General features: G+C 33.1%; 36 protein-coding genes, 5 pseudogenes and 1 CRISPR repeat array (1 of these 42 running past the window's edge). Of the genes and pseudogenes, 13 read left to right on the forward strand and 28 right to left on the reverse strand.

What is annotated here, in order from left to right; translation table 11 throughout:
- Nucleotides 1–472 precede the first annotated feature (472 nt).
- Complete coding sequence (locus LS73_RS01925; protein WP_104692196.1) at nt 473–1,150, reverse strand: lysophospholipid acyltransferase family protein; 678 nt, start codon at nt 1,148–1,150, stop codon at nt 473–475.
- 261 nt (nt 1,151–1,411) lie between these two features.
- On the opposite strand from LS73_RS01925, the gene LS73_RS01930 reads away from it, so the two are divergent.
- The gene (locus LS73_RS01930) at nt 1,412–2,854 is read left to right on the forward strand and encodes a glutamate synthase subunit beta (RefSeq protein WP_034557531.1); all 1,443 of its coding nucleotides are present in this window, start codon (nt 1,412–1,414) and stop codon (nt 2,852–2,854) included.
- A gap of 548 nt (nt 2,855–3,402) precedes the next feature.
- On the opposite strand, the gene LS73_RS01935 is transcribed toward LS73_RS01930, so the two are convergent.
- A complete protein-coding gene (locus LS73_RS01935) occupies nt 3,403–4,896 on the reverse strand; it encodes a Do family serine endopeptidase (protein ID WP_081955528.1) in 1,494 nt (497 codons plus the stop codon).
- 1,126 nt (nt 4,897–6,022) lie between these two features.
- On the opposite strand from LS73_RS01935, the gene LS73_RS01940 reads away from it, so the two are divergent.
- From LS73_RS01940 to LS73_RS01950, 3 genes are read left to right on the forward strand one after another with little or no spacing between them, the layout of a single operon-like run.
- The gene (locus LS73_RS01940) at nt 6,023–8,167 is read left to right on the forward strand and encodes a hydantoinase/oxoprolinase family protein (RefSeq protein ID WP_034557533.1); all 2,145 of its coding nucleotides are present in this window, start codon (nt 6,023–6,025) and stop codon (nt 8,165–8,167) included.
- Between the two features lie 10 nt (nt 8,168–8,177).
- Nucleotides 8,178–10,472, forward strand: coding sequence for a hydantoinase B/oxoprolinase family protein (locus LS73_RS01945; RefSeq protein ID WP_034557535.1), 2,295 nt, complete (start codon nt 8,178–8,180; stop codon nt 10,470–10,472).
- Nucleotides 10,473–10,492: 20 nt separating this feature from the next.
- A complete protein-coding gene (locus tag LS73_RS01950) occupies nt 10,493–10,996 on the forward strand; it encodes an acetone carboxylase subunit gamma (RefSeq protein WP_034557537.1) in 504 nt (167 codons plus the stop codon).
- A gap of 259 nt (nt 10,997–11,255) precedes the next feature.
- On the opposite strand, the gene metX is transcribed toward LS73_RS01950, so the two are convergent.
- The gene (gene metX / locus LS73_RS01955; protein WP_081955529.1) at nt 11,256–12,383 is read right to left on the reverse strand and encodes a homoserine O-acetyltransferase MetX; all 1,128 of its coding nucleotides are present in this window, start codon (nt 12,381–12,383) and stop codon (nt 11,256–11,258) included.
- A gap of 288 nt (nt 12,384–12,671) precedes the next feature.
- Nucleotides 12,672–13,433, reverse strand: a complete 762-nt coding sequence (gene hisF / locus LS73_RS01960; RefSeq protein WP_034557538.1) for an imidazole glycerol phosphate synthase subunit HisF — start codon at nt 13,431–13,433, stop codon at nt 12,672–12,674.
- Between the two features lie 128 nt (nt 13,434–13,561).
- Here hisF and rsmA point away from each other — a divergent pair, with 128 nt between their 5' ends.
- Nucleotides 13,562–14,656 (forward strand): 16S rRNA (adenine(1518)-N(6)/adenine(1519)-N(6))-dimethyltransferase RsmA, encoded by a 1,095-nt coding sequence (rsmA, locus tag LS73_RS01965; protein WP_052089539.1) that lies wholly within the window; start codon nt 13,562–13,564, stop codon nt 14,654–14,656.
- Nucleotides 14,653–16,932 carry a ribonuclease J gene (locus tag LS73_RS01970; protein ID WP_081955530.1) on the forward strand — a complete coding sequence of 760 codons (2,280 nt, stop codon included), beginning with the start codon at nt 14,653–14,655 and terminating at the stop codon, nt 16,930–16,932. The genes rsmA and LS73_RS01970 overlap by 4 nt, the downstream gene beginning before the upstream one ends.
- 356 nt (nt 16,933–17,288) lie before the next feature.
- On the opposite strand, the gene LS73_RS01975 is transcribed toward LS73_RS01970, so the two are convergent.
- From LS73_RS01975 to rfbA, 17 genes and pseudogenes are all read right to left on the reverse strand, one after another.
- A complete protein-coding gene (locus tag LS73_RS01975; RefSeq protein WP_034558072.1) occupies nt 17,289–17,933 on the reverse strand; it encodes a DNA-methyltransferase in 645 nt (214 codons plus the stop codon).
- A 39-nt stretch (nt 17,934–17,972) separates the two neighbouring features.
- Nucleotides 17,973–18,819 (reverse strand): annotated as a pseudogene (locus tag LS73_RS10145) (DNA-methyltransferase).
- 169 nt (nt 18,820–18,988) lie between these two features.
- Nucleotides 18,989–19,360 carry a PD-(D/E)XK nuclease superfamily protein gene (locus LS73_RS01985; RefSeq protein ID WP_233708803.1) on the reverse strand — a complete coding sequence of 124 codons (372 nt, stop codon included), beginning with the start codon at nt 19,358–19,360 and terminating at the stop codon, nt 18,989–18,991.
- Nucleotides 19,354–19,536 carry a hypothetical protein gene (locus LS73_RS01990; RefSeq protein ID WP_199768433.1) on the reverse strand — a complete coding sequence of 61 codons (183 nt, stop codon included), beginning with the start codon at nt 19,534–19,536 and terminating at the stop codon, nt 19,354–19,356. The genes LS73_RS01985 and LS73_RS01990 overlap by 7 nt, the downstream gene beginning before the upstream one ends.
- A 16-nt stretch (nt 19,537–19,552) precedes the next feature.
- Nucleotides 19,553–20,311 (reverse strand): annotated as a pseudogene (locus LS73_RS01995) (R.Pab1 family restriction endonuclease).
- Nucleotides 20,292–21,395 (reverse strand): class I SAM-dependent methyltransferase, encoded by a 1,104-nt coding sequence (locus LS73_RS02000; protein WP_034557541.1) that lies wholly within the window; start codon nt 21,393–21,395, stop codon nt 20,292–20,294. Before LS73_RS02000 ends, LS73_RS01995 begins: the two are co-directional and overlap by 20 nt.
- Nucleotides 21,396–21,449: 54 nt before the next feature.
- Nucleotides 21,450–22,223, reverse strand: a pseudogene (locus LS73_RS02005) (DNA-methyltransferase).
- A 2-nt stretch (nt 22,224–22,225) separates the two neighbouring features.
- On the reverse strand, nt 22,226–22,918 hold the full coding sequence (locus LS73_RS02010; RefSeq protein ID WP_034557543.1) for a BsaWI family type II restriction enzyme: 693 nt from the start codon (nt 22,916–22,918) through the stop codon (nt 22,226–22,228).
- Between the two features lie 39 nt (nt 22,919–22,957).
- The gene (locus LS73_RS02015) at nt 22,958–23,764 is read right to left on the reverse strand and encodes a DNA-methyltransferase (RefSeq protein WP_034557544.1); all 807 of its coding nucleotides are present in this window, start codon (nt 23,762–23,764) and stop codon (nt 22,958–22,960) included.
- A complete protein-coding gene (locus LS73_RS02020) occupies nt 23,765–24,565 on the reverse strand; it encodes a type II restriction enzyme (protein ID WP_034557545.1) in 801 nt (266 codons plus the stop codon). It lies immediately after the preceding gene.
- Nucleotides 24,562–24,708: pseudogene (locus tag LS73_RS02025) on the reverse strand (adenylosuccinate lyase); the annotation flags it as partial. The gene LS73_RS02020 and the pseudogene LS73_RS02025, both read right to left, overlap by 4 nt.
- A 66-nt stretch (nt 24,709–24,774) precedes the next feature.
- A complete protein-coding gene (locus LS73_RS02030; RefSeq protein ID WP_034557549.1) occupies nt 24,775–25,662 on the reverse strand; it encodes a DNA adenine methylase in 888 nt (295 codons plus the stop codon).
- Nucleotides 25,652–26,368, reverse strand: a pseudogene (locus LS73_RS02035) (type II restriction endonuclease); the annotation flags it as partial. The gene LS73_RS02030 and the pseudogene LS73_RS02035, both read right to left, overlap by 11 nt.
- A 133-nt stretch (nt 26,369–26,501) precedes the next feature.
- A complete protein-coding gene (gene purB / locus LS73_RS02040) occupies nt 26,502–27,839 on the reverse strand; it encodes an adenylosuccinate lyase (protein ID WP_034557551.1) in 1,338 nt (445 codons plus the stop codon).
- 56 nt (nt 27,840–27,895) lie between these two features.
- Entirely contained in the window at nt 27,896–30,490 is a 2,595-nt protein-coding gene (locus LS73_RS02045; RefSeq protein WP_104692256.1) for a DNA methyltransferase, read from the reverse strand.
- 101 nt (nt 30,491–30,591) lie between these two features.
- On the reverse strand, nt 30,592–31,620 hold the full coding sequence (locus LS73_RS02050; RefSeq protein ID WP_104692255.1) for a radical SAM protein: 1,029 nt from the start codon (nt 31,618–31,620) through the stop codon (nt 30,592–30,594).
- Nucleotides 31,621–31,706: 86 nt separating this feature from the next.
- Nucleotides 31,707–32,585, reverse strand: a complete 879-nt coding sequence (rfbA, locus tag LS73_RS02055) for a glucose-1-phosphate thymidylyltransferase RfbA (protein WP_034557000.1) — start codon at nt 32,583–32,585, stop codon at nt 31,707–31,709.
- Between the two features lie 130 nt (nt 32,586–32,715).
- Here rfbA and LS73_RS02060 point away from each other — a divergent pair, with 130 nt between their 5' ends.
- The gene (locus LS73_RS02060) at nt 32,716–33,504 is read left to right on the forward strand and encodes a sel1 repeat family protein (RefSeq protein WP_138069971.1); all 789 of its coding nucleotides are present in this window, start codon (nt 32,716–32,718) and stop codon (nt 33,502–33,504) included.
- A 105-nt stretch (nt 33,505–33,609) separates the two neighbouring features.
- Here the strand turns inward: LS73_RS02060 and LS73_RS02065 are convergent, their stop codons facing one another.
- Nucleotides 33,610–33,972, reverse strand: coding sequence for a YraN family protein (locus tag LS73_RS02065; protein ID WP_052089480.1), 363 nt, complete (start codon nt 33,970–33,972; stop codon nt 33,610–33,612).
- A gap of 79 nt (nt 33,973–34,051) precedes the next feature.
- Between LS73_RS02065 and LS73_RS02070 the strand changes: the two genes are divergently transcribed.
- The 4 genes from LS73_RS02070 to cas2 all read left to right on the forward strand — a co-directional run bounded on the left by LS73_RS02070 (nt 34,052) and on the right by cas2 (nt 41,786).
- On the forward strand, nt 34,052–37,234 hold the full coding sequence (locus LS73_RS02070) for a hypothetical protein (RefSeq protein WP_104692254.1): 3,183 nt from the start codon (nt 34,052–34,054) through the stop codon (nt 37,232–37,234).
- 181 nt (nt 37,235–37,415) lie between these two features.
- Nucleotides 37,416–40,532, forward strand: a complete 3,117-nt coding sequence (cas9, locus tag LS73_RS02075; protein WP_052089481.1) for a type II CRISPR RNA-guided endonuclease Cas9 — start codon at nt 37,416–37,418, stop codon at nt 40,530–40,532.
- Between the two features lie 11 nt (nt 40,533–40,543).
- Nucleotides 40,544–41,500 carry a type II CRISPR-associated endonuclease Cas1 gene (gene cas1, locus LS73_RS02080; protein ID WP_052089482.1) on the forward strand — a complete coding sequence of 319 codons (957 nt, stop codon included), beginning with the start codon at nt 40,544–40,546 and terminating at the stop codon, nt 41,498–41,500.
- Nucleotides 41,463–41,786 carry a CRISPR-associated endonuclease Cas2 gene (gene cas2, locus LS73_RS02085; protein WP_034557006.1) on the forward strand — a complete coding sequence of 108 codons (324 nt, stop codon included), beginning with the start codon at nt 41,463–41,465 and terminating at the stop codon, nt 41,784–41,786. The genes cas1 and cas2 overlap by 38 nt, the downstream gene beginning before the upstream one ends.
- A gap of 351 nt (nt 41,787–42,137) precedes the next feature.
- Nucleotides 42,138–44,674: a CRISPR direct-repeat array (repeat unit 36 nt; unit sequence ATTTTAGCATAGAATGATTTAATAAGTGGCTAAAAC).
- A gap of 278 nt (nt 44,675–44,952) precedes the next feature.
- Here the strand turns inward: cas2 and LS73_RS02090 are convergent.
- From LS73_RS02090 to LS73_RS02105, 4 genes are all read right to left on the reverse strand, one after another.
- The gene (locus LS73_RS02090; RefSeq protein ID WP_034558415.1) at nt 44,953–45,720 is read right to left on the reverse strand and encodes a (S)-acetoin forming diacetyl reductase; all 768 of its coding nucleotides are present in this window, start codon (nt 45,718–45,720) and stop codon (nt 44,953–44,955) included.
- A 10-nt stretch (nt 45,721–45,730) separates the two neighbouring features.
- The gene (locus LS73_RS02095) at nt 45,731–47,524 is read right to left on the reverse strand and encodes a flavin-containing monooxygenase (RefSeq protein ID WP_034558416.1); all 1,794 of its coding nucleotides are present in this window, start codon (nt 47,522–47,524) and stop codon (nt 45,731–45,733) included.
- 920 nt (nt 47,525–48,444) lie between these two features.
- The gene (locus LS73_RS02100; protein WP_052089438.1) at nt 48,445–49,392 is read right to left on the reverse strand and encodes a glycosyltransferase family 2 protein; all 948 of its coding nucleotides are present in this window, start codon (nt 49,390–49,392) and stop codon (nt 48,445–48,447) included.
- 8 nt (nt 49,393–49,400) lie between these two features.
- Nucleotides 49,401–50,516 carry an alanine dehydrogenase gene (locus LS73_RS02105; protein ID WP_034556707.1) on the reverse strand — a complete coding sequence of 372 codons (1,116 nt, stop codon included), beginning with the start codon at nt 50,514–50,516 and terminating at the stop codon, nt 49,401–49,403.
- A gap of 188 nt (nt 50,517–50,704) precedes the next feature.
- Between LS73_RS02105 and aspA the strand changes: the two genes are divergently transcribed.
- Nucleotides 50,705–52,147, forward strand: a complete 1,443-nt coding sequence (gene aspA / locus LS73_RS02110) for an aspartate ammonia-lyase (protein ID WP_034556708.1) — start codon at nt 50,705–50,707, stop codon at nt 52,145–52,147.
- 344 nt (nt 52,148–52,491) lie between these two features.
- A complete protein-coding gene (trpB, locus tag LS73_RS10500) occupies nt 52,492–54,753 on the forward strand; it encodes a tryptophan synthase subunit beta (protein ID WP_081955476.1) in 2,262 nt (753 codons plus the stop codon).
- Nucleotides 54,754–54,956: 203 nt separating this feature from the next.
- Here trpB and LS73_RS02120 read toward each other — a convergent pair whose 3' ends face one another.
- Together LS73_RS02120 and rho are read right to left on the reverse strand one after the other, a co-directional pair.
- Nucleotides 54,957–56,297: an MATE family efflux transporter gene (locus LS73_RS02120; RefSeq protein WP_034556709.1), complete on the reverse strand. Its 1,341-nt coding sequence runs from the start codon at nt 56,295–56,297 to the stop codon at nt 54,957–54,959.
- Between the two features lie 151 nt (nt 56,298–56,448).
- On the reverse strand, nt 56,449–57,671 hold the 3' portion of the coding sequence (gene rho, locus LS73_RS02125; protein ID WP_034556711.1) for a transcription termination factor Rho. Its footprint extends 175 nt past the window's final position; only the last 1,223 of its 1,398 coding nucleotides appear in the window; the start codon falls outside the window, past its right edge; it ends in the stop codon at nt 56,449–56,451.

Here is a 57,671-nt window from a genome sequence, read left to right on the forward strand (position 1 = left end):
TTGTTTTTCCAGCTTCGCATAGAAACTAGCTATCGCTTGTTTTTCCAGCTTCGCATAGAAACTAGCTATCGCTTGTTTTTCCAGCTTCGCATAGAAACTTCGCTTCGCTTGTTTTTCCAGCTTCGCATAGAAACTTCGCTTCGCTTGTTTTGAGTTGGGGGTAGTTGGGTTTATTTTGATTCTAAACTTTGGATTCTAAACAAAAGCTTTGTTGATTAGCTAAGATATAAGAATATATAAGAAGATCTAGTTTATTGCCTTACAACGTTTTAAGTGGTATTGATTCATTATATATTCTGCTGTGATTTATCATTTTTATTTTGCCTGAAATTATTGTTACCTTACGCTTCTAATGTGCAAGCTTGCTGGCTTTCAAGCAATTTGTAACTATAGGGTTATTTTTTGTCGTGCTAATAAGATCTTTGTTTATTTTGTAAATTTAGTCTTGGTATTATTTAGATTAAATCTAATGTTATAGACTATCAATTATATCCATAGTCTCTTTTAACTTTGCCCTTGCTTCTTCTATATCCATATTTTGCGATAAGAATATTGGATCTCCAACATAATAATCGATGCGAGTAAAGGGTTTAGGGATACAGAATTTATCCCAAGTGTTTAGTTCCCAATAACGTTTTGGAGAGATTCTACAAGGACATATTCCTACGCCGCTCTTCATTCCCATTAATAATATTCCATCTGCAATGCTTTTATATGGTCCTCTTGGTCCATCTGGCGTTACTGCTATATCCTGTCCATTTTTTAATGCTCTTATAGCAACTATTAATGCCTTTATGCCACCTTTTTCTATACCTGTGCTGCCTCTTATCGCATTTAAGCCAAAGGAGCTAAAATATTTTTCAATAATAATTCCATCATTATGTGCCGATGTTATAAAGCTCATATTTGGCTTATCTCGCACTTGTGCATATAGGTATGGCATCATTAAGAAATTGCCATGCCACATACATGCGATGAAATTTTGCTCTCTAACATAATTAGATATATGAAACTTATTTTTGCAAGTCAAATAGAATATTTTAGAGATAAAACGCATAATTTTTGGTAGATTTTTCCACGCGAACTCTCTACGAATATCTCTATGAATATTATTTCTTAGCCACTCAACATATCTATTAGACTTACCCATTAGTTATAAATCCTTATCATTTATGAATGTAATAGATTTTAAAGATTCTACTACTAAATGACTAACAACTATTTTGCTGTGTTGAACTTGTATTTTGTGTATTTTTGTAACAAAGTAGTGCATGTATGTAAATATATGACATTTCGATGATTTTAGCTATAATTCATTTTAGTAAACATCATCTAAAAAGAATGATTATTTCGATAACAATAATTTGTATATTAATTTAATATGAATTATATTATATGTTGAGGAGATAGTATGTCAAATCCTACAGGTTTTATGGATTATAGTAGAGAGGAAATTATATCTTTTCCGCCCAAAGAGAGAGTTAAGAATAATCAGGAGTTTCACAAGCTTTTAGATTCAAAGAAGCAAGAAATTCAAGCTAGTCGTTGTATGCAGTGCGGCATTCCATTTTGTCAAGCTGGTATACATATCAAAGGGCAAACCATAGGTTGCTCTAATCTCAATTTGATTCCAGAGTGGAATGATTTGCTTTCACGTGGATTATGGGAATTAGCATATCGGAGACTCTCTCTTACTATGCCTTTTCCAGAAATAACAGGTAGAATATGTCCCGCTCCATGTGAGAACTCTTGCGTTTGCAATGCAAATGGCGAGGCAGTAACTATAAAGGATAACGAATTAGCTCTTGCTGAATATGCCTTTAAAAATGGTTTGATAAAGCCTAGAAATATTGCTCGAAATGGTGCAAAGATAGCTATTATTGGCAGTGGCCCAGCAGGGCTTGCATGTGCCGATACTTTAAATTTGCTTGGTTATGAAGTCGATGTATATGAGCGTGATGATAGAATAGGTGGATTACTTATGTATGGTATACCCGATGTTAAATTAGAGAAATGGGTTGTGCAAAGACGTATAGACATAATGAAAGAAGAGGGCATTACCTTTTATACCAACCATGGCATAGAATCTAGTAGCGATTTTTCTCCACTTGTTGAAAAATATGATAGGGTTGTTATTGCAATTGGTGCTAGGAAACATATCAGTTTTGATATTGAGGGTGGGAATCTTGATGGTATATATAATGCCCTTGATTTCTTGGTAGCAAATACAAAGTCTATTTTAGATTCTAAACCTAATAAGTTAAGTGCTAAGAATAAACATGTTGTTGTTGTAGGTAGTGGAGATACTAGCACCGATTGTTTTGCTGTTGCTATAAGGCAGGGGGCAAGAAGTGTTATAAGGCTTGAACGCTCTCCTAGTAAACCCATAAAAAGGTTAAACTCAAATCCATGGCCAGAATATCCGATTGTTTTACAAACAGGCTATGGAATAGAAGAATCTATAGCTATCAATAATAGCGATCCAAGGAGATTTAGCACAATGCCAAAGCTATTTATTGGAAATAAGAATTTACAAGCTGTAATGACTACAAAATTACAATGGGGTGTTGTAGATGGCAAGAAAAAAAGCACAGAAATATTGCAAAGCAGTGAGACTATTCAAGCTGATATGGTGCTAAAGGCTATGGGATTTAGTGGATGTGAAGACGGTGTGAGTGAAATCTTTGGCGTAAAGATGGATAAAGGAAATATTATGAATAATAACTTTAGAACATCTAGGGCTAAAGTCTATACATGTGGTGATTGTAAGATAGGAGCTAGTTTGGTTGTTACTGCTATAAAAGAAGGCAGAGAATGTGCTAATGCGCTTCATTTAGAGCTGTTCAAGAGTTAGCATATTTATATGATTTTGTAAATCATTCCTACTTAAAAGTTGTGAAAGTAACAAACTAGAGCCAATTATTTTTATGTATTTTATTATTATGCGTTCTTGGCTAATAAACAAGGCTTTTTGCTTAGAATACAAAGTAAGCTAATCCTAACCAAAACAACCAAAGGGAAGTTTCTATTGCACTTAAATGGAAACTAGAAAACTACTTATTAGAATTTTAGGACATTCTTAACAAAAAGCAATTTCATCTCATGATTCAATAGGTTAGAGTTTTCTTGCTTTGAGTGGGATGAAGTGGTTTTAGCATATTAGACTGAATAGCTATAATATCTATTTTATAATTAAATACAACTTTAGATTGCCAGTTTGTTATTTTGTATTAATGCAACCCCATAGTATTAATATATTCTATTTATTCGTATCTTGGATTATTAGGTTTCTTTTGTATCTCATGGATTTATGAAAAAAGGATAGCGGTATATATTGATTTATATGATTAGATACAAATATCTAATCTAAATATCAATATGTTTTAAAATGAAATATTGGCACTAGTTCATCATAATGGCTTTTACTTCTTTTTTTGTCATATTGTATATAAGAACTCGTTTTGGCTTATCTTTATGATTTTGCATAGCCATTTGGAAGTCTGTTGTATTTTTAATTGGCGTGTCTTCTATTTGAGCAATAATATCTCCTTTTTCGAAGCCTAGACTCTCTGCTTTGGAATTACTATCAACATCAGTTATTAAGACTCCATTAATGTCATTTGGCACTCGCCAAGCTCGTCTTATTTGATCAGTTAGATTCTCTACTCTTAATCCGCTTAATACAGATCCTTTATCTTTGGTTGGAGTCTCTTGAGCTATTCTTGTGGATTCTTGAGGTTGTTCTGCTAGTCTCATTTGGATTTGTTTTGTTTCTAGTGTAGATTGATTGCCATTTGTATTATTTCTTAGCACTGTTAATGTTACTTGCTTGTTTGGTGGCATTGATCCTATGGTGTTTCGTAATTCTGATGCATTTTTGATTGGTTTGCCATCAACAGCAACAATCAAATCCCATACTGCAAGTCCGGCCTTTTGAGCAGGAGAATTTGCTTGCATTCCAACCACCAATGCGCCATTTGAATCTTTATAAATACTAGATATTTCTTGATCTACATCTTTAATACTTACACCAATGAATCCTCGTCTAACCTTACCAGATTTAATAAGCTCTGCTGCCACGTTTTTGACCATTTGCGATGGAATGGCAAACCCTATGCCGTGATTTCCTCCTGTGCGTGAAATTATGGCGGTATTCATACCAATTAATGCTCCTCTAGAGTCAATTAATGCTCCTCCACTATTGCCCGGATTAATGCTAGCATCAGTTTGAATAAAATTCTCATATGCGCTAATACCAAATCCATGCTTATTAAGAGCAGAGATAATCCCTTGCGTTACACTTTCTCCTACTCCAAAAGGATTTCCAATAGCAAATACTACATCTCCTACAGCATATTTCGTGCTATCTGCAAATTGTAGTGTTGGCAAATTTCTCTTATCTATCTTAATTACTGCAATATCGCTTTGAGTATCTTCTCCAATAAGTTTTGCATTGTATTTTTTGCTATCACCAGGAATACTTACTGTAATCTTGTCTGCACCATTTATGACATGGCTATTAGTAACTATATATCCATCATTGGTTAGTATTACACCTGAGCCAATACCGCCTCGCAAGTTGTCTTTTGGTATTACATCTCCGAAGAATTGTTGAAAGAATGGATCATTGAATGGAGATTGCCCACCACTTACCTTTTTTTCTGTCGTGATATTTACAACTGCTTTTGTAGCGTTCTTGATAGCGTCATTATAGGAATATATCGCATTTGGATTACCAACAGGAGAGATGCGCGTAAATGGTGGGGCATCGCTTATAGCAAAGGCGCATGATAGTGATAACCCAAATACAATAGAGGCTAAAATTTTGCTTGCTTTGGTTGATTTTAGAGGTTTTTCTATGCAACATTTAATTGGAAACAAAGAATCCTTATTCATATAATCTCCTAAAAATAAAATTCTATGAGTTTAGTATGTCAATATAAAAATATCTTAAACAAGTCGTATGCTTAAGCTCTGTTAGATCAAATATATTTAATATCTTGAAAATCTGAAATATAACAGAATCTAATTTTGCGTTATTGCTTGTTTTTGATAGAACATGAATGCTTCAACTTTTCTATATCTAAATCTAAGTAATTATTATTAAGGTTTTAACTATTTAAATCAGACTTAATGCTATTTTTGTTTTTATGATTTTTGATATGCCCTTAGATTCCTTATTTAAGCTAAAAGTAATACAGAATAGGTCATGAGTTAAATTTCGCTTCTCCTAATATAACATTAACATTATGGAATCCTTAACAATATATTACAATATGGGCTTGCTAATATCAATGTAATTTTTGTTTATTTGAGACTACATGTTTATTAATATTTTTATTAGTGTGTCCTGATGCATGATTGAATCTATCTTATTTTTAATAGATGAGCTAAATATATACAATAAATAATATTGATGGAAATAAATTAATGTGAAAACTATACATTTCATGAATATTTATCATTTAGTTGAGATTAGATTCTAGTATTAGTAATATTTCTGATTTATTTTGTTACTTTTTTACATAATATTAAATTAGATCATAATGCAATCAAATTGCTTATTGTCAATTTTTAATTTGACATTTTAACTTTTGTTTGACTGCATTGTTTATTTTCAATTTAAAGATTTTTGAGCTATCTTGTCATTTAAATATTTTAATCCAATATTATATATTTATTTTAAAAATTTTAACTTAATTACTATATTTTATTATATATTTAGTTATTTTTAATAACAAATAGTTGTTATAGTGTTTATGAAAAGACAGCTATATTTTAATTAATTATGTACTATATGAACCAATATTATTAAATATTGTTTTTGTAGTGAATATATCTTCAGCTTCGATGATTATCTTCATAAATTTAATTAGCAATAAATCAAAAGTTTAGTTTTTTGCTTAATTTTTTTAATTCTGTATTTTTTTGCAATTTATATTACATTATTGTTGTATTGTAATTAAGTTAAGTTGTTTTATCAAACACTTAACGTTAGTTACAAAAATTTAGGAGTTGCACTATGTCAGAAAATAATGTGAGAGTTATGGGCATTGATGCCGGCGGCACAATGACTGATACTTTCTTTGTCAAAGAAGATGGTAATTTTGTTGTTGGTAAAGCGCAAAGCAATCCAGAAGATGAAAGCTTAGCTATTTATAATAGCTCTCAGGATGCTCTAGCACATTGGAATAGAACAGTAGATGATGTATATCCTGAACTTCTTACTTGTGTATATTCTGGTACAGCTATGCTTAACCGTGTTGTGCAAAGAAAGGGTCTTGATGTAGGCTTAATCTGTAATAAGGGCTTTGAGCATGTTCTTTCTATGGGACGTGCTTTGCAATGTTATTTAGGCTATGCTCTTGAAGATAGGATACATCTAAACACGCATCGTTATGATGAGCCTCTTGTCCCACTTAAGCGTATACGAGGTGTTACAGAGCGCACCGATGTTCAAGGTACTATTGTGATTCCAATACGAGAAAAAGAAGTAAGGCAGGTTACAAGAGAATTAGTAGATACTGGCTCTAAGGCAATAGTAATTTGTCTTTTGCAATCTCATAAGAATCCAACTAGTGAAAGAAGGGTTAGAGATATAGTAAAAGATGAGCTTAAGATTTTAGGTAAAGCAGATTTGCCTGTATTTGCTAGTGCTGATTACTATCCTTCAAGAAAAGAGTCTCATAGAATGAATACAACCGTGCTAGAAGCCTATGCCGCAGAGCCTTCTCGCCAAACTTTACAAAAGGTTAGTGATAGGTTCAAAAAGCATGGTGCTAAATTTGACTTGCGTGTAATGGCCACTCATGGCGGCACAATTAGTTGGAAAGCTAAAGAGCTTGCAAGGACTATTGTGTCTGGTCCTGTAGGTGGTGTTATTGGATCTAAGCTTTTAGGAGAAGTGCTTGGTTATGACAATGTAGCATGTAGCGATATTGGTGGCACAAGTTTTGATATGGCTTTGATTGTAAAAGGTAACTTTACTATTGCTCAAGATCCAGATATGGCAAGGCTAGTGCTATCCCTGCCTTTAGTTGCTATGGATTCTGTTGGTGCTGGTGCTGGTAGCTTTGTACGTTTGGATCCGCATAACCATTCTATAAAATTAGGTCCAGATAGCGCAGGATATCGAGTAGGCACTTGTTGGGCTGATAGCGGACTTGATACTGTTAGCGTTTCTGATTGTCATTTGATATTAGGCTATCTTAATCCAGATAATTTCTTAGGTGGACAAATTAAGCTAGATGTAGAGCGTGCTAGAGCGCATGTTAAGCAGCAAATTGCCGATCCACTTGGATTAAGCGTTGAAGATGCAGCAGCGGGGGTAATCGAGTTACTTGATTTGGAATTGCATGAATATTTGCGCTCTAATGTAAGTGCTAAAGGATATAGCCCTTCTGACTTTGTATGTTTCTCTTATGGCGGGGCTGGTCCTGTTCATACCTATGGCTATACCGAGGGGCTTGGTTTTAAAGATGTAATTGTGCCTGCATGGGCTGCTGGATTCTCTGCTTTTGGCTGTGCTTGTGCTGATTTTGAATATCGCTATGATAAGAGTGTTGATCTTGCATTGCCACAGTTTGCAAGCGATAAGGAAAAAGTAGAAGCATGCAAGGCTATTCAAGATGGTTGGGAAGAACTTATAGAAAAAGTAGTTGAAGAATTTGTAATTAATGGTTTTAAGAGAGAAGATGTATTGCTAAAGCCTGGGTATCGCATGCAATATATGGGACAGTTAAATGACCTTGAGATTGATTCGCCTATTATGAGTGCTAAAGATGCTAGTGACTGGGATAAGATTACAGCAGCTTATGAAAAATATTATGAAATGGTATATTCAGAATCTGCTTGTTCCCCAGAGCTTGGATTTTCTGTTACAGGCGTGATTATGAGAGGATATGTAGCTACTCAAAAGCCTGTTATTCCTGAAGAAAAAGAGGTTGGTAAAACCCCTAGCCCTAGCGCGAAGCTTGGCACTAGGAAGTTTTATCGACATAAAAAATGGTCTGAAGCTACTGTATGGAGTATGGAAAAGCTTCAACCCGGAAATGAGGTTTTTGGTCCAGCAATTATAGAATCTGATTCAACAACATTTGTTGTTCCAGATGGCTTTGCAACAACGCTTGATAAGCATAGATTATTTCATTTAAGAGAAACTAAATAAGGAGATACAAATGGCAAATTTATTAAAAAATGGAAAAACATTATCACAATATAGAAAAGAGATCATTGATAGAACGAATGCAACAGGTTATTATAATGGTCTAGAACGCTTAGAGTTCAAAGAAAGTAATCCTATTGGCTATGAAAAGATATTTTCTAAGCTTCGCGGTGGTATTGTGCATGCAAGAGAGACTGCTAAAAAGATCGCTGCCTCGCCAATCGTAGAGCAAGAAGGAGAGCTTTGTTTTACTCTTTATAATGCAGTAGGTGATAGTGTGCTTACTTCTACTGGGATTATTATTCATGTGGGTACAATGGGTGCTGCAATTAAATACATGGTAGAAAATGGTTGGGAAGATAGCCCTGGCATTAATCCAAGAGATATGTTTACAAACAATGATTGCTCTATTGGAAATGTGCATCCATGTGATATTATGACTCTTGTACCTATTTTTTGGGATGATAAGCTTGTTGGCTGGGCTGGTGGCGTTACTCATGTTATTGATACTGGGTCTGTAACTCCTGGGTCTATGAGCACTGGACAAGTTCAACGTTTTGGTGATGGATATATGATTACTTGTCGTAAGACTGGTGCCAATGACGAACCTTTTAAGGATTGGCTACATGAATCTCAACGTTCTGTGCGCACTCCTAAATATTGGATTCTTGATGAAAGAACAAGAATTGCTGGTTGTCATATGATTCGTTCCCTTGTTGAAGAAGTGATTCAGCAAGAAGGCATTGATAATTATATGCGCTTTATCAATGAGGTGATTGAAGAGGGTAGAAGAGGATTAGTATCTCGTATTAAGTCTATGACTATACCCGGTAAATATCGAAAAGTAGCTTTTGTTGATGTGCCATATAATCATGAAGATATTGGCGTATCCTCTGAATTTGCCAAACTTGATACAATCATGCATTCACCTGTAGAGATTACCATTAATAAAGATGCTACATGGAAGCTTGATTTTGAAGGTTCTAGTCGTTGGGGTTGGCATAGCTACAATGCTAATGTTTGTAGTTTCACAAGTGGGATTTGGGTTATGATGACACAAACGCTTATTCCAACTTCAAGAATAAACGATGGTGCTTATTTTGGGACACAGTTTCGCCTACCTAAAGGCACTTGGATGAATCCAGATGATAGACGCACAGGACATGCATATGCATGGCACTATCTTGTTTCAGGGTGGAGCGCACTATGGCGGGGTCTATCTCAAGCATACTATTCAAGAGGCTATCTTGAAGAGGTTAATGCTGGTAATGCTAATACTTCTAACTGGTTACAAGGAGGAGGTATTAATCAAGATGGCGAAATTCATGCTGTAAATAGTTTTGAAACTTCATCTTGCGGTACAGGTGCATCAGCTATTAAAGATGGAATCAATCATGCAGCTGCAATTTGGAATCCAGAGGGTGATATGGGCGATGTAGAGATTTGGGAAATGGCTGAACCTTTGCTTTTCCTTGGACGTAACCCAAAAGCAAATACTGGAGGCTATGGACGTTATCGTGGTGGTTGTGGTTTTGAATCATTAAGAATGGTTTGGAATGCACATGATTGGACAATGTTCTTTATGGGAAATGGCTATATGAATAGCGATTGGGGACTTATGGGTGGCTATCCATCAGCAAGCGGTTATCGTTTCGAAGCTCATAAGACTGATATAGAAAATAGAATCAAGAATGAAGAGGCGTTACCTTTAGGTGGGGACTTTAATCCTAACCAACATGGATATGAAAAATATATTTCACCCAATGCTAAGGTAAAAAGAGATAAGCAATGCATGACAACAGAGGCTTGTTATGATAATTACGATTTATATTTGAACTATATGCGTGGAGGACCTGGATTTGGTGATCCTATTGAACGAGAAATTGATGCTATTGTAGAAGATTTAAATCAAGAATTACTTTTGCCTGAATATGCTTATAAAGTATATGGAGCAGTAGTCAGTAAAGATTCTAATGGTGTATGGGTTGCTGATGAAGCCAAGACCAAGAATCGTAGAAAGGAAATGAGGCAAGAGAGAATTAGTCGTTCTAAGCCCACAAAAGAGTGGATGAAAGAAGAGCGTCAGAGGATTTTAGATAAAAAGGCAAGTAGTCAAGTGCAACATATGTATGCAACAAGTTTTGGACTTTCTGAGAAATTCCTTAATCAGTTCAAGCAGTTTTGGAATCTACCAAGCGGTTGGAATCTCAAAGAAGAAGAGCTTGGCGTATTTACCTATGGATCAAAATTCCGTATGGATCTTTCGAAAATGCCGGGTGTAAAAACAGTTGTATTAGCAGATGAATAGAAATAGAAAAAGGATAACAAATGTCAAAATATACAAAAGAAGAAGTAAAATATTTAGTTGATGGTAAATTAGATTGGGATACTACGTTTCGTATGCTTAGCATGCCTAAAGATATACAGCGTTTCCAACTTTATCTAGAGGTTCTGCAAGAAAAGGTGCGCTTTAATGATAAGATTGTTTTACCACTTGGACCTCATCTATTTGTTGTTCAAAAGCCAGATAAAAAATGGCTTATTCAATGTGGTTGCGGCTTTGAATTTTGCGCACCTGAAGAAAACTGGAAGCTTTATGCTAATGTGTATGTGCGTGATACCGCTGAAAAGATGGAGGAGGTTTATCCTAAGTTGCTTGCTGTTGATACAGAGTGGCAGGTGTATAGAGAGTATATTTGCCCAGAATGTGGCATTATGCATGATGTTGAAGCACCTACTCCATGGTATCCTGTTATCCATGATTTTGAGCCAGATATTAAGGCTTTTTATGAAGATTGGCTGAATTTGCCTATGCCAGAAAGAAAATACTAGATTTAGTCTGAAATAGTATTTTTATGGGTGTTTAATAAGTATTTATATTATTATGATACTAAAATTAATATATATCGCTTATTATCGACAGGGGGGGAGGTATCCCTCTTAACTTTTATTACAACAGCTTACATTAAGTTCAACTAATTAATAATTTAGGTTTTTTGTGTTAATATTGGCTTATAGAATTATTATTAAGTTATTTATATTTTTTATACTTTTATTAAGAGCGACATTCAAACTTCAAGGATTCTATAGTTTAACCTAGTAATTCTCTAATATAGTCTCCGTATTTATTAACTTCAACCAAGAAGCTATCATGACCATAATCGCTTTGTATGATCTCCAAACTACAAGCTAATCCTAGTGTGTCCATTTGTTCTTTTATATGCTCCATTTCTGATATAGGAAACATATTATCTCCATTGAATGCAATTAAATGTAAGGGAGATTGAATTTCGCTTAAGGCATGCTCCAAGCCTGTGAATCCTAATGAAGCATCATACATACTAAGAGCTCGTATTAGATACAAATAGCATAATGGATCAAAGTATGTGCTAAAGTTTGCTCCGTTATAATCCAAGTATTTCTCTACCTCAAATCTACCAAATAATTCAAAATATCCATCAGTGGGGACATATCTCCTAGAGAATTTGTTATGCAATGTAGAAAGTGAGAGATATTGAGAAAAGCCAAGCATGCGCGCTACTTGCAAGCCTTTAAATCTGGGTAAAGATGTGCTAGAAATTTCGTAGTTACCGCCCTTAAAGTCAGAATCAAGCATAATGATTTCTCGCATAACTTTATTAATCAATATTATTTGCGGATTGCTTATATAGCTTGCGGATATTGATATAAACATATTTGCACTTTTTGGATACAAAATAGCAAAGCTTAAGGCTTGCATGCCACCCATAGATCCGCCAATAACTGCATGCAAGCGTGTGATTCCTAATGAGTTTAGCAGAATCTTATTTGCCTTTACCATATCTTGTATTGTTATTACTGGAAATTTCAAACGATAAAAGTCATTATCACCAAATGAACCATAAGTAGGGCTAATAGGAGATGTAGATCCATAGCATGAGCCAATTACGTTAGCGCAGATTACAAAATATTTATTTGTATCTATATATTTGTTATTTCCTACCATACTATCCCACCAACCAGCTTTTGCCTCATTTTGATACTTACCTGCACAATGATGGCTACCTGTTAGGGCATGTGTGATAAGAATTGCATTACTATTATCAGAATTTAGTTTTCCATATGTTTCATATATAATTTGATATGGTTCTAAGATTCTGCCTGATGTGAGGTATAGTGGGCTTGTAAATATCTTAGTATGTGTTTGCATTATTAGGGAATGGTCTTTTTCATTATTCATAATCTAATTTCTCCTTAATATCTGCCAACCTTAAGAATGTTAGCTAAACCAAAATGTATTTATTAATCTCAATTTCACTAAATTGCACCGCATGATAACTAAATTTATCTTATTGAACTTTCTATGTTCGCCATTAATATAGTCACAATGCAATATTGAAGCTTAAGAGTTAAAATATTTGATTCTTAAGCTGCTTGTTCAATGGCAAAAGCAATAATCTGGCTTCTTTGATTATATTGGAGTTAATATTGAATTTCTTATTAGCTTAACTTAATAAATATTACAAATTTATATTCGCACATAAATTCCATTTTGTCGCAGATATTTTTTTAGCTCTATAATGTCTACTTCTTGATAATGGAATATGCTAGCAGCAAGTGCCGCATCTACTCCAATCTTAAATACATCTAATATATCTTTCATATTTCCAGCACCACCGCTAGCAATAATTGGCAGATTGCAAACTTCCATGGCTTTTTGTAGCTTTTCTATATCAAATCCAGCCTTTGTTCCATCAGTATCCATACTAGTAAGTAGAATTTCTCCAGCTCCAAGAGATTCTACTTGCGTTAGCCATTCTTCCATATTTTTCCCGCTATCAATCCTGCCTCCTGCCATAAAAATACCTATGCTAGAATCTTTTCTTAGTTTAGCATCTACTGCAACAACAATGCACTGTGAGCCAAATCTCTGTGCAGCCTCTCTTATGAATGCAGGGTTTTTTAGCGCGAAAGAATTTAGACTGACTTTATCACAGCCTGCATTTAGCAAGTCAGATATGTCTTGTAATGTGCTAATGCCTCCGCCAACACTTAAAGGTATAAAGACTTCTTTTGCAATAGATTCTATAAGCGGTATGGTGGTTTTTCTTTCCTCAAATGTCGCATTAATGTCTAAGAATACAAGCTCATCTGCTCCGCAATCATTGTATCGTTTAGCAATTTCAAGAGGGTCCCCTGCATCTCTTAGCCCTGTGAAATTCACGCCTTTTACAACTCTAGCGTTTTTTATATCTAGGCAAGGAATGATCCTTTTTGCTAAATTCGACATAGTTTACCCCTGTTATTGTTATGTTGTTAAAAATATTGTTATAATCCCAAATGGAATTATACACTATACATTAATATGTTATTTGATTTTGAATTTTCAATGTTAGAATTAACAAAGAGGGGTGGCAAATGCAGAATCTTGCAAGCAACCTTAGTAGCAATTGCTATACGCTTTATATACAAGATAAAATTTCACAAATGCTAGGTAATGTTATATTTATTTCTGGTATAGCTAGAGATATTGTAAATAGAAGTTCTAGTTTTGCCAAACTAGCTAGTATAGAAGCATATAAGTTGTCTAAAATATTTCATATTAATGAAACTAATAAGGTTCAAATCAAAGGGGCTAAAATAAATAAGAATTCATTTCAAAAGGCAAAATTTAGCAAAGCAAAGTCCAACAAAATCTTAGCAAAGAAGAATTTAGGACAGAATTTTCTATCAGATATAACAATAATGGAAAAAATTATCCAAGCCATTCCCTCAAATATAGCAGAATCTATTGTAAAAGGGCAGATGAGGCTAATTGAAGTAGGGATTGGCTTGGGTGATTTGACTAAGAGATTTGCGCTTGAATATCCATTACTATGCTATGAAATTGATAAAAGATTAATTGACTTAGCAAAGGATAGTTTAGCAGATGAGTTGCTTGCCAATAGAATTACAATAGAGCATGCAGATGCTCTGCATATTCGATGTGGCGATGGCTATTTGTTTAATAGTCCTTATTTTTTAGTTTCAAATCTGCCTTATTATATCGCTACGACTATTATTTTACAGACATTTAGGGATAGTCTTTGTCAAGGATTCGTTGTTATGACTCAAGAAGAAGTTGCAAGGAAGTTTTGCGCTAAAACTAGCAACAAAGAGTTTTGTGCTTTAAGCGTTATTGCAGAAATCTTAGGCAAGGTTGAGTATCTTTTCTGTGTGTCGCCAGAGAGTTTTACTCCGCGACCAAAGGTAAATTCAGCAGTGTTTCGCTTTATGAGAGAAAGAAATGCTTTACCAGAATATTTGGAGTCTACTCTTAAACATGCTTTTCTTTCACCAAGAAAGAGACTTTTTTCGAATCTAGCTACATGGGATTTTCTAGGTAGAGACGGAGCACAATATATTTTTGATCGTCTTAATTTTACAGAGATGATACGAGCCCATGAAGTGTCTTCTAAGGAATATTGCAAGATAACACAGCTTATAGCTGCTTTAAAAAAGGATAGAAAATGAATATAAATAATCAAGATAATTTATCTGGGAATAAAAATCCAAAAGAACAAAAAGACCATGATGGTATTCAAAAAACTCCAAAGACTTCATCAAATCGTATGGGTGATGGTGAATACAAAAAAAAGACATCGGAGGTAAATCAAGATAGAGAGCAAGATGTAAGACAGAATCATAAACGCATTGCTAAAGATTCAAGAGATACAATCAAAAGAAAGAACTTCAACACACAATTTAAATTAGATAAGGATAACGGAAATATTAAGCAAAATTTAGAATCTCATACTTATAATAGAAAATGGGTAGGTGAAAATAAATATGCAGTTAAAAATAAAAATAAAATAAATGATAGACACGAAGATGGCACTAGAAAAGTGCAAATTCCCGGGGAAAAAGGCAACCTATTTTTTCATAAGGATTTGAAAAGAGGAGTTGAAGCTAATGCTAAGATTCAAAAAGGTTCACTAAACCCACATACTAAGCTTAATCTTGAAACAAGCGCGAAAGTTAGGATAACTCCAATTGGCGGACTAGGTGAGATTGGTGGAAATATGACTGTGATAGAGACTGAAAATTGTGCAATAGTTATTGACATCGGTATGAGTTTTCCAGATGAAAGTATGCCCGGAGTTGATATTTTGATTCCAGATTTTCATTATATAGAAAGCATTAAACATAAGATTATTGCTGTGTTAATTACTCATGCCCATGAGGATCATATAGGTGCTGTGCCATATTTTTACAAGCGATTTCAATTTCCTCTATATGGCACACCTTTATCTATAGGTCTTGTAGGTAGTAAGTTTGATGAGCACAATCTAAAAAAATGTAAGGAGTTGTTTCATATTGTAGAGAAGAGAAAGCCTGTTGTGATTGGAGACTTTGAGGTAGAATGGATTCATATTACACATAGCATTATTGATAGCTCTGCACTTGCAATTCGCACAGAGGCAGGAGTGATTATACACACAGGAGATTTTAAGATTGATCATACACCAATTGATAATCTCCCTACAGATTTGCATAGATTGGCTCATTATGGTGAGCAAGGTGTTATGTTATTGCTAAGTGATTCTACTAATTCCCATAAATCTGGAGTAACTCCTAGTGAGGCTAGCATAGGACCTACATTTGATTCATTATTCAAGAATGCCACAGGTAGGGTTATTATGTCTACATTTAGCTCTAATATTCATAGGGTTTATCAAGCTATACACTATGGCATAAAGCATAATCGCAAGGTAGCAGTCATTGGCAGATCTATGGAGAAAAATTTGGAAATCTCACGTGAGCTTGGTTATGTGGATTTACCTAGCAATGTTTTTATAGAAACGCATGAAGTATCTCAACATCCTGACGAAGAGATATTAATTGTAACAACAGGTTCTCAAGGAGAATCAATGAGTGCGCTTTATCGTATGGCAAGCGATGAGCATAGACATATTAAGATAAAGCCAACAGATATGATTATTCTTTCTGCTAAAGCAATACCGGGTAATGAGGGAAGTGTATCTGCAGTCATTAATCTTATTATGAAGGCAGGAGCAAAAGTAGCATATCAGGATTTTAGTGATATACATGTAAGTGGACATGCTGCCCAAGAGGAACAAAAGCTTATGTTACGACTAATTAAGCCTAAATTCTTCTTACCTGTGCATGGTGAATATAATCATATTGCTAAACATAAGCAGACGGCTATTGCGTGTGGTGTTTTGGAAAAGAATATTTACTTAATGGAAGATGGCGATCAAATCGAGGTTAATCCAAACTATATGCGCAAGATTAAATCTGTGCGAACGGGTAAGACTTATGTAGATAATCAGGCAAACAGAATTTTGCATGATGATGTAATAAATGAACGTAGCCTTCTTGCTAATGATGGAATCTTTATATTGACATTGCATATAAATAAAGAGAAGCAAATCATACTTGAGCATAGGATTAATGTTTTTGGAATAATAGGTTCAAGTGAAGAGAATGAATTTTCAAAATTCATAATGGATAATGTCAGAGCTCATTTAGCAAATGTAAAAATAGGAGTATTTAAAGATTCTAAAGGATTGGAAAGCTCTTTGTTTAATTTCTTACGCAAGCTACTTGTTAAGAAATTTAAGAAACATCCAGCAATATTGATTAATGTTTTATTTGGAATACTCGAAGAGTCAAAGCAAAATCATAATTTTGATTCTAATCATATCCCTAAGTTGCAAGAAAAAGAAAAGCATGATAAACAACTTGAGGTAATTTTCAATGATAATGGTGGATTTTCTAGTCTTTAGAATGTAGATAATTGTTTTATTTGTTTTTCATATTTATTATTTAGTAGTTTTATCTAAGAGATTTAAAATTTCTTAAATACGCTTTTGCTACTAGCTTTACTAGTGTATTTATACTTGTAGTTATTTTGTTTATAGGCTTGCTTCGTGTGCCTTTGCTGTAAGTCTTTATTGCAATTTATATTAATTATGTTAAATATAAGTGAAAATAATATTGCTTTGCATAAAAATGCGGTTAAATTTTTCATATAGAATCTAAGAATGACAAAAGACTTCATAATGTAGTCAAAAGTCAATATAAAGTAGATTTATAATGACAATATAGGCAAGTGATTACTAAAAAGTGATTTATGTATTTTTCATTCTAAGTTAGTACCTATAAAATCCCTTTTTAAATCCTTGCAGCACTCCAACACACTAAAACTTCCACTTGCAGGGTCTAACACTAAATCCCCCTCATTGGTGCAAGATTCTATCAACGCCTTTTGTAAGCCTTTAGGTTTGCTATGGGGGTGTAGTTTTAATTCCTCACTAGGTATTTTCTCGCTCCATATATCGCGGATATTATGGAGCTTCCAAGTGCCTTTAGCCTTAATGGGAGATTTTTGCAACACAAGCAAATACTCACTTTGTTTTCTTGTGCGATAACCCATACCCATTTTGCCTTTATCCCAAGTGATTAAATCAACAATTTGCAATTCTGTCCCTTTAAGCCATTGCTTAATCCCCTCACACAAATGAAATTTATCAATCCATAGCATTAAATAGCAACTATTCTTTAATACTCTATCAATTTCTATAATAAAGCCTATAATTGTCTCATCGCTCATTTGGTGGAGTGCTGCCCTGCCTTTTTGTCGCTCTCCCTCATTGCCATACTTCATTTTATCTAGCACACCCCGATACTGCGGGTCAAAGAAGCATAAATCCACACTTTGGGATTCTAAACTTTGCATAAGTGTTAAGCCACAAACTTTAAGTTTGGTATTTTTTTTAATACGCATATTCATCACTTTTAGCAATGCAGAGAGTCCTACATTACTTCATTTCTTTTCAAGGCTATTATAAAATCTCATATCATTAATTTTAGCCTCTATCTCTTTATATTTAGAATCTAGCTCATTTTTACGCTTTATGCTTAAATCTATAGACTCATTCTCTTTTTCAATCCCTGCAAACCGCCTTTGCAAAAGGTTTGTGCTATGCTTGTTGTAGAACTCCCACTAAAAGGAACGCAGATGATAGAATCTATATTACTTTCCATAAGAAGCAATCTTACCAAAAGATTTAAAGGCTTTTGCGTTGGGTGTTTGCCAAAGTTTTTCTCCCAAAGTGCAATGGCTGGGAAACTCCACACATCTCGCATTTGTTTGTCTCCATTAAGTTTTTTTTTAAATCTCATAATTAAAAATATGTTTATGTTTTGGGCTTTTTCTTGCCCAAATGATTTGCTCTGTTGAATGCGTGAGATAGCGACAACTAAAAATTTGGTGGGGGATTAGTTTTTTGCCAAGTAATGATATTTAAAACCTTAAAATCAAGTTTTTGTAATGCTCTACCTAGTGAAAAAATATTATGATAAGTCCCGCTTATCATAATACTACCTGTAATCTTTAGGGCTACTTTTGCATTAGCTATCCACTCCATATTGAACCTATCAATATCATCTATATCATTGCCCTTATCCCATTCACCCTTATTAACACTGACAATCTTACCGCCTTGTATGCTTAAGCTATTATTTGAGAGAAAGTAAGGCGGATCGGCAAAAATTAAATCAAAGGTTTCTTTCATCTGTAACAAGAATGCATTGCAATCTCCTTGATAAAGACAAAACGTAGAATCTGTGCTTATAAAGGTAGGTTTTGAGATGTGAGAATTAGCTTTCATTTCGCACCTTTAAGAATTTATTGGGATTGGTAAGCCCAAAATTTGAAGTGGAATATACTCAAAATAATATTTACAATTCACACTAATAATATAGTCTAAAACATCTCTATACTCGGGCTGTTTAAACCAATTACTTAATAAATATATATACTCTACCTCCATATTAAGACTAGATAAGAATTTTTGGTATTGTTTTTTTCTTAAAGTCACAAGTCTGTAATTTTTCATCAACAGAACCTGCTACTTGTTGAAACTTACATTCAATGGTAAAAAAAGTGTTATTAACAATAACATATATATTATCATCAGGCAAAAGTTGTTTAGAAATAATATTTCTCCAATCTACATTACGTTCTTTTAAAAAATTATAGAATTGATATTTCTTGAAAATTAGTTCAATGAGTTTATTTTGATAAATAACATTACCAACATCATCTACTACGTATCCGCTTTGTCTGGATAAAAAAGTCGCCAAATCTACCTTTCCTTCAAAAACTAATCCTGTCCTTGTATTTGCTCCACCAATACCATTTTCTACCATAAAATATTCCTCAATGTAATTTCCTTTTGTCTCTCTCCCTCATTGCCATACTTCATTTTATCTAGCACACCTCTATACTGCGGGTCAAAGAAGCATAAATCCACACTTTGAGATTCTAAGCTTTGCATAAGCTCCAAGCCATCTAAGTTAAGTTTGGTGTTTTTTTTAATACGCATATTCATCACTTTTGCGTTAGGCGTTTAAAACAATCTTTAAAATCTCAAGCACATCATAATTATGATTCTTACTTAAGATTCCAAAAATCTTAAAAGTTTCTAGCAAAAAATCCTTATCTTTAGAATCCAAAACAAGCAAAGCACATTCTTTAGGTTCTGCTACTCTGCCTAGAAGTAGGGGTTAGCATTGTAATTGCGTGATGGGAAAGCAAACATAAAGCATTGGCTGCACCCCAACCGCTCTTTGTTTTTCTTTAATCACAATTTCTATAAAAACATCAAAATGATTAAATTTATGCACTAAAAGCGGATATGCTATCTGTGATTGATAAAATTCTACACCTAAAATCTTTTTACTCACAGGGTGGCTTCGCAATATTTGTAATTCATTCCTAGAATCCAAAAATTCATATTCTTGAATGTTTTGCAAAAATCTTGCTAAGTTCTCAATTTCATCTTTTGTAACAATTCCCCACTGCACAAAATAATAAAGATATTCGCTCAATTCATAAAGAGCCTTAATTCTGCCATTTGCTCCTTGAAATTGCGTGTCTTGCAATGTGCTTAAAGCAAGTTTTGCTTCATCACTTTTATCCACATCATAGCCAATTTGCCATTCTATATAGTGTTTTTGTGAAAAGGGTGTTTGCCTCGTAGCAGTGGGTAGCCCATATTCATAGAAGCTATTGCGAGTTTTCACTCTTATTTTACCACTTTGTGTAGTGAGTGGAATCTCTGCAAATATTTTTTTATTTTCACATTTTTGAATCTTCATAATGCACTCCTAGCAAATCTTTAAAATACTGCAAAATTTCAGGACTTAGAATCTTATTTTCACTTGCTTTGACAAAACAAGATTCTAAAGCCTTAAACTTTTTAAAATCAATCATCACATCGCAATTCCCAAAATAATAAGGAATATGTGGCAAAAAAGCCTTAAATACATCAACATAGCAATAAAGACTATATTTTTCTTGTGTAACATAAATGGTATTGCTATTTTCTTTTTGCATAAAAGTTTTTGAACGACTTAGGGCATTAATATCTCGCAGAGTATAAAACATCGCTACTTTTTTAGATTCCATAACACGCTTTTTATTTGGATATTTATCGATATATTGTGCTATAAAATCAAAATCATTAAGTTTAAAAGTTTTACCCTCAATAGTTTTAAATGAAAAATTACTGATAAAGCTATAATTCATTCCCCTATCATCTCTTTGGTATAGGGCTATGATGATAGGAAAATATCCTTTAGAATCCTTGCAAAATTCTTTTGAGCTAATAATTATAGAATCTAAAAGCCTATAAGCTTTACTAAAGTCTTTTAATGCCTTAAAATTAGTTTTTTTAATCAAATAAGAGAGCGGGTGCAATACACAGATAAAATCTGCCCTCAATCTCTCATAAGAGCGCAAAAAGCTTATGCCTATATCCCTCGCTTGAAGTGCAGAATCTATAGGGATAGAATCTTTATTTTTAAGAGTATTTTGAATAATAGAAGTTCTATCATTATAAGGTGGATTACCCACAATCACAAGTTTAGAGGATTGTGCTATATTAAAACTCTCTCTTGAGACATTGCTTAATGCGTTTTTATGATACAACATAACGCTAGAATCTAGCTTCTTTCGTGCAATTTTTAGGGCAGTTTTGTCAATATCTATTCCTATGGCTTTAGCAAACCCATTCACGCCTAAAAAATTTCCGCTTCCACAGGAGCTATCAAGTAGCACATATTCTTTAAACTCCACATATTGCTTAAGCATATTGTAAGCATATTGCACCAAAAAATCATTCGTATAAAAACTACCAAGATTAATTCTTTCCTTGGTGCTTAGGTGTGTTTGTGCTGTCATTTATCTAAAAACCCTCTTAAAACATTGTCTCTGTCTGCAATTAAGCTAAAAGCATTATAGCTTACCATAATCCTTTAGCCTCCTTTTTATAAGCTCACAATATTGTCTATCAAGCTCTAGCCCTACGCCTATGCGATGATTAGATTCTGCTTCTAAAAGACTTGTGCCACTCCCACAAAATGGGTCAAACACCACATCACCCACATAAGAAAAAAGCTTGATGCACCGCTTAGGCAGCTCTCTAGGAAAGGGCGCAGGGTGTCCTATACGTTTTTTAGATTCTCCATTAAAATTCCATAGCCCATTTGTCCAAGCCATAAACTCTTCTTTGCTTATATCGCTTTCTCCCTTATGCTTTTTCTTCCAATCTCCCTTATAAAGCACGACAATAAGCTCCACTGGAGCGATAACATAAGGTGCAGACGCACTAAGCCAACTCCCCCACGCTGTGCGCCTTGAGATATTGCCCTCATTCCAAATGATTGTGCTATGATAATTCCAACCGATATTTTTTGCTAAAGTGGTTAAATCCGCCCCTACACTTTGTTGCCCACTTTTGTTTTTATCAAGCGGAATATTAAGGCAGAATCTTGCCCCATCTTTTGCCTACAAATAACAATTTTCTATCCATTTTTTAGAAAATTCTAAATAACTTTCATAAGAATTAGAATCTTCACTTGAATTGTATTCTATGCCTACATTATAAGGAGGGGAAGTGATGATTAAATCAAAAGAATCCCCTTGAAAATGCTCAGAGTTTAATATATCACCTTGATAGAGAGTGCAGTTATTGTGTTGATAATATGGGGCGAGATTTATGCTCTGCATTGTCATAGCAATTTCCTTAAATCAATCAGCAAAGATTCTATACCCTTAACCTTATCACTTTTATCAAAAGCACTTTTAGCTAGATAGATTCCATCAAGTTCATATTCCATAACAATGCGGGATTTTTTAGAATTTTGGCTAAAACTTATTTCATCATCATTATCTGGAGTTATCATAAAGACTTTGATATGCCTTGTCGCCTCTGTTTCTAAAAGCTTTAATTTCCAATAGGGTGTTTCTGTATATCGCTCTCTAAAAGAATTTTTTACAGAAAGTATTGCTAAGATTTTTGGTAATGCATTTTCCACCCTATAAATAATAATATCACCATCAGGCAATACACTATAATCTCCAAAATGCACTAATAGCATTCTTTTTATAGAATCTAATTCCGCATTAAGATTTTTTGAGCGTAAAATCTTATCATTTGTGGTTTTTAAATGATATTTTTTGCAAAATTCAAGGATTTCAATAACAAATTCTAAACCTCTCCCTATCACGCTTACCCAACCTTGCCTAGCTTTATTTATAGCCTCTTGTTCGCTAAAGCCTTGTGCTTTTAATTCGCTAATTTTTGCGCTATAAAACTGCTCTTTTTGTGTTGTAAAAAAATCTTTTAGATTGCTATATGCTTCATCTCCATACTCTAAAAGAAAAGCCCTAAAATCCTGTGCTATTTTTTCATAAGGTTTCATTTCCCCTCCCCAAAGCACTTAAAGATAACATAAGTATTTTTACAATCCTCGAAACAAGGAGTTTTCTGCGTAATTTTGTGAAATTTGCAGTCTAAATTCATCTTTAATTTCTCCCTTGTTTGCCAACCTATCAAGTATCATTTCATAGTAAGGCTTGTGCAATTCACAGCTTAGCCATTTACGCTTTAGCTTTTCGCAAAGCACAATCTCACCACCACTTCCACCAAAAAGGACAAATACGCAATCTCCCTCATTGGTACAAGACTTTATCAACATTTCTACAAGCTTTAAAGGAATCTGACAAGAATGAAAGGTTTTATCTTTACTCACATTTTTGACTAAATCAAAATAAAACCAAGAATAAGGCATTCTACCTTTTTTTCCATTGGCAAGTCTTTGTAAAATTCTTTTATCAGTGGGATTTTGATAAGGCAGGGCGATATTATCCTTATAAAAGTGATTATCCTTGCTTTTAGTGGCGTGAAGTATGCTTCTATGTGCAGTTGTAAAACGTCTTTTACTATGTCCTACATTAGTATTATACACCCATACATACTCTTGCACATCATAAGCAATACAATCAAGGCAAAGCACACGCAAATACGCATTTTGTTTGGGATAGTTCATCATAAAGAGATTCCCACTAGGTTTTAAAACACGCATAGATTCTTTGGCTAACTCACAATACCACGCAATATAATCCTCCCATTTTTGCGTGTATTTAGAACCATTATAGTTAATGCCTACATTATAATCAGGATCCCCATAGACCATATCCAAGCAAGAATCTGGCAAACTTTTAAGCACTTCTAGCACATCTTTATTGTAAATCTTATTTAATTCCATTTAAACCCTCACCAAAATATATTCGCACGATTTTAGAAACTTTATAGAATCCAAATATAAAGGCTTATCAAATGTATAAGCCCAAAGTTTAATGCTATCATCTTTACGCACAAGATATACGCAAATAATTTTTTTGAAATTGAGATTTGAATTATAATAATATAAGAATGGATGATAAATTTGGTAGATATTAAAATCTCTTGGAATACCATTTTTTGCTTCAAATACACCTATTATGCCATTAAATTCAAGGGTTAAATCAATTTCAATTTGTTGATTTTTTGCCTGTATTTCTTGTAAGCCAAAAAAGTAATTTAAATTTGCTTTTGTGCGATGAGGGAAGTAAGTTTTAGGGCGATTCTCAATGCTTAAATCCGCAAACTCTAAATCTGCTCCAAACAAAAAATGGTGCAAAATTCTTTGATTGTTTGCTACACTTAAAATATTACTTTCACTATCATTATACTCATTAAGCAAACTCTTTTTATATTGCCATTTTACAGAATCTTGTAAAGGCTCAAAAGGGTGATAAAGCTTATTTATGCCTTGTATAAATTGATGATAACCTCCACCTAGATGAAGCAAACATATATCTTGATTCTTAAAAAGCGGGGGAAGTTTGTCGCTAGAATCTAGCTTTGTTACATCAAAACAAGGCAAAGCCGTAGTTTCTTTAGTAAATGGATTCCCAAAGCCATGTTTTATACACATTTCTTTGACTAAATCATTATGAAATGTAAAATCCTCTTGCTGCTTGCAAAAATGATAGAGAGATTCTAAAACTAAATGTTTTTTATTCATCTCCCCTCCCCAAAAACCCGCTTGAAAATAGAATCTACATTTTTTGTATAGTAGCTAAAATCAAAGCATTCTTTAATATTCTCCTCGCCAATAAGCCCTACAAGCTCATTATCTACCAATAAATACTGTAAATATATAGATTCTGCCCCTTTAATGCTTTTTCCACCCATATAACGAAGCGGTGATTTATAGAATCTAACATTCATTGTTTATCCAAATAAAGATTTTTGCTTTGCAGGATTACTTTGCACAAGATTCGTATCTACAATATAATTTTTCACTAAAGATTCTTTTATTGTATTTCTATTATTTTTACTTGCTCCCAGATGATAAAAATGCTCAATAATATCATTATAAAATCCATTCCATAATGTTGTTATGTATTTATTTTCTCTGTATTGATTACTATGCCAAGTTGAAAGGATAAATCTTGCCTTTGTGCTAGATAAAATCCCATAAAGCTCTTTTTCTTTTATTTCACTCCAAATATTAAAGTAATCACAATGCCTATCAATGTAGGGTGGGTCGCAGTAAATAAAATCTCCGACTTGTGCCTGTTTAAGAGTATCTGCAAAATCGCAGATTCTAAATTCATAATCATTATTTTTTATAAGCTTACTTACCCAATCTATTTGATTAACAATCTTTGTGATGTAGCTTTGAGTAAATCTTGTATCTTTTTTGCAATAGGGCACATTAAATCCGCCTTTTGAATTAAATCTCATAAGCCCATTAAAACAACTGCGATTTAAAAACAAAAAATCAAAATAACAAGCAGTTTTATTAAATCTCTCTCTAACTTTCAAATAATGCTCTTGCCCACTTTCCTCTAACATAGAACCTTCTTGTTTTAAATATTCTCTTGCAGTTTCTTTATTAATCAAACCTTTTTGAATTGCTCTATAAAAATTGATGATATGTGGATTATTATCACTAAAAATCGCTCTTTTAGGTGCGATATTAAAGCCTACAACACCACTTCCCATAAAAGGCTCAAAATAGATTCCTTGATTATCCCATTCCATTGCACTTTTGATAGAAAAAACAAGCTTACTTTTGATGCCTTGAATCTTAAGCGGTGGAATTTTAATTTTCATTTTTGCCTCTATTTTTGCCTCTATATGCTAGATATTCTTTGAGTTTTGTAATTTTCTTTATGTTTCCTTTAGAATCTGTGATATTTATTTGTCCATAATTTATCCAATAATCATCAAAAATTTCCTCGCCAAGATTTGCAAATATGCCTTTTTCGTTGATAATATCGTCAATATTTTTGATACTGCCTATATTTGCGGTGTTGCCACTGCCACTAGAATCACTTGCTATTTTATATTTTTCCACAAAAAATAAAGTGAGATTTTGTATAACGGATGGAATCTTTTTTAAATCATTGATTCCATAACGCACAAATTCATTAATTAGCACCCTATCATAAATTACACCTAAGCAAAAATGTCCCTGATACTGCTTATAAGGAAATTGAATATTCTTATTAGATTCTCTATTTTTAAAATATTCTCCATGTGAGCCTAGTGTAAAACCATTGCAAAGATTTGGGTTAGATTCATTACGGTAGGTTGTCTTTAAATCTACCGCAAACTTAATATTAGAATCTTGTTTTGAGACAAAAGATAAATCAGGATAATAATTTTGATGACTAGGCAAAATAACCTCAAAACTATTAGCTTTAGCAAAAGCTAAAATATAGGGAAAAAGATGAATTTCTAAAATCTTAGAAATCACTTTTGCGTCATTTGAAAGGGTAAAAATTGTTTTATCACTATCAATGAAACCTTTAATTTTCCATTTAGAATCATCTCAGATTTTATTTTGTATGCCTCCAAGAAACAATCTAAATTTTTCTATAAAATCTTGTTTTTTCATTCCCAACCCTTTATAGCTCTAGCAAAGATTCCAAAACTAAATGTTTTTTTATTCATCTCCCCTCCCCAAACACCCGCTTAAAGATAGAATCTACATTTTTTGTATAGTAGCTAAAATCAAAGCATTCTTTAATTGCCTCCTCGCCAATAAGTCCCACAAGCTCACTATCTGCCAAAAGATATTGCAAGTATAAGCTTTCTCCTTTTTCATTCACCACTGCTTTACCATTTTGTAAGTCTTGCCACACTTTCATCGCATTGCGTTGCACGATTTTATAAGCATTTTCGCGGCTCACGCCCTTTTTAGGCAATTCTAATAGAATCCTTTGTGAAAACACAAGCCCACCGGTTAAATTAAGATTTTTCATCATATTTTTAGGATAAACAACAAGCTTTTCTATCAAACCCTTAAGGCGATGAAGCATAAAATCAGTCGTGATAAAAGAATCTGGCAAAATGAATCGCTCAACGCTTGAGTGGCTAATATCCCGCTCGTGCCAAAGGGCAACATTTTCCATTGCTGGAATTGCAAAAGAGCGAATCATTCTGCAAAGCCCTGTGATATTCTCACTTAGTACGGGATTGCGCTTGTGCGGCATCGCGCTACTGCCCTTTTGTCCCTTTTCAAAATATTCCTCTGCTTCATACACTTCTGTGCGTTGCAAATGCCGAATCTCCACCGCAATTTTTTCACAACTACTCGCAAGAAGTGCCAAATCACTCATAAGCCTTGCGTATCTATCCCGCTGAATGACTTGATTACTCACAGGAGCAGGTTTTAAGCCTAAATCTTTGCATACAATCTCTTCTAACTCCATAGGCGTATGGGCGAGATTCCCCATTGCTCCGCTTAATTGCCCCACAGAAATCACTTCTAAAGTAGATTCTAAAGCCTTCAAATGCCGACCCATTTCATCATACCATATTGCCAAAACAAGCCCAAAGGTAATAGGCTCTCCGTGGATTCCATGAGAGCGTCCTACCATAAGCGTATCCTTATACTCATAGGCATGCTTTTTTACCGCCTCTCTTAGCTCCCCTATATCAGATAAAATAATCTTTAAAGAATCCCTCATTTGCAACGCCACAGCGGTATCAATGCAATCACTACTTGTGATTCCATAATGAAACCAGCGGCTTTCCTCCCCCAAAGATTCAGCCACGCTTGTAGTAAAGGCAATTAAATCATGCTTTGTAACCGCTTCAATCTCATCAATACGCTCAATGTTAAATGTTGCATTCTTGCAGATTTTCTCACAATCACTATCCGGGATTAGCCCTAGCTTATTCCACCCACGCACCAAAGCCTTCTCCACCTCTAGCCAAGCAGAATATTTAGCATTTAAATCCCAAAGCTTTTTCATTTTCTCTCTTGCGTATCGCTCTACCATAATAAATCCTCCTTAAAACATATAGGCTTTACTTCTATAATCTACTAGAATCTTTATCAATCATCAAATAATCCTCTATCCTTTGATTTCAATTTCCATTGCCCTGTATCTTTATTCTCATAGGCAAGCTCGTTTAGAATCTCTTTTATAAGCTTATTATTAGCTTGGATTCCATTCTTAAGTAATGGCAAGATACGCAAACAAAGCTCATCAAATTTTACACATTTATTTTCTTTTTGCGCTTTGGTAAGCTCTCCTAAAATATAATACCTCGCTCTCTCCTCTATTGGAATCCCATAGTTTAAAATACTTGCCTCATCTCTTATATGATAGAGTTTAGAGCTTGGCTCGTAATCAAAGCGTTCGTTAATAAGCAAAATCACATTTTCAAACTTTGCCATAAGCTCATAATACCCTCCCTCAATCGCCTTTTTAACAAGATAAGCATGTATAGATTCTAAAGTTGCACCATTATTTGCGACAATAATGTTTTCAATATCCCTATACATTTGCTCTAGGCTTTGCTCTCCTGCTTCTAGCTTTGTTCTTGTCTTTGGATTATCTATCTTTTTAAAATAAATGATAAGCTGTCCCTTTAGCACACGCGTGGGATTTTGCACTTTTTTGAAGCTTGAAATCCCTGTATTTTCTTGGCTCACACAACCTACATATTCAAAGCCTACATTCTCCGCAGATTCGATTAAGATTTGAAAAAGTTTTGGGTCTTGGTGCTGAAATACAAAGGCTAACCAGCGGTTATATTTAAGCACTCTATACATTTCCTTTAAGGATTTTTTCATTAAATCATAATATTCATATTTGCTTTTCTCTAAACTTCCTTTTTCTATACATTCTTTTTCTTTTAAGGCTAAATCCACAGGTAAATCTAACCATACATTCCACATCGTGCTTAAATCAAGATAGGGAATCTTTGCTCCATAAGGGGGATCAGTGTATATGAAATCCACACTTTGAGATTCTATCTCTTTTAAATCTGTCGCATCTGCTTGAAAGATTTTCTCACCATTTGTTTTATTTAACAGCGAATCAGTTTTGTCTAAATTATTTCTTTGCTCTAGTAAAGCACCATTAAAATCCTTAATCACATTTGCAAGAGGATAAAAATAGCTTTGATAAAATAAATCGTTAGGCGCGGATTCTAGCTCTTGTTTGCCAAGCCTTACTCGTTTAATTTTATCTCTATAATGCTGCTCTATGTCTAAAAAAGCTGGTCTTGGAGCAATGCGATAGCGGTAATATTTGTATATACCACTATCACCTGCAGACTTTACAGAATCTGCATAATGAAAAGTTAAGTTACATCTTGTAATAGTATTATAAAACCCCAACATCAACGCATATCTCATATTTCTTTTTATAATTCTTTGCTCTTTACTTCTGCTTGGTGCTGTATGTTTAAAGATAAGTTTTCTAAGTAAGGCTAGTTCTGCTAATTGTTTTTTACTAAAAAGCTTTAATACAGAATCTACATCACTACCTTTAGGTAAAGTCTCATCTTTTGGAATCCAAAGTGTAGAATCCTGCTGCTCTTGTGTTGCAATCTCACCAAACTCGCTATCTAGTGCATTGGGATAATACTTTGCACCTTTTAGAATCTCCTCTGCTTCTTTGTCTGCCTCTTTTTGATTACCTTTAGGTCTTAAGCTTTCAAACTCTTTTAAAATCTCTTCACTTAAGACATAAAACTCACTTAAATCTACTTTTACGCTTAATGCCTTTGTCATAAAGATGCTTAGAGGATTTAAATCTATATGAATCCCTACTCTTCCATTCATCATTGCTTCAATGGCTGTAACTCCACTTCCACCAAAGCTATCAAGGACTACATCACCATCATCAGTGAAGTTTTTGATATTGTGCGTTACAATATCCCAACTCTGCCTTGTAAAGTAAGCTGTGCAACCATAATATCGTGCTTTTTTGCGTTTTTGAGGCTTGAGTATTGCTTTAGGTAATTTTCTATTTAAATACCAACTATCTGGCTTTTTGAGCGTTTTAGAATCTTGGGTTAGAGTTTGCTTTAATGATTCTATGGGTGTAGTAAGGTATTGTTTCAAAAGTAAAAAATCGTTGTTATCTTGTGCTACCCCTTTTGTCCTATTGAGCGTTAGCGAAATATCTTTTTTAGATTCTTCGCTTCGCTCAGAATGACAATTCAAAGAATTAAACAACTCCTTGCAAGAAAATTCTTTTAAAAGATTCTGCCCATTTGTTTCAAAAAGCATAAAGCTTTTACCATTACAAAGCGCATAAAATGGGGCTTTTAGCTCGGGATTAATTGCATAATAAAATGCCTGTCGCTCTGCCTTGCTTTGTGCGCTAATTTCTACTTTTGGAGCTTTTGCGTCCAAAACGCAATGAGGTTTAGAATCAAAATAAAGCACATAATCAGGGAAGCGCGTAAAAGTAATTTTCTCATTACTTCCTAAAATCGTAGGACTTGTAAGCTTCAAGGATAAAGCCATTTCTAGCTTAGAATCCTTATTTATTTCCTTAGATTTATTGCCAGATTCTTTAGAATCTTTTAACACAAAGCCTAGCTCTTTTAAAAGTGGCGCGATAAGTAACTCTCGCACGGAATCCTCTTTGAAATTTTCATCTTCTAAAGCTTGAAAATCAAAAGTATTCATTTTGCTACTCCTTTTATTAAAAGTATTTATGAATCAAATTGATTTTTGCCTTTTGATTCTTACCTTTTGGCAGTCAAAATAAAATTTTATATTTTCTAATCTTATAAAAATTCGCTATTGGTTATATCTAGGCTTAATTTATCAAGAGTGCGATTAAAGCTATCATTCCTGCATAGAATAGGGCATTTGCTACAATCAATTGCGTTATATACTTCTTTTATCCTAGCACCACGCCAAATCTCTTCCAAACTTTGCTCTCTTAAATCTCCTAAAAAATGCTTTTGACTTTGTCTGAAGTGAAGACATGCCCATACTTTGAAATCCGCACTTATTACTGTGCTAAAAAACATACCATGACATTTATTATATCCTCTATCTTTGCTTTCCTTTAATCCTGCCATTTCATTGTATTTTTGATAACTTGCGACAATCTTAAAGTTAGAATCTTCATATTTCTCACGCAAGGATTCTAATTTAGGGATAATGTCTAGCGTATCTCCAGTAAATGGTCTAAACTGCGCAAAATCAACACCTCTATCTTTGACTAGCTTTACAAAAGATTCCATATCACCCTCTGTAATGCTGCTTGTTAGGAATCCTACCCCGAAGCTTATTTTGCTACCTAATCTCTGTTTAGTTTTAGAGAAATTTTCAATATTTTGCAAAGTCTTTTCAAAATGATAGGGTTTCATGCCATGTATCTTTTTATACATTTCTGGACTTCCTGCATCAAGGCTTATTCTAAAATATTCTAAATTTTCTGCTATTACTTCATTAAGATGCTCTTTAAGATTCATTCCATGCGAATTAAGCCCAATATTTTGCCCAGCCTTTTTTAGGAGTTTTATAGCATATTCAAAATATGGCGAGCAGGTAGGCTCTCCCCCGCCACTTAGAATCACTCCTTTATTATCCATGTTTTTTAGATTTTCAACAACATTTTCTACTTGTTCTTTAGTAAGCTCGGCATTGTTTTCATTGTTTCCACAGCAGCCCGGACATCTATGATTGCATTTATTTGTTAAGTCAAGTTCAGTTACGATTAATGTCTTATGAGCATTAAAAAAATAGTCAATTTTATTATGGTAACGCAAAATCTTTTCGCTTGAGTTGAAATTGTTAATTTTCATTGTTATCTCCGTCTTTATGTTTTAAGTATGGAATCAAAACTTGCTAGATTACAGGCTATAGATTGAAATTTATTATTAGGGTTAGACTATGTTAAATTTAAAAGTTTTTCTAGGTATTTCCCATATCCGCTCTTATCTAACTCTTTTGCTCTTTTTAAGAGTGTTTCCTCATCTATCCATTTGTTTTTGTAAGCAATTTCTTCTAGACATGCAATCTTAAATCCTTGTCTACGCTCAATAGTTTGCACAAAGCTACCAGCATCTAATAGGCTATCATTTGTCCCAGTATCAAGCCAAGCAAACCCTCTACCAAATATCTCTACTTTTAGTTTTCCATTCTGAAGATATAATTTATTAATATCGGTAATCTCTAATTCACCTCTTTTTGATGGGATTATTTGCTTGGCATAAGAAATAACATTGTTGTCATAGAAATACAATCCAGTTATAGCATAATTGCTTCTTGGATTTTTAGGCTTTTCTTCTAGACTTATTACCTCTTTGTTTTTATCAAATTCCACTACCCCAAATTGACTAGGATCATTTACCATATATCCAAAAATAACTCCGCCTCCGTGTTTAGTGATATGACTCTTCGCGCTACTTAACATACCGCTAAATCCTTGACCATAAAAAATATTGTCTCCAAGTATTAAGCATACATTATTATCGTTTATGAAGTCCTTGCCAATTATAAATGCTTCTGCTAGCCCATTTGGAAGCTCTTGTATACAATAATCAAATCTCATACCAAGCCATTTACCATCTTTAAATATCTCTTTAAACCTAATAATATCTCTAGGTGTAGAGATGATTAACACTTCCCTAATATTTGCTAGCATAAGTACAGATAGTGGATAGTAAATCATTGGCTTATCATAAATTGGTAGAAGTTGTTTTGAGATGATTTGAGTTGTAGGATATAGTCTAGTTCCACTACCACCAGCTAAAATTATGCCTTTCACATGCTTTTCCTAATGATTTTTAGCTTGCGATTATATCTAAATAAATCAAAGAAGATTTAAAGTTTGTATAATTGCAAAATCTTGTTTTTGGTAGGTTTGAATGCTTTTCTACTATAAGAGTTATGTACTTTTGTTTGCTTTTCTTGCTTTGGTTGGCTGCGTGCGTCAAGATTATAGTGTAAGCAAGGAATCTAGTTTTGAATCTTTGCTTAACCAAAGTAGCCAAGATAAAGATTTATTTGCTTTGGATTCTGTTAGTTCTATAGATTCTGATAATGTTTCTAAATATCAAAGATTAGATTTAGATATTGTTTCTCTCTCACAAAAGATTAATCTTTTTAGTAAATGTTATTACTATGAGGATAGGGGGATCTGCGATAAAATTTTGCAAGGCTTTAAGGAAGAATGTGAAGATGATTTACAAGGGTTTGCTTGCGCGTTAGTTGGAATATCTATTGTAGATAATAAGAGCAATTTAAATACTAGAGATAGAGTTATTGCGTTAAGATATTTTATTGAAGGTTGCAAGTTAAAAGATTCTTTATCTTGCATGTTTTTGCGTAAATTTTATGTTAGTTATGGTTATGAAAAAGAGGCACAAAGACTTCTAGATTCCATAACCAATATATGCGTTAAAGGAGGAGTATTTGAATGTTTTTTATTATCAAATCTATATGAGGGCGATCCTAGCTTTGGTGATTATAGAGAATATATAAAAGAATATAGATTAATGGCTTGCAATCAAGATTTAGCCATTGCATGCGGCTATCTTGATTCTTTGTCTCTACAGAAACAGGATTATAAAATGTATCAAAAGAGGGCTTGCAATCTAGGAATGCTAGCCGCATGTGATTCATCTCGTGAGCTAAATGAGCTTAATATGCGAAGTATGCATTTTAGAATCTTTAGAGTATGGTAACCTATCTTAATAATGCTTATTGCTAAAATATATGCTATTTTGATTTTTTGTGTAATTAACTTTGAAATAAATATTTCAAAACATATTTTATTAAGTTTATACGCACTATATAGTTATATTCTCAATGAATGTAATGTTGTTATCTTGTATAGCTAAGGCGTCAATACAAAAGTTGTAATAATATTTGCGTTTTTCTAAGAATATGTGAATAGTCTTTGTCATCTTTTCTAGCTTAGCTGTAGTAATTTTTAAAAGTGGATTTGGCGATTTAATTGATGATGTTCCCTTGATTTCTATAAAGTGAAGTGTTTCTTCTTTTTGCATAATTAAGTCTATTTCACCATATTGGCTATAAAAATTTCTGTCTATAAAGACAAATCCCCTTTCACATAGATATTTCAGTGCTAGATCTTCATAATGATTACCTATTTTTCTTGTATTTATTGTTCTTCTTTCATTTATTGGCATTATATCTTTCCATATAAATTATGTTAATTGTCTATTTTAGCATTATAATACTAGTTTATCTTTCTATTTAGGGAAGCGCATGAATGAGTTAGACAAGATTATAAAATCTGCTATGCAAGATTTTAAGAATATAAAGAAATATATTCGCAAACGCGATGTTGATTTGTTCTTGCGCATAAGAAATATGAAAAAAAGAGATATAGACTTTTTGGAAGAAATATGTCTAATACATATCAAGAATATTCAGCAAGGTGATAAAATACAGCAAAATTTTTATCAAATGTTAGATAATTTTGTATTTAGTTCTCTTTTGCAGAGGCATTTCTTTTCAAGTTTTGAGTTATTTCGTATTCTTTGTTATAGATTCCATTTATTGCCAAAGAGATTATTTATGCGGGAGGTTAAACGATATTCTCGCAAAATTATTTGTGATAATTTGTCAAAGTTAACATTTTATAAGATTGAAAATGCAGTTAATTTTTTTGCACCATTGCCACTTAACGAAGAGCAATCAGAGGATTATCTAAAAGAATGCTTAAATATACTTTCACATTCAAGAGTAGATACTATAGTTATAAACCCCTTAAATTTAGTTCCAAAGGCACATCTATGTTCTCATAATATGTTGCAAAAAACGCTTATAAGCAATCTTAGAGTTTTGTTTGAAAACTCAAATGGCAAGACAATATTTCTTGAGAATGGATATGAGTTCTTGGATTTGCTTTTGGAATCATTAAAGAATTGTTTAATGGATATTCCGCGTACCATTAAGGTTGGGGTGAGTTTGCAAATATATTATTTGGATTCCATTCAAGGATTGGATAAGCTAGCTGTGCTTAGTAGTCAATTATTAGCCAATGACAAGGAGAAGTTGCTTGTTAGATTTAAAGACATAGATTTTGAATATCAAAAGGAATATTTTACAAATCTACAAAAGTATAAGGCAAATAAGGTATTCGCCAATCATGCAAATAGTCGTGCTAATCTCATGGCATGTTTGGATAGATATAGAGAATATAAGAGGGTTTTAGATGCAAGCCTTAGAAGCTTTGATATATTCATTATTAGCTTATTGTGTATGTGGGGGATGGATTCTAAAATATCTCTTGAAATTGAACCAGAGCTTAATTTTGCGTTTTATAGGCTAGCTAGACAAAAGAATATAAATCTAATTTCAATACAATGCTACACTAAGCATTTTACACAAATGCTAGCATATCGTTTAAAATATGCCCATTCAGAATTTTTACAAGGTATATGTAGTTATATTGATATGCACATAAATAAGCAAGAATGGCAAAAAAAATGCAATGATTTTTCTCATAGTTTTAACATAGCTCAAAAAAGTATTTCAAAAAGAAGCACATTAAGCTCAAATTATCAAAGCATATTAGAATACCCTAAAGATACTATGTCTAACTTATCCTTAGCTGTAGATTCCAAAATAGTTAGCATGAGGCAATATAATTTTGAAACATTTAACTATGAATTGCAAAAGCCATTGAAACTTGATTTGAATAATGATCTTTCTTTTGCGAATAAGTTAGAGTCTTTGCCATGCGATACGCCTAATCGCAATAAGCTAGATGATATAATTTATTTAAATGCCGATGATATGAATCGTTTGACATTACAAAGTATTAGCACGCCAATAGTATTTTCTCTCAATACCCAAAAGGAAAAGGATGCCCTAGCAAAAGCCATATCTAAGAAAGAAGAGATAGAAAGCAATAAAATTAGCATTATGACTAATATTATTTCACTTCTCAAGGATAAAGCTAGCGCGCTATTTGCCACATTATGCCAAATATATCCAGACATGCCCAAAGATATAATAGAAGAGAAAGTTTATCTTTTGATTGATACATTTAAATATTATGGCTATGAATATCGCAATTTGACTAATGAGACAGATTCCGTGCTACTTGCTCCAGTTGGAAATGTTCTAATATATACGAATTCTTTAGATATAAATGAAATAGCTTCATGCGTAGCTGCAAATATCATGATAGGCAATGTTTCTTTTGTAGAGGATTGCTTGCAAGCTAGAATCCTCTATTATCTACTTATGCCAATATTAGATTTTTGTCCATTTATGTCGCTTTATCGCAACTCTCAAATACAAATGCAAGCTCAAATTTTATGTCATGGCGATAAATATACTGAATCTACTAATTCCTTGATTAGTGATAGAGGCGTAGCAGTTGTATTTATTAGTTCATTTTATGATATTTATGAGGCTTTTTGTGAGATTATGAAATCTAGTATTGCAAATCCAATACCCATGTTAATCTATACAGATTCTTATATATACGATGATGCGCAAAAGATCTTTGTCCCGTTAAATGTCTCTTGCTCTAGTCTTGGCGATTTGATAGCTAATCTTCCTAAAAAGACTTCTCATGTAAGTATATTTACATATAACAAAACTGAAATGAATTATGCTATATCGCATATCAATACTTCCATTTGTATTAATGGTAGCTATAAGCTAGCTGTTGTATCAGGTAGTGCTAGAATTTTTCGTGCTGGATATTTGCAACCTTTCTTAAGTCGTTATCTTTTACATAACTTAGTGAGCGCAAATCCTAGCAATGTAATAAAGAAGAATAGTCTTTATTCTGATGTGATTGGTTGCTTTGGCGGGATTCTTAGTGTTGATGAGATTGAGTTCTTATATAACCTAAATCATAATTATAGTCAATACCTAAAGAATCTTGAGCGCACGGCAAGTGTAGATAATCTCTATGAGGTTAAGAAAAATTATAAAATGGTTTTACGTGTATATAATGAAGATGATTTTTTTCATATATGCGTTATTATGTTGGTTGCGCATTTGTTGCAGATTCCAACTAAGATAAGTTTTAGTCCTACATATTTGAGCAAAAATGAGAGTGCTAAATCGCTAGATATAGATAAGTTATCTAAATCTTTCCTAGAGAAATATATCTCTATATTTACATTAGTCATAGAGGAAGAACAAGATTTCCTTAATACTTTAGAAGATGAATCGTTGCTTAGAATTCTTCAAGATGAGGATATATTTTTATCCAAAAATACAAATACCTATAGAGAGCTTAAAACTAGGGGTATAATTGCGGAGTATTCTCTACCAATACTTAATAAGAATCTTGAATTAGAACGTTATGTTTATACACAATATATACAAATAGAGCCAAATATATTTCTACAAACCCAAACAGGCTATAAGATAGAATCATGGCTACATAATTTAACTTTAGAGCAGCAATCTCAAAGGTGATTTTGATTGTTATAAAGTTATTTTGTATTTTAAGCAATCGCAGTTCTTACTATATTAAGAATTTATTGATATGGCTTAGATTCTAAAGTTATTACAAATACCATATTTTGATTTTATAAAAATTTCCATATACTAGTATTAATGCTATAGTTATTATATTTTAGATGTATGGAGTTGTTAAATGAAAAAGTTAGCTTTTGACATAGGTATTGCAAGTATTGGTTGGGCTTTTGTGGAAGATGATGAACTAAGAGATTGTGGAGTAAGAATCTTTACCAAAGCAGAGAATCCAAAAAATGGAAAATCTTTGGCATTGCCGCGTAGAGAGGCACGAGCAGTTAGACGGAGATTAGCACGTAGAAAAACAAGACTTAATTCGCTTAAAAGGTTGCTCTGTAAAGAGTTAGGTTTTAATTTAAATGATTATTTAAGTAATGATGGAGTTTTGCCAAAAGCTTATGAGACGAATAAAGATACTAAAAGTCCATATGAACTGCGCACTTTAGCACTCTCACAAAAATTAGATTCTAAAGATTTTGCAAGAGTGGTTTTGCATATTGCCAAACATCGTGGCTATGGGAACAAACACGCAAAAATAGGTAGCGATAAAGATTCTGGCAAGGTGTTAAGTGCTATTAAGGCGAATAAACAGGCTATGGAGGATAAAGAATACAAAAGTGTGGGCGAATACCTTTATAATGAGTTTTATCAAAAGCAAAGATTAGAAAGCGAGAAAAAAGTTAGTAATCATGCAAGTGAATTTAAAAATGTGCGAAATAAGGGCAAAAGTTATGAGCATTGCGTGGCACAAGAGCAATTAAAGGCAGAGTTAGAACTTATTTTTAAAAGGCAAAGAGAGTTCGGTGTAAGTTTAAGCAAAGAGTTTGAAGATAAAGTTATAGATATTGCCTTTTTTCAACTCCCATTAAAAGATTTTAGCGATAAAGTGGGTGAATGTGTGTTTTGTGAAGGACAAAAACGTGCCCCTAAAGATTCTTTAAGTGCCATGGAATTTGTGGCTTTAACACGTATTATTAATACATTAAGAAACCTTGAAAAACGAATTAGTAATAAAACTTATTCTAAGGAAAAGGTCCAAGAGATTTTGCAAATCGTACTAGATAAAGGTGAGATAAGTTATAAAAAACTACGTGAGATTCTCTCTTTGCCAGATTATGTGCGCTTTAGTGATTCTAAACTTGATTATACTAAAGAATTAAAAGAGGTTGAAAAAGCAAAGTTTATAGAACTTAAAAATCTAAAAGCTTTTAAAAAGGCTTTGGGAAGAAGCTTTGATGAGTTTTCACGAGATAGCCTTGATAAAATTGCAGAAGCTATAGCTTTAAATAAAAGTAGAGAAAATCTAAAAAAGGAATTAGAAAAAAATTTCGCTCAAATCCTTAGACAAGAGCAAAAAGAAGCCCTAAGTGATTTAAGCTTTGCAAAACATATTGATTTAAGTCTAAAGGCTTTGAATGAAATTTTGCCCTTTATGCGAGGGGAGAGTTCTAATGAATGTTTGCGCTATGATGAGGCAGTAGAGAGAGCGGGGTTAAAAGAAATTGCAAAAAATAAAGAGCAAGGGAATTTCTTATTAGCATTAAAGGAATATGAGCCATATTTGGCAAATCCTGTAGTAGCAAGAGCATTAAGTGAATATCGTAAGGTGCTAAACGCTTTGCTTAGAAAGTATGGGCAAGTGCATAAGATTCACTTAGAATTTACGCGTGAGGTAAATTTAAGCCATGAAGAAAGAAAAAAGGTAGAAAAAGAGCAACAAGCAAATTTTACTAAAAATCAAGAAGCAGAAAAACTTTGTAAAGAAATAGGGCTACATATAAGTAAGGATAGCATTCTTAAAGCAAAGTTGTTTATAGAACAAGGAGAGTTTTGTGCGTATAGTTGTTATAAAATAACCTCTGATCATCTAAAAGATCCTAATATGCTTCAAATTGACCATATTTATCCGTATTCTCGTAGTTTTGATGACAGCTATATGAATAAGGTACTTGTTTTTAACAAAGAAAATCAAAACAAGGGAAATAGAACTCCTTTTGAAGCTTTTGGAAGTGATAAAGATAAATGGGAGAAAATATTAAGTCTAGCAGATAGACTGCCTAAAGCTAAAAGAAAGAGAATTTATAATAAAGATTTTAAAGACAAAGAAGCTGGATTTATCTTAAGAAATATTGTTGATACAGGTTATATAGCGCGTCTAGCAAGTCAATGGACAAAGCATTGCTTGAAGTTTTTGCCTTTAAGTGAAAATGAAGTAACTATAGCTGGAGAAAAGGGTTCTAAGGTGCATGTAGAAATAATAAGCGGAAAACTTACTTCAATGCTTAGGCATTATTGGGGTTTGGGCAATAAAGATAGATCCAATCATCTCCATCATGCAGTTGATGCAATAATTATTGCTTATGCAAGTGCCAAAACTATCAAGGCATTTGCAGACTTTAGAGCAAATCAAGATAAGAACACAGCAGAATTTTATGCTGAACAAATTTCAGAATTGGAATATGTAGAAAAAAGAGCATTTTTTAATCCCTGCAAAAACTTTAGAAAAAAAGTTTTAGAAAAATTAAATTCTATATTTGTGTCAAAGCCTCCTAGAAAAAGGGCTAGAGGAGCATTGCATGAGGAAACATTTTATTCTTTTGATGATAAAAATCTTTTAAAAAGTTATGGTGGTGAAAAGGGAATACAAAAGGCGATAGAGCTTGGCAAGATTCGCCAAATTGGCACAAAGATTGTGAGCAATGGAACTATGGTTAGGGTAGATATTTTTAAAGACAAAAAAGGCAAATTCTATGGTGTGCCTATTTACACAATGGACTTTGCCCTTGGAATCTTGCCCAATAAGGCTGTGGTAGGTGGCAAAGACAAAGAGGGTGTGATTAAGGACTGGAAAGAGATGGATTCTAATTATGAGTTTTGTTTTAGTATCTTTAAGGACGACTTGATTTTAGTGCAGAAAAATGAAATGGAAGAGGCAGAGTTGTGCTACTATAAAAGATTTAAAACCTCTGGAGCTTCGATAGAAGTTGTTAAGCATGATAATAGGGTAGATAATATAACCGAAAATCAAGAAAAGATTTTTAAATTGAAATTTGATAATGGCAAAAAAATACTAGATGAAAGTTTAATTGCAATCCAAAATCTCAAAATCTTTGAAAAATACCAAGTTTCTCCACTAGGCGAAGTGCAAAAGGCAGAATTTATACCACGTCAGAGTATATCTCTTAAATCTACACCCAATAAAAATAAGCTAAATAAAGTCAATGAAGTAAAAAGTTAGAGGGATCAGGTATGTTTGATTCAGCATTTCGCACGCTTTTCTTAAGCACTCCTGCAAAATTAAGATTAGAAAATAATCATCTTTGCATCACACAAGAGCAAAAGGAAAATGTGAAGATTCCACTCTCTGATATTCTTTGTATAATTTTAGAATCTCATCAAATCACATTTACAAATTCTTTACTTAACGCCTTTGCTTATCATAAAATTGTAGTTTTTACTTGTGATGAACATCATCTACCAAGTGGAATTTTTATCCCATTTTTGGGTCATTATAAATCTCTAAGTATTTTGCAATCCCAAATAGCTTTAAGCAAGCAAAGAAAGGCAATCCTTTGGCAGCAAATCATAAAATCCAAAATCAATAATCAAGCCTCATTATTAAAAATGTTAGATAAAGATAAATATACGCAATTAGAATCATTATCAAAGAGTGTAAATCTAAGCGATTCAAGCAATAATGAAGCAAAGGCTGCGGCGATTTATTTTAAATCACTTTTTGGTAGAGATTTTAGCCGTAAAATTGATTTGGATAATGCAATAGGCACGATTAATGCTGCACTTAATTATGGCTATGCTATTGTGCGTGGGGTTATTACTAGGGTTCTTTGTGCAAGTGGTCTTAATCCTGTTTTAGGTTTATTTCACTGTAATCAATTTAACTCCTTTAACCTTGCTGATGATTTGATAGAGCCTTATAGAATCTTTGTAGATTCTCTTGTTTTTCATATGAAAGAATGCGGTGATTTGGGGGATAATTTAGGGCTTGCAGATCGCTTAAAATTAACAAAGCTTTTAAATGCAAGTATTTTGATTGATAGTAAAATCTATCCACTAAATCGCGCAGTCGTAATAAGCGTTCAGAGTTTGGTTAAATCATTTGAAAAAGATTATAAATTAAAGTTACCGCTTTTTGAGGAGAATAAATCTAATGGAAGAGAAGTTTATGAGAGTATTAGTTATGTTTGATGTGCCAACTCGCACAAAAGAAGATAGAAAAAATAGCGCAAGATTTCGACAACAACTTATTAAAGATGGCTTTATGATGTTGCAATTTAGCGTATATATGAGAATTTGTAGGGGAGCAACAAGTGCAAATAATCATATTGATAGAGTTAGTTTATTCTTGCCGCCAAGAGGGCATGTAAGGGCATTAATACTCACAGAGAAGCAATTTGATAACATGAGACTTTTGCTTGGTAAGATAAGCAATAATGAACAGGCAAATAAGCCAAAGGAGCTTACGCTTTTTTAATATGACTTGTGATTAATTACGTATATTTTTGAATCTTTGTATAGATTAAGAAATATATTAAAGGCAGATATATCAACGTGACTTAAATAAAGTAAAAAATATTGATATTATGATTTTTATGTAGAATTTACTCTTAGCATGATATAAACCAATATTTAAGCTTAAAGTAAAAATAGGATTTTGTTAGGGATTGTAACCCTGCGGGAGATCCTGAACTCCCTTATTTTAGCCACTTATTAAACCATTTTTGAATTATATCCCAAATTTTATCAATAACACTAAATATTTTATAGTATTTAGTGTTATTAAAACTTATCAAATATCCTAAAATACGCAGTTTCAAGGTAGTGTATTTTAGCATAGAATGATTTAATAAGTGGCTAAAACAGTGAACCATATTCGCCGCAGATATAGTAATTTTAGCATAGAATGATTTAATAAGTGGCTAAAACAACTATGTATACGCAGGGTATAAAGAGAAATTTTAGCATAGAATGATTTAATAAGTGGCTAAAACCATCACAAGCGCACTTATCGGCGGCGGTGATTTTAGCATAGAATGATTTAATAAGTGGCTAAAACTGATAATGTGGTCTCCCCCGTAAAGAGCCAATTTTAGCATAGAATGATTTAATAAGTGGCTAAAACTCGCGTCTCGTCTCCATCTTACGCTTCTTAATTTTAGCATAGAATGATTTAATAAGTGGCTAAAACCTCCACATAATAATACTGTTCTTTGCGTAATTTTAGCATAGAATGATTTAATAAGTGGCTAAAACACTTCATATTCCTTGGTTTGCGATTGGATTATTTTAGCATAGAATGATTTAATAAGTGGCTAAAACCCGTGCTTACAACATGATATGGAATAATTTATTTTAGCATAGAATGATTTAATAAGTGGCTAAAACACCGAGATATTCGGGGAGCTGCAAACGATAATTTTAGCATAGAATGATTTAATAAGTGGCTAAAACCTCCACATAATAATACTGTTCTTTGCGTAATTTTAGCATAGAATGATTTAATAAGTGGCTAAAACAGACTCCCACATACCTGAAACCTTTGAACAATTTTAGCATAGAATGATTTAATAAGTGGCTAAAACTGCATACCAACATTACTATATTCTTTCATAATTTTAGCATAGAATGATTTAATAAGTGGCTAAAACTGGAGTCACGGGTTTAGTTATTTCGGATCATTTTAGCATAGAATGATTTAATAAGTGGCTAAAACCAGCAGTTTGTAAGACTTCATTAATTCGCAATTTTAGCATAGAATGATTTAATAAGTGGCTAAAACTTGGAAGCAGAAGCTAAAAAGCGCGGAATTATTTTAGCATAGAATGATTTAATAAGTGGCTAAAACCAGCAGTTTGTAAGACTTCATTAATTCGCAATTTTAGCATAGAATGATTTAATAAGTGGCTAAAACTTGGAAGCAGAAGCTAAAAAGCGCGGAATTATTTTAGCATAGAATGATTTAATAAGTGGCTAAAACGCATAGGGAACTTATTACTTCCTGTTGGTATTTTAGCATAGAATGATTTAATAAGTGGCTAAAACAAATTCAAAACAAAATCTGCGTTTAAATTTATTTTAGCATAGAATGATTTAATAAGTGGCTAAAACACTCGTAGTCAATGAAGTCATCGAAATAATAATTTTAGCATAGAATGATTTAATAAGTGGCTAAAACGACTCTTTCTTATACTGTCGGTGAGTATAATTTTAGCATAGAATGATTTAATAAGTGGCTAAAACTAGTGCCTTTTCGGCTTCATTAATCCCTAAATTTTAGCATAGAATGATTTAATAAGTGGCTAAAACCAGAATCCATAAATCTTATGGCAGGTAAAATTTTAGCATAGAATGATTTAATAAGTGGCTAAAACCTGCATTCTGCGTAAAAAAGAAAACTAGATATTTTAGCATAGAATGATTTAATAAGTGGCTAAAACATTAAAACAAATGCTACGCGTCAATCAAGAATTTTAGCATAGAATGATTTAATAAGTGGCTAAAACATCTCGTCATTTAGTAGGCGATGCTGTAGAATTTTAGCATAGAATGATTTAATAAGTGGCTAAAACCATATTCATCTTTAGCAGCACTATTTGATGATTTTAGCATAGAATGATTTAATAAGTGGCTAAAACAATGCATCCGATAGTTTGTCGAATTCATCAATTTTAGCATAGAATGATTTAATAAGTGGCTAAAACTAGTGCCTTTTCGGCTTCATTAATCCCTAAATTTTAGCATAGAATGATTTAATAAGTGGCTAAAACTATCTCTACAGCTCCTAAGGTTTCTAGTCTATTTTAGCATAGAATGATTTAATAAGTGGCTAAAACTAGTGCCTTTTCGGCTTCATTAATCCCTAAATTTTAGCATAGAATGATTTAATAAGTGGCTAAAACTATCTCTACAGCTCCTAAGGTTTCTAGTCTATTTTAGCATAGAATGATTTAATAAGTGGCTAAAACACTAAGCGCAGCATTAAAATTAGATGGAAAATTTTAGCATAGAATGATTTAATAAGTGGCTAAAACTTGGTTTAGTGATAACTATAGCGTTCAATCATTTTAGCATAGAATGATTTAATAAGTGGCTAAAACATCTTTATTAGCTGATAAAATCAAATTGTTAATTTTAGCATAGAATGATTTAATAAGTGGCTAAAACCCCCTTTTTTGAACTCTATCGCAGGATTAAATTTTAGCATAGAATGATTTAATAAGTGGCTAAAACTCGTAGGGATTTGTAACATTATTTGGTTTTATTTTAGCATAGAATGATTTAATAAGTGGCTAAAACCTCATTGGGCATTGTAGTAGAGGGAGGAGAATTTTAGCATAGAATGATTTAATAAGTGGCTAAAACAGCTAACTTTAATATATTTAATCTAAATTAATTATCTTAAAACTTTATTATAATCATCAGGTTAATGTAACTAATTCATTTTTAGCTTCTTCATAACTAAGATGCTAAGTTTATTTCTTAATAAATTAAGAGTTTTTATTTGAAGCTTAATAAATCCATTGCTAGTAAAAAGCTAGCAACAACCTTATAACAGTTTTATGTAATTTCTATATCAAGATTTTAAAGAAAAATCCGTTATCCTAATCATCTACTACTAAGAGTATAAATTTATCAATTTCTTAATTGAAATACATACCTCCATCAACTACTATCGCTTGACCTGTAATATAATCTGAATCTGGACTAGCTAGAAATGCTACTACGTTTGCTACATCTTCAGGTTCACTTAGTCGCTTTAATGTAATATGTTTTGCATATTGCTCCATTCCCCACTCAAAAGGTTTTCCTGCCGCGTTTGCTACATCTTGAGCAATTTTAAACATCATTGGGGTTTTGACTATGCCCGGACAATACGCATTAACTGTAATGCCTAAATGAGCTAAGTCCTTTGCTGCAGTTTGTGTAATACCACGAACAGCGAATTTTGTGCCTCCATATACAGCCAATTCTGGATTACCAACTTGCCCAGCTTGAGAACTTGCAGAGATAATCTTACCACCGTGACCTAATTCTTTAAAAGCTTTAGTAGCTGCTTGTATGCCCCATAAAACGCCACCTACATTGATATCAAATGTCTTACGATAGATTTCAAAAGTAATCTCTTCAATTGGCGTTATTGGACCTATTGCCGCATTATTAATCATTACGTTAAAATCACCTAATTCATTTTTTGCTTTTTCAACTGCATTAAATACATCATCACGATTTGATACATCAAGTTTTATAGCTATTGCTCTAGATATTTTACTTATTTCTTTTGCACTTTCTTTAGCAAGAGATTCATTTATATCTGCAATAGCAACGTTAAAACCATCTTTTGCAAGACGTAATGCAATTGCCTTTCCAATACCTTGTGCTCCGCCTGTAATCATTGCAACTTTTGACATAATAGCCTCCTTAATATAAATGGTGGACTTTTGCAAGCCCATAAACTGGTGTTTCTAAACCTTCATATCTAGCTTTAAGTTGTAAGGATAAGTATAAGGAATAGTGTCTTGATTGATGTAAGTTTCCACCATGAAACCATAGATTTTCTTGTTGAGTGGGTTTCCACATATTTCGCAGTTCGCCTTCCCAAGGACCAGGGTCTTTTTTGGTATTTGAACCTAATCCCCAAACTTTACCTACTTTATCTGCTACTTCTTGTGATACAATTTTTGCCACCCAAAAATTCATTGAGCTAAAACCAGTAGCATAAATTACCAAATCAGCCTCTAGTTCCTTGCCATTAGTAAGAACTACGGAATTCTCTTTTAATTCTTTAATATTTCCATTTTCAAGCTTAATATCTCCATTGGCAACAAGCTCGCTAGCTCCAACATCAATATAATAGCCTGAACCTCTACGCAAATATTTCATAAAAAGACCAGAGCCGTCATCACCAAAATCGAGCAAAAAGCCTCTTTTCTCTAATCTATCATATAAATCTTTATCACGCTTTTTTATTTCATCATAAACTGGCTTATGGAAATCTGCCATGATTCTAAAAGGAACTGAAGCAAACAGTAAGTCTGCCTTATCAGTTGTGATTCCATTCTCTAGTGCTTCTTCTGAATAGAGTCCTTTTAGGGCAAGTTCCATAAGAGAATCAGACCGGACGATATGAGTTGAACTCCGCTGTATCATAGTTACATCAGCGTCATTTTCCCATAATGCAGCGCAAATATCATGTGCAGAATTATTTGAGCCTAACACTACTACTTTTTTTCCTTTGTATAAGTCTGATGATTTATGTTCGCTTGAATGCTGTTGCTCACCTTTGAATATATCATAACCCTTAGGCTTAGGTATATTAGGTACTCCTGACATCCCTAATGCAAATACGACGTGCTTAGGACGTAATATGATTTCTTTACCTTCTTTTTCAACTGTGGCTATCCACTCCTTATTGGTATCATCATAAGAAGCTTTGACACACTTTGTAGATGACCAATAATTGAGTTCCATAATCTTAACATAGCACTCAAGCCAATCTGCTATCTTGTCTTTAGGTGAGAATACAGGCCAATCATCTGGGAATGGAAGATAGGGTAAGTGGTCATACCATATAGGGTCATGTAAACATAAGGATTTATAACGATTTCTCCATTGATCGCCTGGTTTAGGATGCGCATCAACAATTAGTGTTGGGACTTCTAATCTTTTAAGTCTTGCTCCTAGTGCAATTCCACCTTGTCCTCCACCAATAATTAATACATAAGGCTGTTTGCTATATCCTAGCTCTGTTTCTTCTTTTTGCTTTTTTTCTAGCCATGTTAGACGGTTTTTGTTGATTCCATGTTCTGCGCCTTTTATTCTGTTTTTGTTTTTCTTTTCTTCAAAACCTTTTAGTTCGTTTGCAACTGTGAGCAATGTCCAACACAGTCCATTTTTTAGTCTAATATAGCCTTTACCTCTAAATACTTTTGTTTCAAAAGTAAAGAATCCTTCAATAATATCGTCATAGCTATTTATATCTCCTTCTACTTTGAAATTTGTAGGTTTGCTGCTTGTAAGTTGAGATTGAAGCATTTGTTTAATTGAAGGTTTGCCTTCTAATGTAATAATATTCCATGTCAAACTTATTAAATCGCGCCAATAACATGAATCTTGAAACAAGTCTAATACATCGGTTAGGGTATGGGATGTAGATAAAGCTTGTTCAAAATTATTAAGCCAACTCTGAAGAGTATTTATATAATTTTTTTTCATATATTTTACCTCCGTTAGAAATTAAAGCAAATAAGAATTTATTGCTTTAATGCCGATTATACAAAAAAAAAAAACGTACTACGTATTTATGTTAAATAATCCTTTATAATTCTGAAGTATTTACATGTCTTTATTTTATTTAAGCATTAGTTTGTGAGTTGTAGCAACATTTGCAAGTCAGCTTAGACGTTACAATTCTTATCATATTAATTTAATAGTTGGCATTTTGTAATATTAATTACACTTATGAATTTGCATTAATCACCTTGTATAACTTAAAGTAGCTCTCATGTGTTTTCTATTAAAATTAATAAATTAATACTATTACGCTTGAAGAATTTTTTGTTTGATGTTTATACTATAGGTTCTAATTTGATATTTATATATTTATTAAATTTATAGTTTTTTGTTTAGCCATTATTATTTATAATCTTTATAGTGTGAAGCTTGCTTATGATAATAATCTAAGTTTCCTTTTATAAAATCACATTTTATGATAATGCTAAGCAATAGCTTCTTAAGATACAAAGCTAAGATTTTCACACTACATTGATGCTGAAGCAAGCACAAATGACTAAATTTTTTAGATTCTATAAAACTTATAGAAAGCAAAGATTTTTTACAAATGAATACCTAGCAATAATTTCCTATCTAACTTTTAAATTTATTTATGTATTAAGTGGCTTTGATTTTATAGTTAAATGCTAGGAATTACTTAGTTTTGTCGCTAAATTTTTCTTGAAGCCTTTATAATATTGTGTTAGGTCTTTTGTAATTAATTTCTTATTAAATTATTATTTTTATGTGTAAATATGTAAATTTTATTATTTTGTTTAGCTCTTTGTGATTCTTCTTGTTATAAGATGTTTTATCTATAATTATTCTGTTTTTAACTATAATAGCCTATCTCCTAGACTAGATTATCGAATAATCTTTACTCTTCTCTTTAATAAATATGCTCTAATCTTATATTGTAAGCCTAGTTTCTTTATTGCATTAAGGAAAATCTTATTATGTGTAGCTTTGTAGTAGTCTTTAAGTATTGTATATAGAGCTTTAGAGCTCACATTAAGCGAACTAATAGAATCTAAAATCTCTTCTGCACTCTTATGTCCTTGTATATGTAATATACGCAGAGCTCGCAACTCGTTATATACTGGTAGTTTTAGTATATATGGATATGTTGAAAAGTAGGAATCCATGAATTCTATTTGTAATTCCAATCTATTTTTCATAATCTCTAACCCTCTTTTAGAGGTTAGGCTATTCTTGTGATGTCGATAGTAATATAACGGAGTATGGATTTCGCCAATTTTACCTTTTAGACCAATCCTTAGCCAATATTCATAATCTTCTACCAAGAATCTTTTCTCATTGTATAATCCAACTTCTTTTGCCACTTTAGCCCTATATAAAAAACAAGCACCAATGCCGCAATATGCAATAAGTTTTTCTGGCATAACTGATACTTCTCTTTTTGCTTGTCTATTATTTTCTCGCAGTATGATGTAATCAGCGCATACCATTACATAATTATTTTGTGTTTGCAAAAAATCAAGCATAATCTCTAAAGCTTGTGGTACATAGTAATTATCATCTGAAGTCCAAGTTAAATATTCTCCTTTTGCTTCTGTAAAACCGATATTTAAAGATTTTGGCAGCTTTTGATTGATTTCATTGTGGATAAGTTTTATTCGGTTATCTTTATTTGCATAAGATTCTATGATTTCTCTTGTATTATCGGTAGAACAATCATTAACAATGATTAATTCTATGTTTTTATATGTTTGATTGAGTATTGATTCTATGGATTGTTCGATATATTCTTCACCATTATATGTTGGTAGGACAATGCTTATAAGTGGCATGGTGTTTCTCAAAGCAAGCTAGTAGTATCAATATATGGCATATTAAATGCCTTAGCTATGGATTTTAAAGCTATGCTACCATTATATGCGTTTAGTCCACCAATAGCCCCTGGCATTCTTAGCATCTCTTTCCAACCTTGATTAGCTATGACTTTTATATATGGCAATGATTCATATGAGTAGGTAATGCTAGATGTCCTAGCAATTACACCTGGTATATTTGGCACACCATAATGCACTAAATCTTCCTCTATATATGTAGGATTGTCATGTGTAGTTTGTTTAGAGGTTTCCATACAACCACCAAGATCTACAGATACATCAAGAACTACACCACCTTTATTCATCATTCTTAAATGTTCTCTAGTGATGATTTTTGGTGTTGAGGTAGCCGTTATAAGCACAGCTCCAATTAGAATGTCTGCCCCCTTTAGAGCTTCAGCGATTGAATTTTCGTTACTATATAGTAACTTTACTTGATTATTTATTACTAATGGGTGATTTGAGACTTTACAAACATCAATGTCAAGTACCCATACATCTGCTCCCATACCAACAAGCACTTTGGCCGCGTTCATACCTACCACACCACCGCCAACAACTACAGCCTTAGCCGGGCTAACACCAGCACATCCGCCAATAAGCATGCCCCTACCACCGTAATTAGCAGCAAGTAGCGTAGCTGCATGTTGAGCTGCAAATTTACCAGTTACTTCGCTCATTGCACTTAATATTGGGTAGTTACCCATTGGTCCAGCAATGGTCTCACCACAAATAGAAGTAACTTTAGAATCTATTAATGCCCTAGCTAGCTCTGATGAATAAGCCAAATCAAGGAAACTATATAGTACCATGTCTTTACGTAGAAAGCGAAATTCCTCCTCTGTTGGCTCCTTGCATTTGACTAGTAGATCTGCACATTCCCAAATTTCTTTTGCATTCTTTAGCACAGTTGCTCCAGCTATCTCATAGTCATTATTATTATAACCTATGCTAGAGCCTAGCCCATCTTCTATATAGATTTTATGACTAGGATTAGAATCTTTTAACAAAGCTACATCGCTAGGCACTAAGCCTACCCTATGCTCATGATTCATTATCTCCTTTGGAACACAAATATTCATAAATAATCCTTAAATACTCTGAAATACCTTTTCATTATACTATAAAATGATTTTTTTGTTTTTAATACTGTTATTCTCAAAAAATTGATAAGCTTTTTAATAAAGCTATGTTTGTCAATGAAATATTTAGGTTATAATTCTGGCTTGCAGATATCTGCAAATTTATTTTAAAATATGATGAGGATACAATGGCAACAAGAGTAGAACATGACTTTATTGGGGAATTGGAAATTGCTGATGATGTATACTATGGAGTGCAAACTTTTAGGGCATTACAAAATTTTAATATCACAGGCGACAAGCTTAGTAGCTATCCTAGCTTTATCAAGGCATTTGCACAAGTAAAAAAAGCAGCAGCTTTAGCAAATAATGAATTAAATCTACTAGATGATGAAAAAAAAGATGCTATTTGTAAAGCTTGTGATAAGCTTATTGCGGGTGAGTTAAGAGAACAATTTGTGGTAGATATGATTCAAGGAGGTGCTGGAACAAGTACAAATATGAATACAAATGAAGTTGTGGCAAACCTTGCTCTAGAAATTATGGGACATAAAAAAGGTGAGTATCAATACTGTCACCCAAATGACCATGTGAATTTATCACAATCAACAAACGATTCTTACCCTACTGCTATTCATGTGGCGTTGTATGATGAACTTTCTTCTCTTGCAAAAGATATGGAAGTATTAAAAACATCATTTAGTAAAAAATCAGATGAATTTAAAGATGTGTTAAAAATGGGACGAACACAACTTCAAGATGCTGTGCCTATGACCCTAGGGCAAGAATTTCATACTTTTGCTGTAATGATGGGCGAAGATATTGCTCGTGTGCTTGAGGCTCGTAATCTTGTAACAGAAATCAATATGGGTGGAACAGCAATTGGAACAGGTATTAACTCACACCCAGATTATCCAAAAATCGTGCAAAAGAGACTTTGTGAAGTTACAGGACACCCATTTAAAACTGCTGATGACCTTATTGAAGCCACGCAAGATACAGGTGCATATGTGCAAGTAAGCGGTGTGCTTAAAAGAGTAGCGGTTAAACTCTCTAAAGTGTGCAACGACTTGCGACTTTTAAGCTCTGGACCTCGTGCTGGGCTTAATGAAATCAATTTACCAAAAATGCAGCCCGGAAGCTCTATTATGCCCGGAAAAGTAAATCCAGTAATACCTGAAGTTGTGAATCAAGTGTGCTATGCAGTCATTGGTAATGATGTAACTGTTAGCTTTGCAAGTGAGGGCGGGCAATTACAACTAAATGTATTTGAGCCTGTCATTGCTTATGGACTTTTCAACTCAATCTCTATGATGAGAAATGCAATGCTTACACTTGCTAGTAAGTGTGTAGATGGCATTACTGCAAATGAAAAAGTATGTAGCGATTTTGTTTATAATAGCATTGGTATTGTTACTGCACTTAATCCTTATATTGGTTATGAAAACTCTGCATCAATCTCTAAAGAATCTTTGAAAACAGGCAAAAGTGTAAAAGATATTGCTCTTGAGAGAGGGCTTTTGAGCGAAGAGCAGCTTAATGAAATCTTACAGCCTAAAAATATGCTCAATCCACATATGAGCGCAGAAGATAAGGCTAAATTTCAAAAGCATTCACCATTTGTGAAGTAAGATATTACTAAATATCTCATTTTACTTACTACATTTAGTTTTATGTTTTAATGGGATACCTCTATGGCTACTATTTTTGTAGCCTAAATTTATATAAGCTTGTATTATTTATGCGTAGCCAAATAATAATGATAGATTGAAATTGTTTTAAGTTTTGTTCTTGTGCCTTGCAATATAATCATCTAAAGCTATTCTAACGTTTCATTTATTGTGTTCAAATTCCCATATAAGTTTATTATCTATAAAAATACGTATATTCTATGGATTTAAGTTATAATTTAGGCTTGTTGTTGTGAAACCTATATACTAAGTATTATTTAATATATATTTACAAGGAGCAAGCCATGCAAGACGAACTATTTTCTAGAAGTAGGGGCGGATATTTCGGGGTTGGTGATTTGAGTTTTGGAGGTTGCTTTGTCCCAGAAATCCTCTATCCTGTTATTATGGATTTACAGGAAGCTTATTCAAATATTTTTAAAAGTAAATCTTTCAAAAAAGAATATAAATCATTGCTAAGGAATTTTGTAGGCAGACCAACACCATTGTTATATGCTAAAAATGCTTCTAATATTCTAAATAATGATATTTTTCTAAAGTTTGAGGGGTTAGCAAACACGGGTGCTCATAAGATAAATAACGCTATAGCCCAAGTTTTGTTAGCTAAAAGAATGAAAAAAAGTTTAGTCATTGCAGAGACAGGCGCAGGACAGCATGGAGTAGCGGTAGCTAGTGCCTGTGCATCGATAGGTATGCCATGTAAGATTTTTATGGGTGAAGTTGATATGCAAAGACAACGTCCAAATGTATTTATCATGGAACAGTTTGGAGCCAATGTAGTGCCTGTGTCAAGTGGAAGCAAAACACTAAAAGATGCCGTAAATGAGACATTGCGAGAGTGGAGTAATGATCCTCATGGCACGTTTTATGTCTTGGGGAGTGCTGTTGGACCAGCTCCATATCCAGATATGGTAAGAGATGCTCAAAGTGTCATTGGTAAAGAAATAAAAAAGCAACTTCATAGAACACTTGGAATTTTACCTGATTATCTTATAGCTTGCGTTGGTGGCGGCAGCAATGCTATGGGTGCATTTACTGCTTTTTTAGAGAATATAGATGTGAATTTGGTGATGGTTGAGGCAGGTGGTGATAACTTCTTGCCAAAGAAGCATGCTATGCGGCTTCATAGTGATAGTGATGCTAGGGTTGGTGTAGTCCAAGGCTACAAGTCCTATTTTTTACAAGATAAAAATGGACAAATCGTTGATACACACTCTATTAGTGCTGGGCTAGATTATCCAGGAGTTGGACCACAAATTGCCCATTTGGCAAGCATAAATAGAATAAAATGTCTTGCTGCGAGCGATAATGAAGCTTTAGAAGCATTGCAATTTTTTGCCAAGCATGAAGGAATTTTAGCTGCATTAGAATCTAGTCATGCCTTAGCTGGTGCATTAAAAATTGCAAAAAATGTAAGTAATAAAACTATTGTAGTAAATGTAAGTGGCAGAGGAGATAAAGATATATTTATTACTGCAAAACACCTTTGTGCGCAGAAATGGAAAGATTTTTTAGAGCTTGAGCTATCATCTGTAAATGAAAACTTAAAGAAACAAACAAGAGATTCTATAAATCCAAAGAAATCTATGCAAGTAGATAATGATGTTGATAAACTTGTTTTAAATAGTGCTGATTTTAACGCTTCTAATGATGATATTGTTTTAGATAAGGCAGAACCTATACTGCCTGCCATGCATATTAATCAGCCTAATATAAAACAAGATGTCCTAGATTTAAATGAGTTAAGCGATGAAGATTTTAGTTTTCTTGATGTTTGCCATTCGGACTTAAATAATGATTCCAAATTAGAAGAATCCGAATTATCTAATCCAGACTTAACCCAAGATGTGCAAAATTTGCAAGAACATACACAAAACGCTATTGTTATGGAAGATATTACCGAAGGAGAAAAAGCCAAATCAAATCAAAAAGAGATACAGAGCAGAGAGGATATAAACGATGAGCTCGTAAATGAAGAATCTATTCAAGATACACATATCTTAAACTCTACATTAAATTCACAAGAAAATGCAGAAGTACAAATTGATCAAAATAAAATACAAGATGAATTGCATATATTGGTAACTCCTAAAGATACACAGTCGATAGCTTTAGAATATAATTTTGATTCTCAAGCAAGCAATTCCAAGCACGATATGTTTGATTTTTTGACATTAGATAAAATCAATTTGGATAGCACTGAAACATTAGAATCCTTATCCTTATGTGATGAATTGCAAGTAAAAGATACAAATAACTCAGATAATATTGAGCTTGATCGGTTTGATGATAATCTTCTAAGTTTAGACTATTCTGCTGATGAAGATTCTGGGCAATCGCAAAGTATTGATTTTTTGCTTAACTCTCAATATCAAAATACGACACAAGATCTTAATAAAACAAATTCTAATGAAAAATCTACTCATAGCCATCAATGCATATCACAAGAAGCACAAAACGAGTGTTCTAATTTAGATTCCAAGGTGAAGGTGTTAGAGACTGATATGGGATTAAGCAAGATTTGGGGTAAATCGCTAAAGTCTTGAATACATGATATTAGGTTTTAGCCTTGTATAATTTAAGCTTTCCAAATCTCGATGAAGATATAATTTTTGATTATATTAATGATAATAAAGACTTTAATCATTGGATTATAAAAAATCCTATCTCATACTAAGCTTGAATAAACAATTAATCGCTAGACTTCAAATTGATTATGTTGATTAATATTGCTAAATACTCGCGTAGATTATAGATTTCTCTTTTTTTGCCATACTCCAGATCTAAATATAATATAAAAGATTGCTGCCCTGATATATGTTTCAATAAATATAATCACAAACAGACTATATAAATGCCAATCTTGACTAGTTGCAATAAGCATAGGTAACAATCTAAACAACGAAATGCTTATAATATTTACAAATAATGGAATCTGTGTCCAACCAGCTCCGCGTAATGCTCCATCATAGACAAATGATAATATAAGTGGAATTTGTGATAATCCTATGATAATTAAATACATTGCCGAAATATCTACTGCTATCAAGTCTTTAGACATAAAAATAAGTGATAATGGCCTAGCAAAAACAGCCAATAAGATTCCACAAAGCCCAAGTATTATACTAGATAGAATTGCGCAAAGCTTTGTGTATTCAAATGCTAATTTGTAGTCCTTTACACCAATACATTGCCCCATTAAGCTCATAATGGCTAGCATAAAACTAAATCCCGGCACAAAGGCAAAACTTTCAATCTTTGCGCCAGCTTGGAATCCGTTAATAGCACTATCACCATAGATTTCAGCATATTTTCCGACAAATATTAAAATCACATTCAGCGATATAATAGTAAAAATACGCTCTAATCCAGTAGGGATTGCAACCTTTAATCCATTCTTAAGAAATATCCAACGAAATACTAACAGTAGCTCAAGGCGTGTTTTTGAGAATTTAATAAGTAAAAACAATGCTAAAAGCTCTAAATAAGATATAAAAACACTAATTGCTGCAGCACCAAAAAGTCCCATCGAATCAATACCAAATGCTCCATTAATTAGTATTGAATTGCCAATAATACTAAGACATGTCATGACTATTTTGATATAGAATGGGGGTTTGGTGTCTCCTGTTGCTGCAAACGCAGAGATGATAATATTTTTTACCATAATGGCTGGAATAGCAAAAATAGTAATTAGAACATAAGAATAGCTAAGACTATATAGCTCATAGCTTAAATCTAAGGCTTGCAAATACAGCGGAATGCCAATATATGAAACTAAGAGTAGGGGAATGCAAAATATTAATGCGCTATATAGCATGGTAGAACATACTTCATTCATTTCTGTATAATTCTTTGCTCCATATCTTCTAGACATTAGTACATTTGCACCAATACCAAATATTGCGCTAACTGGGTAGAAGATTATGATGTAGTTTGCACCTAGACTTAATGCTGTGAAATAGAGTGGGGAAATGTTAGATAGAAAAAATAGGGCTATGAATAAATTTAACATATCTAATCCAGATTGTAATGCGCTAGGAATGGCAATATTTAGTATATTTGCTATCTTTGCTCTTGTGGTAGACATGCTTGACTTCTTTTTTTGTTTATGAAATTTACTTAAATCAATTATTCTGGCAGGAAATAAAACTAGTAAATTTAAGGCTATACCTATTTTTAGGAATTTTATATTTATTTATGTTGCTAAATACTCTAAGTATAACAATTAAGCCTAGATTTTAAACTTCATTCATGCCAAGTAAGAATTCATCGTTATTTTTTGTATTCCTAATCTTAGAGTATAAGAAGTTTAGTGCTTCTATATCGTCCATTTGGCTAATAACATTACGCAATATCCACACCTTTGTAAGTTTTTGTTCACCTAGCAATAAGTCATCTTTTCTTGTGCCTGATTTTAGAATGTCAAATGCAGGATAGATCCTCCTATCTGCAATATTTCTAGCTAGCACAATTTCGCTATTTCCTGTACCTTTGAATTCCTCAAATATGACTTCATCCATACGTGAGCCTGTCTCAATTAGAGCAGTAGCTATAATAGTTAAACTGCCACCGTTTTCAATATTTCTAGCTGCTCCAAAGAATCTCTTTGGTTTATGTAGGGCATTAGCATCTACGCCTCCACTTAAGACCTTGCCGCTAGATGGTGTAATGGCATTATAAGCTCGAGCCAGACGAGTGATAGAATCTAATAATATAACCACGTCTTTACCTACCTCTATACGTCTTTTTGCACGCTCCAAGACTAATTCGGCTACTCGAATATGATTTGTTGATGGCAAGTCGAATGTGCTAGAGAATACTTGTCCTTTTACGCTTCTCTCCATGTCTGTTACTTCTTCTGGACGCTCATCAATGAGTAGTACCATAAGCTCTACTTCTGGATGATTATTACTTATTCCATGTGCTAGTTCTTTCATAAGTTCAGTTTTGCCAACCCTAGGTGGAGCAACTATAAGGGCTCTTTGTCCTTTGCCAATAGGACTAAATAAATCTAATATTCTACCTGTAACCTTTTGGCTATTGTATTCAAGTTTTAGTTGTTCTGCAGGAAATAATGGTGTTAGATTTTCAAATAATGGACGATTTTTAATTTCATCTAAACTTAGATAATTTACTGCCTCAATTTTTAGTAATGCATAGTATCTTTCTTGTTCCTTGGGAGGTCTTACCTGTCCTGTGATAATGTCTCCATTGCGAAGCGCAAATCTCTGAATTTGGCTTTGCGAAACATAGGTATCATGTTGTGTATCTGAAAACTTCTCATCAATGGAACGTAAGAATCCATAGCCTTCATTGGTAATTTCTAAAATTCCAGATATTAGGATAAATCCGCCTTGGCTTACTTGATTCTTTAAAATTTCAAAGATTAATTCTTGTCTTAGAAATTCTTGTGGATTTTGAATTCCAAGATTTTTGGCTATATCGATAAGCTTTTGCATTG

This window comes from Helicobacter muridarum (assembly GCF_000765805.2).
Classification (GTDB): domain Bacteria; phylum Campylobacterota; class Campylobacteria; order Campylobacterales; family Helicobacteraceae; genus Helicobacter_A; species Helicobacter_A muridarum.

Bases quoted from the DNA above. Each gene is read 5' to 3' on its own strand.
- LS73_RS01925 (WP_104692196.1), bottom strand. From the start codon at position 1,150: ATGGGTAAGTCTAATAGATATGTTGAGTGGCTAAGAAATAATATTCAT.
- LS73_RS01930 (WP_034557531.1), top strand. From the start codon at position 1,412: ATGTCAAATCCTACAGGTTTTATGGATTATAGTAGAGAGGAAATTATA.
- LS73_RS01935 (WP_081955528.1), bottom strand. From the start codon at position 4,896: ATGAATAAGGATTCTTTGTTTCCAATTAAATGTTGCATAGAAAAACCT.
- LS73_RS01940 (WP_034557533.1), top strand. From the start codon at position 6,023: ATGTCAGAAAATAATGTGAGAGTTATGGGCATTGATGCCGGCGGCACA.
- LS73_RS01945 (WP_034557535.1), top strand. From the start codon at position 8,178: ATGGCAAATTTATTAAAAAATGGAAAAACATTATCACAATATAGAAAA.
- LS73_RS01950 (WP_034557537.1), top strand. From the start codon at position 10,493: ATGTCAAAATATACAAAAGAAGAAGTAAAATATTTAGTTGATGGTAAA.
- metX (WP_081955529.1), bottom strand. From the start codon at position 12,383: ATGAATAATGAAAAAGACCATTCCCTAATAATGCAAACACATACTAAG.
- hisF (WP_034557538.1), bottom strand. From the start codon at position 13,433: ATGTCGAATTTAGCAAAAAGGATCATTCCTTGCCTAGATATAAAAAAC.
- rsmA (WP_052089539.1), top strand. From the start codon at position 13,562: ATGCAGAATCTTGCAAGCAACCTTAGTAGCAATTGCTATACGCTTTAT.
- LS73_RS01970 (WP_081955530.1), top strand. From the start codon at position 14,653: ATGAATATAAATAATCAAGATAATTTATCTGGGAATAAAAATCCAAAA.
- LS73_RS01975 (WP_034558072.1), bottom strand. From the start codon at position 17,933: ATGCGTATTAAAAAAAATACCAAACTTAAAGTTTGTGGCTTAACACTT.
- LS73_RS01985 (WP_233708803.1), bottom strand. From the start codon at position 19,360: ATGGTAGAAAATGGTATTGGTGGAGCAAATACAAGGACAGGATTAGTT.
- LS73_RS01990 (WP_199768433.1), bottom strand. From the start codon at position 19,536: ATGCGTATTAAAAAAAACACCAAACTTAACTTAGATGGCTTGGAGCTT.
- LS73_RS02000 (WP_034557541.1), bottom strand. From the start codon at position 21,395: ATGACAGCACAAACACACCTAAGCACCAAGGAAAGAATTAATCTTGGT.
- LS73_RS02010 (WP_034557543.1), bottom strand. From the start codon at position 22,918: ATGAAACCTTATGAAAAAATAGCACAGGATTTTAGGGCTTTTCTTTTA.
- LS73_RS02015 (WP_034557544.1), bottom strand. From the start codon at position 23,764: ATGGAATTAAATAAGATTTACAATAAAGATGTGCTAGAAGTGCTTAAA.
- LS73_RS02020 (WP_034557545.1), bottom strand. From the start codon at position 24,565: ATGAATAAAAAACATTTAGTTTTAGAATCTCTCTATCATTTTTGCAAG.
- LS73_RS02030 (WP_034557549.1), bottom strand. From the start codon at position 25,662: ATGAAAATTAAAATTCCACCGCTTAAGATTCAAGGCATCAAAAGTAAG.
- purB (WP_034557551.1), bottom strand. From the start codon at position 27,839: ATGGTAGAGCGATACGCAAGAGAGAAAATGAAAAAGCTTTGGGATTTA.
- LS73_RS02045 (WP_104692256.1), bottom strand. From the start codon at position 30,490: ATGAATACTTTTGATTTTCAAGCTTTAGAAGATGAAAATTTCAAAGAG.
- LS73_RS02050 (WP_104692255.1), bottom strand. From the start codon at position 31,620: ATGAAAATTAACAATTTCAACTCAAGCGAAAAGATTTTGCGTTACCAT.
- LS73_RS02065 (WP_052089480.1), bottom strand. From the start codon at position 33,972: ATGCCAATAAATGAAAGAAGAACAATAAATACAAGAAAAATAGGTAAT.
- LS73_RS02070 (WP_104692254.1), top strand. From the start codon at position 34,052: ATGAATGAGTTAGACAAGATTATAAAATCTGCTATGCAAGATTTTAAG.
- cas9 (WP_052089481.1), top strand. From the start codon at position 37,416: ATGAAAAAGTTAGCTTTTGACATAGGTATTGCAAGTATTGGTTGGGCT.
- cas1 (WP_052089482.1), top strand. From the start codon at position 40,544: ATGTTTGATTCAGCATTTCGCACGCTTTTCTTAAGCACTCCTGCAAAA.
- cas2 (WP_034557006.1), top strand. From the start codon at position 41,463: ATGGAAGAGAAGTTTATGAGAGTATTAGTTATGTTTGATGTGCCAACT.
- LS73_RS02090 (WP_034558415.1), bottom strand. From the start codon at position 45,720: ATGTCAAAAGTTGCAATGATTACAGGCGGAGCACAAGGTATTGGAAAG.
- LS73_RS02095 (WP_034558416.1), bottom strand. From the start codon at position 47,524: ATGAAAAAAAATTATATAAATACTCTTCAGAGTTGGCTTAATAATTTT.
- LS73_RS02100 (WP_052089438.1), bottom strand. From the start codon at position 49,392: ATGCCACTTATAAGCATTGTCCTACCAACATATAATGGTGAAGAATAT.
- LS73_RS02105 (WP_034556707.1), bottom strand. From the start codon at position 50,516: ATGAATATTTGTGTTCCAAAGGAGATAATGAATCATGAGCATAGGGTA.
- aspA (WP_034556708.1), top strand. From the start codon at position 50,705: ATGGCAACAAGAGTAGAACATGACTTTATTGGGGAATTGGAAATTGCT.
- trpB (WP_081955476.1), top strand. From the start codon at position 52,492: ATGCAAGACGAACTATTTTCTAGAAGTAGGGGCGGATATTTCGGGGTT.
- LS73_RS02120 (WP_034556709.1), bottom strand. From the start codon at position 56,297: ATGTCTACCACAAGAGCAAAGATAGCAAATATACTAAATATTGCCATT.